The organism is Microbispora sp. NPDC049125 (assembly GCF_040802045.1).
In the GTDB taxonomy this organism is placed as follows: domain Bacteria; phylum Actinomycetota; class Actinomycetes; order Streptosporangiales; family Streptosporangiaceae; genus Microbispora.
The window spans coordinates 1-57,315 of sequence record NZ_JBEZDW010000012.1 but is presented as its reverse complement, the minus strand read 5'-3'; the positions used below and the strand labels follow the sequence as shown (position 1 = coordinate 57,315).

At 70.1% G+C, this 57,315-nt stretch carries 50 protein-coding genes, 2 tRNA genes and 1 riboswitch (1 of these 53 only partly in view); of the genes, 26 read left to right on the top strand and 26 right to left on the bottom strand.

Annotated features, from left to right (window positions below; all coding sequences use genetic code 11):
- Both ilvD and AB0B72_RS16240 read right to left on the bottom strand, forming a co-directional pair.
- On the bottom strand, positions 1 to 1,640 hold the 5' portion of the coding sequence (gene ilvD / locus AB0B72_RS16245; protein WP_367739555.1) for a dihydroxy-acid dehydratase. The gene continues 199 nt to the left of window position 1, outside the view; the window shows 1,640 of its 1,839 coding nt (coding positions 1-1,640); the start codon lies at positions 1,638 to 1,640; its stop codon lies off the left edge, out of view.
- Between the two features lie 75 nt (positions 1,641 to 1,715).
- A complete protein-coding gene (locus AB0B72_RS16240; RefSeq protein WP_367739554.1) occupies positions 1,716 to 2,492 on the bottom strand; it encodes a nuclease-related domain-containing protein in 777 nt (258 codons plus the stop codon).
- A 195-nt stretch (positions 2,493 to 2,687) separates the two neighbouring features.
- On the opposite strand from AB0B72_RS16240, the gene AB0B72_RS16235 reads away from it, so the two are divergent.
- On the top strand, positions 2,688 to 4,109 hold the full coding sequence (locus tag AB0B72_RS16235; RefSeq protein ID WP_367739553.1) for an amidase: 1,422 nt from the start codon (positions 2,688 to 2,690) through the stop codon (positions 4,107 to 4,109).
- Between the two features lie 126 nt (positions 4,110 to 4,235).
- Positions 4,236 to 5,336, top strand: coding sequence for a serine hydrolase domain-containing protein (locus AB0B72_RS16230; RefSeq protein WP_367739552.1), 1,101 nt, complete (start codon positions 4,236 to 4,238; stop codon positions 5,334 to 5,336).
- Positions 5,337 to 5,441: 105 nt separating this feature from the next.
- Here the strand turns inward: AB0B72_RS16230 and AB0B72_RS16225 are convergent, their stop codons facing one another.
- The 4 genes from AB0B72_RS16225 to pepN form a co-directional block, all read right to left on the bottom strand.
- The gene (locus tag AB0B72_RS16225) at positions 5,442 to 6,410 is read right to left on the bottom strand and encodes a hypothetical protein (RefSeq protein WP_367739551.1); all 969 of its coding nucleotides are present in this window, start codon (positions 6,408 to 6,410) and stop codon (positions 5,442 to 5,444) included.
- Positions 6,411 to 6,422: 12 nt separating this feature from the next.
- Entirely contained in the window at positions 6,423 to 8,261 is a 1,839-nt protein-coding gene (locus AB0B72_RS16220; protein WP_367739550.1) for a hypothetical protein, read from the bottom strand.
- 2 nt (positions 8,262 to 8,263) lie between these two features.
- Positions 8,264 to 8,815 carry a LemA family protein gene (locus AB0B72_RS16215; RefSeq protein ID WP_367739549.1) on the bottom strand — a complete coding sequence of 184 codons (552 nt, stop codon included), beginning with the start codon at positions 8,813 to 8,815 and terminating at the stop codon, positions 8,264 to 8,266.
- A gap of 296 nt (positions 8,816 to 9,111) precedes the next feature.
- The gene (pepN, locus tag AB0B72_RS16210; RefSeq protein ID WP_367739548.1) at positions 9,112 to 11,676 is read right to left on the bottom strand and encodes an aminopeptidase N; all 2,565 of its coding nucleotides are present in this window, start codon (positions 11,674 to 11,676) and stop codon (positions 9,112 to 9,114) included.
- 311 nt (positions 11,677 to 11,987) lie between these two features.
- On the opposite strand from pepN, the gene AB0B72_RS16205 reads away from it, so the two are divergent.
- Positions 11,988 to 13,394, top strand: coding sequence for an aldehyde dehydrogenase family protein (locus AB0B72_RS16205; protein WP_367739546.1), 1,407 nt, complete (start codon positions 11,988 to 11,990; stop codon positions 13,392 to 13,394).
- A gap of 2 nt (positions 13,395 to 13,396) precedes the next feature.
- On the opposite strand, the gene def is transcribed toward AB0B72_RS16205, so the two are convergent.
- Positions 13,397 to 13,885 (bottom strand): peptide deformylase, encoded by a 489-nt coding sequence (def, locus tag AB0B72_RS16200; RefSeq protein WP_367739545.1) that lies wholly within the window; start codon positions 13,883 to 13,885, stop codon positions 13,397 to 13,399.
- A 140-nt stretch (positions 13,886 to 14,025) separates the two neighbouring features.
- Between def and AB0B72_RS16195 the strand changes: the two genes are divergently transcribed.
- Positions 14,026 to 14,493 carry a ribose-5-phosphate isomerase gene (locus AB0B72_RS16195; RefSeq protein ID WP_367739544.1) on the top strand — a complete coding sequence of 156 codons (468 nt, stop codon included), beginning with the start codon at positions 14,026 to 14,028 and terminating at the stop codon, positions 14,491 to 14,493.
- 40 nt (positions 14,494 to 14,533) lie between these two features.
- Here the strand turns inward: AB0B72_RS16195 and AB0B72_RS16190 are convergent, their stop codons facing one another.
- Positions 14,534 to 14,698: a hypothetical protein gene (locus AB0B72_RS16190; RefSeq protein ID WP_367739542.1), complete on the bottom strand. Its 165-nt coding sequence runs from the start codon at positions 14,696 to 14,698 to the stop codon at positions 14,534 to 14,536.
- Positions 14,699 to 14,829: 131 nt separating this feature from the next.
- The gene (locus AB0B72_RS16185) at positions 14,830 to 16,068 is read right to left on the bottom strand and encodes a GNAT family N-acetyltransferase (RefSeq protein WP_367739541.1); all 1,239 of its coding nucleotides are present in this window, start codon (positions 16,066 to 16,068) and stop codon (positions 14,830 to 14,832) included.
- 118 nt (positions 16,069 to 16,186) lie between these two features.
- Between AB0B72_RS16185 and AB0B72_RS16180 the strand changes: the two genes are divergently transcribed.
- On the top strand, positions 16,187 to 17,299 hold the full coding sequence (locus tag AB0B72_RS16180; RefSeq protein WP_367739540.1) for a PP2C family protein-serine/threonine phosphatase: 1,113 nt from the start codon (positions 16,187 to 16,189) through the stop codon (positions 17,297 to 17,299).
- 152 nt (positions 17,300 to 17,451) lie between these two features.
- A complete protein-coding gene (gene lanKC, locus AB0B72_RS16175; protein ID WP_367739539.1) occupies positions 17,452 to 19,980 on the top strand; it encodes a class III lanthionine synthetase LanKC in 2,529 nt (842 codons plus the stop codon).
- Positions 19,981 to 20,004: 24 nt separating this feature from the next.
- Here the strand turns inward: lanKC and AB0B72_RS16170 are convergent, their stop codons facing one another.
- On the bottom strand, positions 20,005 to 20,610 hold the full coding sequence (locus tag AB0B72_RS16170; RefSeq protein WP_367739537.1) for a LuxR C-terminal-related transcriptional regulator: 606 nt from the start codon (positions 20,608 to 20,610) through the stop codon (positions 20,005 to 20,007).
- 191 nt (positions 20,611 to 20,801) lie between these two features.
- On the opposite strand from AB0B72_RS16170, the gene AB0B72_RS16165 reads away from it, so the two are divergent.
- Positions 20,802 to 22,106 (top strand): RIP metalloprotease, encoded by a 1,305-nt coding sequence (locus AB0B72_RS16165; RefSeq protein ID WP_367739536.1) that lies wholly within the window; start codon positions 20,802 to 20,804, stop codon positions 22,104 to 22,106.
- 80 nt (positions 22,107 to 22,186) lie between these two features.
- On the opposite strand, the gene AB0B72_RS16160 is transcribed toward AB0B72_RS16165, so the two are convergent.
- Complete coding sequence (locus tag AB0B72_RS16160; RefSeq protein ID WP_367739535.1) at positions 22,187 to 22,699, bottom strand: DinB family protein; 513 nt, start codon at positions 22,697 to 22,699, stop codon at positions 22,187 to 22,189.
- 46 nt (positions 22,700 to 22,745) lie between these two features.
- Between AB0B72_RS16160 and AB0B72_RS16155 the strand changes: the two genes are divergently transcribed.
- From AB0B72_RS16155 to AB0B72_RS16145, 3 genes are all read left to right on the top strand, one after another.
- Positions 22,746 to 23,129, top strand: a complete 384-nt coding sequence (locus AB0B72_RS16155) for an MmcQ/YjbR family DNA-binding protein (RefSeq protein WP_367739534.1) — start codon at positions 22,746 to 22,748, stop codon at positions 23,127 to 23,129.
- A 144-nt stretch (positions 23,130 to 23,273) separates the two neighbouring features.
- Positions 23,274 to 24,161, top strand: coding sequence for a hypothetical protein (locus AB0B72_RS16150; RefSeq protein ID WP_367739533.1), 888 nt, complete (start codon positions 23,274 to 23,276; stop codon positions 24,159 to 24,161).
- Between the two features lie 24 nt (positions 24,162 to 24,185).
- Positions 24,186 to 24,569, top strand: coding sequence for a hypothetical protein (locus AB0B72_RS16145; protein ID WP_367739532.1), 384 nt, complete (start codon positions 24,186 to 24,188; stop codon positions 24,567 to 24,569).
- A gap of 162 nt (positions 24,570 to 24,731) precedes the next feature.
- On the opposite strand, the gene AB0B72_RS16140 is transcribed toward AB0B72_RS16145, so the two are convergent.
- The 9 genes from AB0B72_RS16140 to AB0B72_RS16100 form a co-directional block, all read right to left on the bottom strand.
- A complete protein-coding gene (locus tag AB0B72_RS16140; protein WP_367739531.1) occupies positions 24,732 to 25,220 on the bottom strand; it encodes a hypothetical protein in 489 nt (162 codons plus the stop codon).
- 124 nt (positions 25,221 to 25,344) lie between these two features.
- The gene (locus AB0B72_RS16135; protein ID WP_367739530.1) at positions 25,345 to 25,737 is read right to left on the bottom strand and encodes a peptidase inhibitor family I36 protein; all 393 of its coding nucleotides are present in this window, start codon (positions 25,735 to 25,737) and stop codon (positions 25,345 to 25,347) included.
- 377 nt (positions 25,738 to 26,114) lie between these two features.
- The gene (locus tag AB0B72_RS16130) at positions 26,115 to 27,026 is read right to left on the bottom strand and encodes a coiled-coil domain-containing protein (RefSeq protein WP_367739529.1); all 912 of its coding nucleotides are present in this window, start codon (positions 27,024 to 27,026) and stop codon (positions 26,115 to 26,117) included.
- Positions 27,027 to 27,060: 34 nt separating this feature from the next.
- A riboswitch (cyclic di-AMP (ydaO/yuaA leader) is annotated at positions 27,061 to 27,198 on the bottom strand.
- Positions 27,199 to 27,258: 60 nt separating this feature from the next.
- Entirely contained in the window at positions 27,259 to 28,329 is a 1,071-nt protein-coding gene (gene galT, locus AB0B72_RS16125) for a galactose-1-phosphate uridylyltransferase (RefSeq protein ID WP_367739528.1), read from the bottom strand.
- Positions 28,326 to 29,126: a DeoR/GlpR family DNA-binding transcription regulator gene (locus tag AB0B72_RS16120; protein ID WP_367739527.1), complete on the bottom strand. Its 801-nt coding sequence runs from the start codon at positions 29,124 to 29,126 to the stop codon at positions 28,326 to 28,328. Before AB0B72_RS16120 ends, galT begins: the two co-directional genes overlap by 4 nt.
- 831 nt (positions 29,127 to 29,957) lie before the next feature.
- Positions 29,958 to 30,524 carry a TIGR03086 family metal-binding protein gene (locus tag AB0B72_RS16115; protein WP_367739526.1) on the bottom strand — a complete coding sequence of 189 codons (567 nt, stop codon included), beginning with the start codon at positions 30,522 to 30,524 and terminating at the stop codon, positions 29,958 to 29,960.
- A 79-nt stretch (positions 30,525 to 30,603) separates the two neighbouring features.
- The gene (locus AB0B72_RS16110) at positions 30,604 to 32,337 is read right to left on the bottom strand and encodes a SpoIIE family protein phosphatase (protein WP_367739525.1); all 1,734 of its coding nucleotides are present in this window, start codon (positions 32,335 to 32,337) and stop codon (positions 30,604 to 30,606) included.
- 169 nt (positions 32,338 to 32,506) lie between these two features.
- Complete coding sequence (locus AB0B72_RS16105) at positions 32,507 to 33,865, bottom strand: TrpB-like pyridoxal phosphate-dependent enzyme (protein WP_367739524.1); 1,359 nt, start codon at positions 33,863 to 33,865, stop codon at positions 32,507 to 32,509.
- A 96-nt stretch (positions 33,866 to 33,961) separates the two neighbouring features.
- Positions 33,962 to 34,471: a DUF2087 domain-containing protein gene (locus tag AB0B72_RS16100; protein WP_367739523.1), complete on the bottom strand. Its 510-nt coding sequence runs from the start codon at positions 34,469 to 34,471 to the stop codon at positions 33,962 to 33,964.
- A 98-nt stretch (positions 34,472 to 34,569) separates the two neighbouring features.
- Here AB0B72_RS16100 and AB0B72_RS16095 point away from each other — a divergent pair, with 98 nt between their 5' ends.
- On the top strand, positions 34,570 to 34,962 hold the full coding sequence (locus AB0B72_RS16095; protein ID WP_367739522.1) for a VOC family protein: 393 nt from the start codon (positions 34,570 to 34,572) through the stop codon (positions 34,960 to 34,962).
- Positions 34,963 to 35,150: 188 nt separating this feature from the next.
- Positions 35,151 to 36,263 carry a hypothetical protein gene (locus tag AB0B72_RS16090; protein WP_367739521.1) on the top strand — a complete coding sequence of 371 codons (1,113 nt, stop codon included), beginning with the start codon at positions 35,151 to 35,153 and terminating at the stop codon, positions 36,261 to 36,263.
- Here AB0B72_RS16090 and AB0B72_RS16085 read toward each other — a convergent pair.
- Together AB0B72_RS16085 and AB0B72_RS16080 are read right to left on the bottom strand one after the other, a co-directional pair.
- A complete protein-coding gene (locus tag AB0B72_RS16085) occupies positions 36,225 to 37,214 on the bottom strand; it encodes a hypothetical protein (protein ID WP_367739520.1) in 990 nt (329 codons plus the stop codon). The two genes, AB0B72_RS16090 and AB0B72_RS16085, sit on opposite strands and share 39 nt — an antisense overlap.
- 110 nt (positions 37,215 to 37,324) lie before the next feature.
- A complete protein-coding gene (locus tag AB0B72_RS16080) occupies positions 37,325 to 38,233 on the bottom strand; it encodes a helix-turn-helix domain-containing protein (RefSeq protein WP_367739519.1) in 909 nt (302 codons plus the stop codon).
- 101 nt (positions 38,234 to 38,334) lie between these two features.
- On the opposite strand from AB0B72_RS16080, the gene AB0B72_RS16075 reads away from it, so the two are divergent.
- From AB0B72_RS16075 to AB0B72_RS16050, 6 genes are all read left to right on the top strand, one after another.
- Positions 38,335 to 39,255, top strand: a complete 921-nt coding sequence (locus tag AB0B72_RS16075; protein WP_367739518.1) for an SDR family NAD(P)-dependent oxidoreductase — start codon at positions 38,335 to 38,337, stop codon at positions 39,253 to 39,255.
- 116 nt (positions 39,256 to 39,371) lie between these two features.
- On the top strand, positions 39,372 to 40,163 hold the full coding sequence (locus AB0B72_RS16070) for an ArsR/SmtB family transcription factor (protein WP_367739517.1): 792 nt from the start codon (positions 39,372 to 39,374) through the stop codon (positions 40,161 to 40,163).
- Between the two features lie 130 nt (positions 40,164 to 40,293).
- A complete protein-coding gene (locus tag AB0B72_RS16065; protein WP_367739516.1) occupies positions 40,294 to 40,851 on the top strand; it encodes a DUF6817 domain-containing protein in 558 nt (185 codons plus the stop codon).
- A 312-nt stretch (positions 40,852 to 41,163) separates the two neighbouring features.
- Complete coding sequence (locus tag AB0B72_RS16060) at positions 41,164 to 41,784, top strand: alpha/beta hydrolase (RefSeq protein ID WP_367739514.1); 621 nt, start codon at positions 41,164 to 41,166, stop codon at positions 41,782 to 41,784.
- Positions 41,785 to 42,469: 685 nt separating this feature from the next.
- Positions 42,470 to 42,892, top strand: a complete 423-nt coding sequence (locus tag AB0B72_RS16055) for a pentapeptide repeat-containing protein (RefSeq protein ID WP_367739513.1) — start codon at positions 42,470 to 42,472, stop codon at positions 42,890 to 42,892.
- Between the two features lie 388 nt (positions 42,893 to 43,280).
- Positions 43,281 to 43,745, top strand: coding sequence for a tyrosine-type recombinase/integrase (locus AB0B72_RS16050; RefSeq protein ID WP_367739512.1), 465 nt, complete (start codon positions 43,281 to 43,283; stop codon positions 43,743 to 43,745).
- Positions 43,746 to 43,799: 54 nt separating this feature from the next.
- On the opposite strand, the gene AB0B72_RS16045 is transcribed toward AB0B72_RS16050, so the two are convergent.
- A tRNA-Pro gene (locus AB0B72_RS16045) sits at positions 43,800 to 43,876 on the bottom strand.
- A gap of 90 nt (positions 43,877 to 43,966) precedes the next feature.
- On the opposite strand from AB0B72_RS16045, the gene AB0B72_RS16040 reads away from it, so the two are divergent.
- Together AB0B72_RS16040 and AB0B72_RS16035 are read left to right on the top strand one after the other, a co-directional pair.
- A tRNA-Gly gene (locus tag AB0B72_RS16040) sits at positions 43,967 to 44,037 on the top strand.
- A 919-nt stretch (positions 44,038 to 44,956) separates the two neighbouring features.
- On the top strand, positions 44,957 to 45,529 hold the full coding sequence (locus tag AB0B72_RS16035) for a hypothetical protein (RefSeq protein WP_367739511.1): 573 nt from the start codon (positions 44,957 to 44,959) through the stop codon (positions 45,527 to 45,529).
- Positions 45,530 to 45,732: 203 nt separating this feature from the next.
- Here the strand turns inward: AB0B72_RS16035 and trpS are convergent, their stop codons facing one another.
- From trpS to AB0B72_RS16020, 3 genes are all read right to left on the bottom strand, one after another.
- Positions 45,733 to 46,842, bottom strand: coding sequence for a tryptophan--tRNA ligase (gene trpS, locus AB0B72_RS16030; RefSeq protein ID WP_367739510.1), 1,110 nt, complete (start codon positions 46,840 to 46,842; stop codon positions 45,733 to 45,735).
- 237 nt (positions 46,843 to 47,079) lie between these two features.
- Positions 47,080 to 47,490, bottom strand: coding sequence for a signal peptidase I (locus AB0B72_RS16025; RefSeq protein ID WP_367739508.1), 411 nt, complete (start codon positions 47,488 to 47,490; stop codon positions 47,080 to 47,082).
- Positions 47,491 to 47,582: 92 nt separating this feature from the next.
- Positions 47,583 to 48,056 carry an ATP-binding protein gene (locus AB0B72_RS16020; protein ID WP_367739507.1) on the bottom strand — a complete coding sequence of 158 codons (474 nt, stop codon included), beginning with the start codon at positions 48,054 to 48,056 and terminating at the stop codon, positions 47,583 to 47,585.
- 295 nt (positions 48,057 to 48,351) lie between these two features.
- On the opposite strand from AB0B72_RS16020, the gene AB0B72_RS16015 reads away from it, so the two are divergent.
- The 6 genes from AB0B72_RS16015 to AB0B72_RS15990 all read left to right on the top strand — a co-directional run bounded on the left by AB0B72_RS16015 (position 48,352) and on the right by AB0B72_RS15990 (position 56,635).
- On the top strand, positions 48,352 to 49,218 hold the full coding sequence (locus AB0B72_RS16015) for a helix-turn-helix domain-containing protein (protein ID WP_367739506.1): 867 nt from the start codon (positions 48,352 to 48,354) through the stop codon (positions 49,216 to 49,218).
- A gap of 200 nt (positions 49,219 to 49,418) precedes the next feature.
- Positions 49,419 to 50,798, top strand: coding sequence for a trigger factor (tig, locus tag AB0B72_RS16010; protein ID WP_367739505.1), 1,380 nt, complete (start codon positions 49,419 to 49,421; stop codon positions 50,796 to 50,798).
- Positions 50,799 to 51,165: 367 nt separating this feature from the next.
- Positions 51,166 to 51,810: a ClpP family protease gene (locus AB0B72_RS16005; RefSeq protein ID WP_367739504.1), complete on the top strand. Its 645-nt coding sequence runs from the start codon at positions 51,166 to 51,168 to the stop codon at positions 51,808 to 51,810.
- Positions 51,807 to 52,469, top strand: a complete 663-nt coding sequence (locus AB0B72_RS16000; RefSeq protein WP_367739502.1) for an ATP-dependent Clp protease proteolytic subunit — start codon at positions 51,807 to 51,809, stop codon at positions 52,467 to 52,469. The genes AB0B72_RS16005 and AB0B72_RS16000 overlap by 4 nt, the downstream gene beginning before the upstream one ends.
- 192 nt (positions 52,470 to 52,661) lie before the next feature.
- A complete protein-coding gene (gene clpX, locus AB0B72_RS15995) occupies positions 52,662 to 53,945 on the top strand; it encodes an ATP-dependent Clp protease ATP-binding subunit ClpX (protein WP_367739501.1) in 1,284 nt (427 codons plus the stop codon).
- 110 nt (positions 53,946 to 54,055) lie between these two features.
- Complete coding sequence (locus tag AB0B72_RS15990) at positions 54,056 to 56,635, top strand: valine--tRNA ligase (protein WP_367739500.1); 2,580 nt, start codon at positions 54,056 to 54,058, stop codon at positions 56,633 to 56,635.
- Positions 56,636 to 57,315: the final 680 nt, after the last annotated feature.

Here is a 57,315-nt window from a genome sequence, read left to right as displayed (position 1 = left end):
TCGATCTCGACGAGGTCGCCGTCCTCGACCAGCGCGATGTCGCCGCCTTCGGCGGCCTCCGGCGACGCGTGGCCGATGGACAGGCCGGACGTGCCGCCCGAGAACCGCCCGTCGGTGACCAGCGCGCACACCTTGCCGAGGCCCTTGCCCTTGAGGAAGCTCGTCGGGTAGAGCATCTCCTGCATGCCGGGGCCGCCCTTGGGGCCCTCGTAGCGGATGACCACCACGTCGCCGGCCTTGACCTTGCCGGCCAGGATGCCGTCGACCGCGTCCTCCTGCGACTCGAACACGACCGCGGGCCCGGAGAAGCGCCAGATCGACTCGTCGACCCCGGCCGTCTTCACGACCGCCCCGTCCCTGGAGATGTTGCCGTAGAGCACGGCGAGGCCGCCGTCACGGGTGTAGGCGTGCTCGGCGTCGCGGATGCAGCCCTCCGACCTGTCGAGGTCGAGCGTGTCCCAGCGCGCGTCCTGCGAGTACGCCTTGACCGTCCGGACGTTGCCGGGGGCGGCGTGCCACAGCTCGACCGCCTCGTCGGTGACGCCGGGGGACTGGGGGTCCCACGCGGAGATGGTCTCGCCCAGCGTGACGCCGTTGACGGTGTGGGTGTCGCGGTGGATCAGCCCGGCCCGGTCGAGCTCGCCGAGGATGCCGGGGATGCCGCCGGCCCGGTGCACGTCCTCGACGTGGTACTTCGCGGTGGCGGGGGCGACCTTGCACAGGCAGGGCACCCGCAGCGAGACCTCGTTGATCTCCTTGAGCCCGAAGTCGACGCCCGCCTCACGGGCGGCGGCGAGCAGGTGGAGGATCGTGTTGGTCGAGCCGCCCATGGCGACGTCGAGGGCCATCGCGTTCTCGAACGCGTCGTGGGTGGCGATGTTCCTCGGCAGGACCGACTCGTCATCCTGCTCGTAGTAGCGCCGGGTGATGTCGACGACCGCGCGACCGGCGTTCTCGAACAGCGTCTTGCGCGCCTTGTGGGTCGCGAGGATGGTGCCGTTCCCGGGAAGTGCCAGCCCGATCGCCTCGGTGAGGCAGTTCATGGAGTTGGCGGTGAACATGCCGCTGCACGAGCCGCAGGTCGGGCAGGCGTTCTCCTCCATCTCCAGCAGCTCGGCGTCGGACACGCTGTCGTCCGCGGAGGCGATCATCGGGTCGATCAGGTCGAGCTTCTTGCCCGGGATCTTGCCGGCCTCCATCGGGCCGCCGGAGACGAAGACCGTGGGGATGTTCAGGCGGAAGGCCGCCAGCAGCATGCCCGGTGTGATCTTGTCGCAGTTGGACACGCAGATCAGCGCGTCGGCGCAGTGGGCGTTGACCATGTACTCGACCGCGTCGGCGATGAGCTCGCGGGACGGCAGCGAGTAGAGCATGCCGCCGTGGCCCATCGCGATGCCGTCGTCGACCGCGATCGTGTTGAACTCGCGCGGGATGGCCCCCGCCTCGCGGACCGCTCCGGCCACCACCTCGGCGACCTCGCGCAGGTGCACGTGGCCGGGGACGAACTGGGTGAAGCTGTTGGCCACGGCGACGATCGGTTTGCCGAAGTCGCCACCGGCTACGCCTGTCGCCCGGAGCAGAGCCCGGGCACCGGCCATGTTCCTGCCGTGTGTGACCGTACGGGACCTGAGCGCGGGCATGGGCATGCTCCCATCCGAAGACTACGAGTCCTCAAATGGTACGACCGTTGCCCGGCTGCCGAGACCGGGTGTCCACTACTCGGGATATCGCGCCGGCAGGACCCGCTCCGCGGCGCGGTAGATCGACTCGATCTCCGCCGTCGTGAGCGACCGCTCCCGCTTGACGATCCACTTGCGGACCAGGCCGCCCGAGAAGACGTCGACGTCGCGGATGTTGAGGATGCGCCAGGGGATCGCGGGGCCGTAGATCGCAAGGGAGGGGACGACCGTGATCTCGCGGCCGAGGGCCTTGCTGATACGGTCGCTGGCCTGCGCCGCCTCCCACCGCGCCTCGTCGAGCCGGGGCTTGCGGTTGAACGGCCCGTGGAACAGCTTGCGGTGCGACTGGACGCGCACCGGGAGCCGTTTGTCCCACTTCTCCGAGTCCACCGCGTACACGCCGGTGGGACCGACCACGAGGTGGTCGATCTGGGCCTCGCTGCCGGGGATGGCCCGGGCGTGCAGCGTCTTGTAGCCGCTGCGCTCCAGCTTCTTGAGCTGGGCCTCGGTGCGCCGCTCGGCGGCGGAGGCGCGGCGCCACGCGGGAATCGACGACACCGTCCTCGCCTGGTGGACGGCGTCCCCGATGAACGCGAGGACGGCGGCCGTCAGCCCGATCCGCCAGCCGCCCAGCAGGACGCCGACCACCACCCCGGCCACCAGCGCGACGAGCACGCGACGGCGGAGGGGACGGTAGCGCGGATCCCGCACCAGGCTCCGTACGGAGGCGCGCTCAACGGGCGCGTACGTAGACGCGGGGGCCTCGGCCGGCGTCGACGGACGCTCGGCGTGCTCCGAGGTGTGGTCACTCACCCAGATAGGTGACGTATCGTGACCGTCTTCTGGCGCTAGACCGGTATCCACATCACTCACGGTAGTTGAGCCGTCAGCGGCTTGCCTAGTGTTGGATGGTTCATACTTTTGTGGCCTGCTTCTGCCGATTCGCTGTCGCGGGTTGTGGGTATCCTCTCTAGATATCTGCGCGGCGGACGCCTACCGTTCGGTAACGTGGCGCACATTCATGATCTTACTGCTCTTGAGCAGGCACAGGCCGTCCGGTCGGGTGAACTCTCCCCGGTCGAGATCACCGAGCACTATCTGGAGCGCATCGAGCGGCTCGACCGTGATCTCGGCGCATTCGTGACCGTCACCGCCGGGCGCGCTCTTGAGCAGGCCAGGCGGCAGGAGGAGCGGGTCGCCTCCGGCGAGGAGCTGCCGCCGCTGCTGGGCGTCCCCATCCCCATCAAGGACCTCAACCTCGTCAAGGACGTGCCGATCCACTTCGGCTCCGCGACGTACGAGGGCTTCGTGGCGCCGGTGGACGACAGCGTGGTGGAGCGGCTGAGGGACGCCGGCACGATCATGCTGGGCAAGACGAGCACGCCCGAGTTCGGCCTGCCGTGCTACACGGAGACGTTCGTCGGCCCGCCGACGCGCACACCCTGGGACACGTCACGCTCGGCGGGCGGGTCGAGCGGGGGAGCCGCGGCGGCGGTGGCCGCCGGTCTCGCACCCGCCGCTCAGGGCAGCGACGGCGCCGGGTCGATCCGCATCCCCGCGTCCGTGTGCGGCCTGTACGGCATCAAGCCGACGCGGGGCCGGATCTCGTCCGCGCCGATCATCCCCGACCTCGCCGGGCTGTCCACGAACGGCCCTCTCACCCGCACCGTCGCCGACGCGGCGGCCCTGCTGGACGTGATGGCGCACAACAACCCCGGCGACCTGTACTACGCACCGCCGCCGGCTCTCGGGTCGTTCTCGGTGTACGCGGGCAGGGACCCGGGCCGGTTGAGGATCGCCCGCTACGCCACTCCCGCCGTGCCGGAAGCCGAAGTGCATCCGGACGTGCTGGCCGCCTACGAGAGCGCGTCGGCGGTGCTGGAGTCGCTGGGCCACGACGTCGTGGAGATCGCGGCGCCGTTCGGGGAGGACATGGTGCCCGAGTTCGTGAAGCTGTGGTTCAGCTTCGCCTGTATGCATCCGGTGGCGCAGGAGATGGAGCCGAAGCTGCGCCCGCTCACGGCGTGGCTGCGCGAGCGCGGCTTCGCCACCCCGGCGCCCGACTTCCTGCAGGCGCAGGCGGCACTGCAACTCGCCACCCGTTTCGCGCTGCTCGTGACCGACGAGTACGACGCGGTGCTCACGCCGACTGTCACCCAGCCGCCCGTGCCGGTGGGCTGGTTCGAGGACGTCGACTCGCCGGAGGAGACGTTCGAGCGGATGAAGCGGTTCGCACCCTTCGCCGCGATATACAACGTGAGCGGCCAGCCGGCGGTGAACCTTCCGCTCTACTGGACGCCGGACGGTCTGCCCATCGGTGTCATGCTGGCGGGCCGGTTCGCCGACGAGGGCACGCTCATCTCGCTGTCGGCGCAGGTGGAGGCTTCCGTCGGCGGTTTCTGGGGCGACCGCAGGCCGCCGGTCTGGTGACGGCCCCGGGAATTGTCGGTGCGCCGTGATGTGATGCTCGCAACTGGCCTTCCAGCGGTTTCACCGTGAGGCGCCCGCTCCGGGCGCCAGGGGAGCGCCGAACCGGCGGCGCGGAGAGGACTTGGCGTGGCAACGCTTCAGGAACGGGTGCAGGAGGTCGCGGACGACCTGGTGGGCAGCGGTGCGGAGACGGGGCTCCAGGTCGCCGTCTACAGGGACGGCGTCCAGGTCGTGGACGTCGTCGCCGGGGTGGCCGACTCCACCACCGGGCGCCCGGTGACCTCCGACACGCCCTTCTACGCCTATTCGGTGGGCAAGGCGATGACGGCCACGATCGTCCACATCCTCGCGGAGCGCGGCGCGTTCGGTGAGGCCGAGTACGACGCGAAGGTCGCCGAGTTCTGGCCGGAGTTCGCGCAGAACGGCAAGGGGGGCGTGACGATCAGGCACGCGCTCACCCACACCGCCGGCATACCCGGGCTGCCTTCCGACGTGACCCCGGAGGAGGTCTGCGACTGGGATCGCATCTGCGCCCGGGTCGCGGCACTCGAGCCGTGGTGGGAGCCCGGCGCCAAGACCGCATACCACGCCTACACCTTCGGCTTCATCCTCGGCGAGCTCGTCCGCCGCGTCACCGGGCGCCGCGTCTCCGATCTGCTGCGCACCGAGATCGCCGAACCGCTCGGCGTGCGGGGTGAGCTGTGGTTCGGCATGCCGGACGCCGAGATCCCCGGGGCGGCGCGGCTGGAGGACGATCCGGCCGCGGCGGGGTTCGAGATGCCGCCCGACTCGCCGTTCTGGAGGCTCGCGCCTCCCGCGGTGAGCCCGGATGCGACGTTCGGCAACCGCACGGACGTGCTCGGGGCCGACATACCCGCGGGCGGGAAGGTGTCCGCGCGTGCGATCGCCCGTATGTACGCCGCTTTGCTGGGCGAGGTGGACGGTGTGCGGCTGCTGCCGGCCGAGCGGCTCAAGTTGCTGACCCACGTCGAGTTCTCCGGGTCCGACGAGATCTTCGGCATGCCGTCGTCGTGGAGTCTCGGGCTCTCCCCAGGCCGTCCTGGCGCGGAGCCCGGGGGGCAGGACACCTGGTTCGGCTGGGGCGGGGTGGGCGGCGCCTACGCGGGAATGGACCCCGCGACCGGCACCACGCTCGCCGTCAGCAAGAACCGGCTCGGCGTCGACTTCGAAACGGCGACACGGATCGCGTCCGTCGTCACCGGCTGAGGCCGAGGCTGAGGCTGAGGCCTTGGGCAGCGGCCGGCGCCGGGACCGGCGGCGTCCGCAGGCTGATCGATGTCCTGAGGCGGCGGCCCCCGTTCCGTGGCGGGCTCAGCCCAGCAGCGTCACCAGGTGGGCCGACACGTCGGCGAGCAGGGTGGCCGGGCGGACCGTCTCCGCGGCCACCGCGGAGAACAGACCGGGCAGCCCCGGCAGGGGGAATCCGTCGTCCAGCGTGACCGGGTGGGCGGCCGGATGCTTCGCGAGCGTGGCCCGGCTGCGGTCCCAGGCCTCCAGCACCTCCTCCGGGGAGGGGACCCCGAAGCCGTGGCCGACCGGCGCCGCGTGGCGCAGCCGTACGAGCGGGGTGTCGGCGAACGCCAGCGCCACCCGGCAGCGGGAGGCGAGATCGTCGAGGCCGGGCACCCATTCCAGCGCCGGGCAGGGGGTGCGGCAGCGGGCCGCGCAGGTGCCGAGTGCCCCCGCGACCTGACTGTGCTGGCGGTCGAAGTACGCGCGCCAGCCGGTCGGCGGCTCCACGGCCACGCGGAGCGTCCGCTCCGCCGCCGACTTCTCGGCCCTGGTGTGGTCGCACCCGCGCTCGCCGATCACTCCGAACCGGCTGCCGGGGGCCCGCAGCCCCTCTGGCCAGCGGGCCGGGTCTCCCGCGTGGCCGAGCGCGGGCTCGAAGGCCAGCAGCGGGAGGTATTCACTGGCGATGTGAACGGCGGCGATCATGGCGCTGAGCTCGCGCCGCCGCCAGCGGATCTCGATGACCTCCAGGAGTAGCGCGTAGGAGGGCCGCATCGAGTCGAGCGCCCCTCTCGGCTGCTCCTTCGGCGTCTGCGGCATGTGGCACGCGCGGGCCCGCGCGCGTAAGTGACCGGGCACCGCCTGGCCTGCGACCTCGGCGGCGAAGTCCTCGGCGTCGAGCGTGAGCAACCGCTGGCCGAACTCGCAGACCGATGCCACCAGGGCCGCCCGCTCACCGTCTCCCAGCACGTCGGGCGCCAGCGCCCCCACGTCGCCGAAGGAGTAGCGGCGGGCCAGCGCGGTCAACAGGTCACGGGCTGAATGCACGCGACGACCCTCTCACGCCGCGCCGAGCCGTGAGGCGGCCGTACGCGCGAGGTCGATCAGCGGGTCGGGCGGCGGTGGGCCCGCGGGCGAGGACACAGTGATGGCGAACGTGCCCCGGCCGGTCTGGGCGGACACGAGCCCGGGGTAGAGCATGGCGCCGGTGCCGACATCGTGGACGGGCCGTCCCTGGACGCGGGTCAGCAGGTGGCCGAGCGTCATGAGGTAGGGCGAGCGCGGGCCGGTCGCGGTGTGGACGTCGACCGTCACCCCCGTCGCCGTCCGGTAGCGGCATGATCGCGCCTCCAGCCAGGCCGGCAGGTCCCCGCTGTACGCCACCGCCTCACCGACGTCGATGCCGAGGGCCCGCTTCAGGTCGGCGGCCGTCACGAGGTCGGCGGGCCCCACGAGACCGGCGGGGAGCGGGCCCCTGTCGCGATCCCGGCCGGCGGCGAGGATCGGGACCTCGCCCAGGTTCTCCGGCGCGTCGATCAGGTGCTCTCCGGTGTCGTCGTAGCCGCCCGCGCCGCGTGTGCGCGCCCGCTCAAGGACCTCGATGTCCTTGATCCAGCCGAGCTTGCGGCCGACGGCCGCCTTCACCACGTCGCCCTCCGACAGCGGGGCCCAGTCGGCCTCACTGATGCCGAACGCCCGGACCTGCCGCGACCGGCCCTCGTCGATGGCGCACCAGTAGGTCCACTTGGGGGTGTCGTTGCCCTTCGTCCCGTCCTGGAACCGGCGGAGCCGGACGATCTGCCCCTGCACGGCCGCCGCGCCGCCGAGGTCGGCGATCGCGTAGACGATGGGCAGGCCGGCTGTCGCCGCGCCCACGACCAGGGCGCCGGGCTGCACGAGCCCCCGGGGCCACAGGTCGAACGCCGAGACGACCAGCAGGATGATCCAGGTCCAGAAGCCCGCGAACGCGCCCGCCGCGAGGCCCCGGAGGATCGTCGGGAGCGGCTCGCGGCCCCACAGCACCCGCGAGGGGTACCGCACGTCGACCACGTGCCACATGCCGCCGTATTCGGACCAGGCCCGTTTGTCGTCGGCGGGGGTGCTGACCGGCAGGCTCGTCACCGCCCGGGGGGCGAGGCCGAGGGCCGCCGCGTACGCCAGGTGGCGGCCCCAGATCGTGACCGACGCGGCGGGCTGCTCGGCGAACCGCCCGGTGGCCGCGAGATGCTCGCGCACCCCCAGCCAGTGGCCGGCCGCCAGCGCGCCCTTTTCTGTGCCGCGCTCGCCGTTGAGCCTGCTCATCAAGCTCACGAGCAGGGCGAGGACCAGCACGGCCACCCCGATGCCGCCCTCGTGCTCGCGGTCGTTGACCGTCACCGCGAGGCCCGCCGCGGCGGCGGGCACGGTGGCCGCGGCGGTGAGCAGCACGGCGTGGGCCCGGCTCCACCGGGGACGCGACAGCCCCTCCTCCCGCGCCTGCGCGATCACCTTCTTGCGGAAGCTCTTCCACCAGCGCCCCAGGTCGCGGGACCCCTCGGCGAGGGCTCCCGTCGCCACCACGCCGTCGACGGCCAGCGAGCGGACGTGGTCGTAGACGAGCTTCTCGTACGGCGTCAGGTCGCCGGGGTCGCGGCGCAGCCGTACGAGCGACAGCTCCGGGCCGATCTCCTCGATCTGGAGCGCGCCCCTGGCGCCCAGGTCGAGCAGGGTGGCGGACGTCGCCTCGTCGCACAGCCGCCAGTCGCCGGTGATCAGGTCGACGACGGCGGGGGAGTGCTCGGCGGGCTCGCTCGTGGCCGGGGCGGGCCGCACCTCGGGGTTCCTCGTGGCGACGGCCAGCGCGAGCAGGAGCAGAAGCCACAGCGCCGCGGCGCCCGCCGCGGCGAACCAGAAGCCCATCGCTAGAACCGCACCTGTACGGGCCCGCGCTCCTCGCCCGGCGCCTGGAAGTACTCCCGCGACGTGAAGCCGGTCATGCCCGCCACCACGTTGGCCGGCACCGTCTGGATCGCGTTGTTGTACGTGAGGACGGCGTCGTTGTAGTACTGCCGGGAGTAGGCGATGCGGTTCTCTGTGGCCGCCAGCTCCTCCTGCAGCTCGGCGAAGTTGTCGCTCGCCTTGAGTCCGGGGTAGGCCTCCGCCACCGCGAACAGGCTCTTCAGCGCGCCGGACAGGGCGTTCTCGGCCGCCGCCCGGCCGGCCGGGCCCTGGGCGCCGATGGCCTGGGAGCGGGCGGCGATCACGGCCTCCAGGGTCTGGCGCTCGTGGGCCGCGTATCCCTTCACCGTCTCCACCAGGTTGGGGATCAGGTCGTAGCGGCGCTTGAGCTGCACGTCGATCTGCGCCCAGGCGTTGTCCACGGTGTTGCGGCCGCGGACCAGCCGGTTGTAGACGGAGACGAGCATCAGGGCCACCACGGCCAGGACGGCGACGACGGCGATTGCAGCGATCACGGGGGGCCTCCTGGGGGGACGGTAGACCCGGGCCACCGACGCTGTGAACGGCCCGGCGCACTCATACCACCGCCTGGGGCTTTCAGCCGGCTTGCGCGCCGCTGTCAGCGCCGCCGCCGTGCCGCCGCGGGTCGTTCACGTCACCCGCACAGGCGCCGCCGCGAGTACGGCGCCGGCACGGCCGTGAACGCGGTCCCTCACAACGCCGCGGGGCCCCGGCGCGCGCCAGGGCCCCTCGGGGTGCCGGATCGTGGCTCCGGCGGGCCAGGTCAGGCCGACGCGTCAGGCCGGCGCGTTCAGGCCGAGGCGTCCTTGGCCCGTGCCCGCAGCGCCCGGCTGACGCCGTCGGCGCCTTCGAGCAGCAGCCTGCGCAGCGCGTGCGGCGGCTGCCCGTCGCTGATCTGGTCCTGGGTCATAGCGACGGTCTCGGGCCGGATCACCAGAGCCGGGTAGCAGCCGATCACGAAGTTCTGCGCCGAGTCGGAGGTCCACTCCGTCCAGATCCGCCCGACCTCCTCGAAGTACTTCGCCGCGTACGGCTCGAGCAGCTCGACGTGGTGGGGGTCGAGGAAGCCGAGGACCGTCGACCGCAGCACCGCGCCGCTGAGCCGGCCGCCGACGATGGCGTCCCAGGTCTGCGCCTTGGCCTCGGCAGTGGGGATCGCGGCCCGGCTGCTGGCGGCCGACCGCTCGCCCGTCGCCGTGGCGTCGCGCGCCAGCTCGGCGTCGATGTCCGCCGCGCCGAGCACGCCGCCGGAGACCAGCGCGTGGGTGAGCGTCCAGCGCAGGTCCGTGTCCACGGCCAGGCCCTGCGGCACGTCGTCGCCGTCCAGGATCGCCCGTACGAACGCCAGGTCCTCGGGCGAGGTGGCCACCGCGGTGAACGCGTTGACGTAGGCGAGCTGGTGGTCCGAGCCGGGCTCCGCCGTGCCGATCAGGCGGCGCAGCGCGGCGGCCAGCTCGGCCAGGCCGGTGGCCCGCCACGCCGGGTCGGCGTACTGCTGGACGGCCTGGCGCGCCTGGCGCAGCACGGTCTGCAGGACCGTCATGTCCTTGACCGAGTCGATGCCGGAGACGACGAGCCGGACGTAGTCGCGGGTGGCCATCTCGGCGTCGCGGGTCATGTCCCAGGCGGACGACCAGCACAGGGCGCGGGGCAGGGACTCGGCGAAGGCGGAGATGCCACCGCCCACGAGGGTCGCCAGCGACCGCTCGTCGAGCCGGATCTTGGCGTAGGTCAGGTCGTCGTCGTTGACCAGCACCAGGTCGGGCTGGACCTCGCCGACCAGCTCGGCGACGGCCGTACGGGCGCCGACGATGTCGAGCTCGACCCGCCTGGTGCGGGCGAGCACGCCGTCGCGCAGGGAGTACAGGCCGATGGCGATCCGGTGGGAGCGCAGCGTGGGGTGCTCCCGCGTGGCCTCCTGGAGCACGTCGAAGCTGAGGAAGCGGCCCTCGGCGTCCGTGGTGAACGACGGGCGCAGCGTGTTGACGCCCGCGGTCTCCAGCCACTCCTTGGACCACGCCGACAGGTCGCGGCCGGAGGTGCGCTCGAGCGCCGACAGCAGGTCCTGCAGGGTGGTGTTGCCCCAGGCGTGCTCGTTGAAGTAGTCGCGGACGCCGGCCAGGAAGTTGTCCAGCCCGACGTAGGCCACGAGCTGCTTGAGCACCGAGGCGCCCTTGGCGTACGTGATGCCGTCGAAGTTGACCTCGACCGCCTGCATGTCGGGGATGTCGGCGGCGATCGGATGGGTCGAGGGAAGCTGGTCCTGCCGGTACGCCCACGCCTTCTCGACGTTGGCGAACGTCGTCCACGCCGCCTGGCCCCAGCGGGTCGCCTCCGCCTGGCACAGCACGGACATGTACGTGGCGAACGACTCGTTCAGCCACAGATCGTCCCACCAGCGCATGGTGACGAGGTCGCCGAACCACATGTGCGCCATCTCGTGCAGGATCGTCTCGGCCCGGCGCTCGATGATCGCGTCGGTGACGCGCGAGCGGAAGACGTAGTCCTCCAGGAACGTCACGGCGCCGGCGTTCTCCATCGCGCCGGCGTTGAACTCGGGCACGAAGAGCTGGTCGTACTTGCCGAACGGGTAGCGCAGGCCGAAGACGCGGTGGAAGAAGTCGAAGCCCTGCTTGGTGACCTCGAAGAGGTTGTCGGGGTCGAGATGCTCGGCGAGCGACCGCCGCACGTAGAGTCCGAGCGGGATTCCGTCGTGCTCGTCCCGCACCACCGCGTACGGCCCGGCGATGAGAGCCGTGATGTACGTCGACATGACCGGCGTGGGCGGGAAGTGCCAGCGCCTGGCGCTCTGCAGGACGCCGTGCCGGCCCCGGTGCTCCTCCAGCTCGTCGATCTCGTCGGGGGCGCCGTTGGAGACGACCTCCCAGTCGGCGGGCGCCAGGACGGTCAGCTCGAAGGTGGCCTTGAGGTCGGGCTGGTCGAAGCAGGCGTACATCCGGTGCGCGTCGGCCGTCTCGAACTGGCTGTGCAGGTAGACCTGCTTGTCGACCGGGTCGACGAAGCGGTGCAGGCCCTCGCCGGTGCGCATGTAGGAGGCGTCGGCGTCGATCTGCAGCTCGTTGTGCTCGGCGAGGCCCGGCAGCGGGAGCCGGCCCTTGTCGGCGTCGTAGGTGTGGACGTCGAGCTCACGGCCGTTGAGGACGGCCTTGCGCACGTGCGCGCCGTGCAGGTCGATGAAGGTGTCCGCTCCGGGCCGGGCCGCGTCGAAGCGGACCGTCGTGATGCTCTCGAACCGGTCCTCGCCCTCCGTCAGGTCGAGCTCGACCTGGTAGGACCGGACGGTAAGCAGCCGAGCCCGCTCCCGAGCCTCGTCGCGTGTCAGATTGCCAGCCACACCTGCTCCTCATCGCCTGATCGATCCCCCGATCCCCGCCCATCCCGTCGCGGAGGGGATTCGCCCCAAATCCTGCCACGTCGCGCGGACAGGATGGCATTCGAGAGGTCTCGTGCCTGGACAGGAGTGACTCGGGGCCCGGTTGACGACCGATGGAACCACATTCCGTTGAGAGGGTGGCACAGTGTCCCGGCGGAAGCATGCCGATTTCCGGTTCGGCTCCGCCGTCCCCGGGATGGATCGCCGCCGCGCGGGCAGGTTCCGGGTGTGCCCACTCGCCATATGACAGCCGCCGCGCAAGGATGAGTCTCATGCGTCAGCTCTACGTGAACGGAGCCTGGGTCATGTCCTCGTCCGGCGAGGGCATCGACGTGGTCAACCCCGCCACCGAGGAGGTGGTGGACCGGGTCCCGGCCGGCTCTCCCGGTGACGTGGAGGCGGCCGTCGCCGCCGCGCGCGCCGCCTTCCCGTCATGGTCGGCCACACCCCCCGCCGAGCGGGGCGCGATCCTGGCCGCGGCCGCCGCCCTGCTGAAGGAGCGGGCCGAGCAGGTCGCCGCCGTCATCGCCACCGACATGGGCGCGCCCGTCCAGCTCGCGCTCAAGGTGCAGACGCTGATGCCGGCCGGCGTCCTCGCCTCGTACGCAGAGCTCGCGGAGCGGTACGACTTCGACGGGGGCCGGGTGGGCAACTCGCTCATCGTCCGGGAGCCCATCGGCGTGGTCGGCGCGATCACCCCGTGGAACTACCCCCTGCACCAGGTGGTCTGCAAGGTCGCCCCGGCCCTGGCCGCCGGCTGCACGGTCGTGCTCAAGCCGAGCGAGGTCGCGCCGCTGGCGGCGTACGCGCTGGCGGAGATCCTGCACGAGGTGGGCCTGCCGCCCGGCGTGTTCAACATGGTCAGCGGTCGCGGGCCGGTGGTGGGGGAGGCGATCGCCGCCCACCCCGGCGTGGACATGGTCTCCTTCACCGGGTCCACCCGCGCCGGCCGCCGGGTGGCCGCGCTGGCGGCCGAGTCGGTCAAGCGGGTCGCCCTGGAGCTCGGCGGGAAGTCGGCCAACGTGATCCTGCCCGGCGCCGACCTGGAGGCCGCCGTCAAGAGCGGCGTCGCCAACGCCTTCATCAACTCGGGCCAGACCTGCTCGGCCTGGACCCGCATGCTCGTCCACTGGGACTCCTACGACGAGGCCGTACGGCTGGCCGCCGCCGTCGCGGGCAAGTACACGCCCGGCGACCCGTTCGCCGAGGGCACCCGGCTGGGCCCGCTGGTGTCGGCCGAGCAGCGTGACCGGGTGGTCCGCTACATCAACCAGGGCCAGGAGGAGGGCGCCCGGCTCGTCCTCGGCGGCACCGACAACCCGCTGGACCGCGGCTACTACGTGGAGCCCACGATCTTCGCCGGCGTCTCACCGGGGATGTCGATCGAGCAGGAGGAGATCTTCGGGCCCGTCCTGTGCGTCATCCCGTTCTCCTCGCAGGACGAGGCCGTCCAGATCGCCAACGGCACGCCGTACGGCCTGTCCGGCGCGGTGTGGGCCGGGACGGAGGAAGGGGCGCTGGCGGTGGCGCGGCGGCTGCGCACCGGTCAGGTCACCGTCAACGGCGGCCGGTTCAACCCGCTCGCGCCGTTCGGCGGCTACAAGCACTCCGGCGTCGGCCGGGAGCTCGGCGAGTTCGGCCTGGAGGAGTTCCTGGAGGTCAAGGCCATCCAGGTGTGAGGTCAGGGGGTCTGGAGGAGGATCTTCCTGCGTTCGGCCTTGGCCAGCCTGTCGACGTACAGCGTGCCGTCGAGGTGGTCGAACTCGTGCTGGAAGCAGCGGGCGAGCATGCCCCTGGCCTTGACCGACACGGGCCGGCCGAGCTTGTCGAGGCCCCGGACGGTCACGCCCGCCGCCCTGGCGGTGGGGGCGTACAGCGGCTTGCCGGTCTCCTTGCCGGGCACCGACAGGCAGCCCTCCTCCTCCACGACCTCGTCGGCGTCGTCGATCGTCAGCTCGGGGTTGATCACGTGGCCCTTGCGGTTGCTGATGTCGTACACGAACAATCGCCGGCTCACGCCGATCTGCGGTCCGGCGAGGCCCACGCCCTCGGCCGCGTACATGACCGCGAACATCTCCTCGATCAGACGGCGCAACTCCCTGTCGAAGTCCGTCACCGGCTCCGCGGGGGTCCGCAGGACCGGGTCGCCGACATAACGGATCTCGCGCATGACGCTCCTGTTCTGCTCGCCGGCGGCCGCCGGCGCGGTAGGTGTCGCGGTAGGTGTAAGGACCCGATGCGGAATGCGCCCATTACTGTAGTGGAGGACCCGCGGTCGTGGCCGCCGCCGGAACCTGGGAAACTTGCTCTGTGCGTGTCTACATCGGTGCCGACCATGCCGGCTATGAGCTCAAGAACCACCTGGTCTCCTGGCTGCGGGAGCAGGGCCACGACGTGCGTGACTGCGGGCCCGCCGGCTACGACGCCGAGGACGACTACCCGCCGTTCGTGCTGCGGGCCGCCGCCGGGGTCATGGCCGACCCGGGGAGCCTCGGAGTGGTGATCGGCGGCTCGGGCAACGGCGAGCAGATCGCGGCGAACAAGGTGCCCGGCGTGCGGGCGGCCCTCGCGTGGAGCGAGGAGACGGCGACGCTGGCCCGCCAGCACAACGACGCCAACGTCGTCAGCCTGGGCGCGCGCATGCACACGCCCGAGCAGGCGGTCCGTTTCGTCGAGCTCTTCCTGGCCACGCCGTTCTCGGGCGAGGAGCGGCACGCCCGCCGCATCGGGCTGCTCGCGGACTACGAGCGGACCGGCGAGCTGCCGCCGCTTCCCTAGCCCCGCCGCCGGAGCGCGCGGGCCGCAGGCCGCGCCGGGCCTAGCGGTCGTGTCCCATGTCGCGGCCTCTGCGGCCCTCCCGGCGGGGGGTCTCGTCGCGGAGGGGCCGCTGGTCGGCGGCCTCCTGCTGCTCGCGGCTCGGCCGGGACACGTCCCGGGCCCGCATCGCCGTGATCGCGGTGATCTGCATGCTCTGCAGTGCCATGCCCCCGACCCTACGTCGTAGCCGGGTATCGGGGCGAGCGGCGCCGGCCGGTCCGACCGCGGAGGAACAGTTCTGTCCCGGTCTGGACTTCCTCCTCGACGCAGCGCCGGCCGGCCGAAGGACGGAATGGGCTAGAACACGCAGCCTGCCCACGGCTTGGGGTCCCACGACATGGCGGCGGACAGCTCGAGCACCGCCCCCGCGCGGTGCTCGCGCAGCAGGCCCGCGTCCGCCAGCGCGACCAGCGGGCGCCCGCCCAGGTACGCCGCGCCGAGCAACCTCACGGGCAGTGTGAGATCGGCGGGGTCGTCGGTCCGCTCACACGTGGCCTTCGCCGTGGACAGCCGCCAGCGGCCCGCGTTCCACGGGCACAGCTCGTCCTCCACCTCGATGACCAGGTCGGCCGGGGCGGCGTACGCCCGGGAGGTCAGCGCGCGGTCCACGTCGACCAGCCGGATCCACAGGTCGTCCAGCCATCCCGCGTTGAGCTGCCGCGGCTCGGCGAGCAGGTGCATGATCGGGTCGTCCACCGGGCGGCTCCAGGCGTGCACGCGGGAGCAGAGGTCCCGGTCGAGGACGCTCCGCCACGCCGCCGCGTACGCCGCGGGATCGGTGGCGAACAGTTCGATGAGACGGACCTCGCCGTCCGGCACGTCGTGGTCCGTGGTGTCGCTCTTGACCCGGAAGAGGGCGTATCCCCTCGGGCCGCCGTCGTCTTCCACGATCATGCAGCGCAGCGGGCCCGCCCCTCGGCGGTCGTGCTCGTCGTCGCCCAGGATCTCGGACCGCCAGAACGCCTCCGTGCGAGCGTAGAGCCCGGGCCGGCTCGGCCGTACGGAGTCGAAGACGTGCTGGAGCTCCGGCAGGGAGTCCGCCGGCTTGGCCACGCGCAGGCGCAGCGCGGGGTCGGAGGGCGCGCCGGGCACGAACGCCGAAGCCCGGGTGGAGATGCGGAAGAACAGGGTGTCGGCCGCCCTGCCGTACCCGAAGCGGCCGTAGATGGCCGCCTCGCTGGCGTAGAGCGCCGCGACGGCCTCGCCCCCGCTGTCGTGGAGCTCGTGGAGCTGCCGCGCCATGAGGGCCGTCAGGACGCCCCGGCGCCGGTGTGAGGGGAGCACGCCGACCGCGGTCACCCCGGCGACCGGGATGGGGCCGCCGGGCACCGTCATGGTGAAGCTGAGCGCCGCGGCGCAGCCGACCATGAGGTCGTCCCGGTCGTGGTCGACGGCCGCCAGCATGCGGTCGAACTCGACCAGGGTCTTCCACCGGTCGGCGAAATGCGGGGGATAGGACGAGTTGAAGGCCTCGTAGTCCACCGCCACGAAGGTGGGCCAGTCCGATTCGTTCACGGGACGTACGGTGACAGTCACCTGCCAAAGCGTACGAGCTGCCCATCTGGAGGGGCGACCCAATATCCGGGCTCGATGATCAAGGTGTTGGTCAAGCGGGTGCCTCCGGGAGGGGTGGGCGGATACAGTCGAGCTCATCATGACTTCCCGACCGGCGCCGCTGATTCCTCCGCGGCTGCGCGCGCTCCTGATGCGCGTCCCGCTGCTGGTGCCGTTGGTCCGGTTCGTCCGCCGGAGCTGGTCGAAGGACAGGCATGTCCTGGTCGCCCTGGTCGTTGTCACCCTGGTGATCGGGGCGCTCGACGCCGAGGTGTCGCCGTACTGGTTCTCGCCCTCGCTGCTGATCCTCGTCATGCTGATCGGGGGCCTCCAGCTGCGGCTGCGCAGCCTGGCGGTGCTGCTCGGCGCCGTCGTGGTCTCGCTGGCCTACATGGGGCCGATCAGGGAGGCCGTCACCGTCGGCCCCGGCCTGCTGATCACCATGTCGTTCACGGCCGTCCTGGCCTGGCTGATGGCCCGCACGCGGGGCGTGCTCGGCGTGCAGGGCCTGCGCGGCGACGCCATGCTGCTGGAGCTGCGCGACAGGCTCAAGCGGCAGAGCGAGCTGCCGCCGCTGCCCAAGGACTGGGGCGGCAAGGTCGTGCTGAAGCAGGCGGGCGGCTCGTCGTTCGGCGGGGACTTCGTCGTCTCCATGCGTGAGGGCGACCGCGTCCAGCTCGCCGTCGTGGACGTCTCCGGCAAGGGCGTGGACGCCGGGACCCGCGCGCTCATGCTCTCCGGCACGTTCGGCGGGCTGCTCGGCTCGGTCGCCGACTTCCTCGGCGCCTGCAACCTCTACCTGCACCGCCAGCTCGGGGACGAGGGGTTCGTCACCGCCGTCCACCTCGCCCTCGACCTGTCCACGGGGGAGTACACCATCACCTCCGCCGGCCATCCGCCGGTGGTGCGGTTCGACGCCGGGTCGGGCACCTGGCGCGTCTCCACCGCGAAGGGCGTCGTGCTCGGCGTCGTCCCCGACCTGCACTGCGAGACCGACAGCGGGGTGCTCCGCAAGGGCGACGCCCTCATGCTCTTCACCGACGGGCTGATCGAGCAGCCCGGCCGCGACATCGACGCCGGACTCGACCGGCTGCTCGGAGAGGCGGAGCGCCTGCTGCCGTCCGGCTTCCGCGACCGCGCCCGCCAGCTCGTGCACTCCATGACGTCGGGGCACAACGACGACTGCGCCCTCGTGCTGATCTGGCGCCCCTGACACGCCGTACGACGGCCCCGTTTCCCCCTCCGCACTGTAACGTTGTGTAACTGTTCATGTGCGGACCGTGAAAATGGTCACTGGCCGGGTCCGATCCGGCCTGAGATTCTCGGTACGGCTATGGCGACGCGGCCGAAAAGGGGCGAAATATCGTGGGGAAGCGATATGAACTGCACTGTCGCACGGATCCCATCTTCTACGACTCCCCTCATTCCGGTCTCCAGGGCCCCGGGCTCGACTTCGAGCAGGCACGCGGCGGCGTCCCCGCGGGCTGGGCGCGCACCGTGCGCGCTGGCTGGGTGACCTGCCGGCCGCTGTCGGGCTCGCTGCCCGACCAGGGCTGGAAGATCCACGTCTCGGCGTGCCTGGACGACGCGGAGGCCATCCTGGAGACCACCGTCCGCCACTGCCTGGGCGCCGGTCTCGCCTTCAAGTTCGTCCGCTCGCTCCCCCTGTTGCGCCTGCACAACGCTAAGGACGCCGATCCCGGGGCCGCGGGCAAGTTCGTCACCGTGTACCCATCGGGGGAGGACGAGCTGGCCAGGGCGCTGGCCGACCTGGAAAGGCTGCTCGACGGCAGGCGCGGCCCGGACGTCCCCGGCGACCTGAGGTACGGCGCGGCCCCGCTGCACGTCCGCTACGGCGGCATCGCCGAGCGCTACCGCGTCTCCCCGGAAGGCCGGCGCGAGCCCGTGATCGCCGATCCCGAGGGGGCTCTGGTGCCCGACCGGCGCGGGCCGCGCTTCACGCCGCCCTCGTGGGTGGAGCTGCCCGCCTTCCTCCTGCGGCAGGCGCGCCAGGCGGCCACCCCCCTTCCGTACGAGGTGGAGGGCGTGCTGAGGGCGTACAACGGCGGCGGCGTCCATCTGGCCAGGGATCCGCGTACGGGAGAGCAGGTCGTGCTCAAGGAGGCCCGCCCGTACGCCGGGCTCGACGCCTCGGGCGCCGACGCGATCACCCGGCAGGAGCGTGAGGCGGCGGCGCTCGAACGCCTGGCCGGGCTGCGGGCGGCCCCCCGGCTCATGGGCCGCTTCACCGCGGGAGGGCGCGGTTACCTGGTCCTGGAGCGCGTGCCGGGCGAGCCGCTCGGCACGCTGTTCGCCAGGCGCTACCCGCTCGCCGGCGCGGGCGGGGCCGACCTCGGCGGCTACGTGTCCTGGGCGACCGGGATCTGCGCGGCGGTCGAGGACGCCGTCACGAGGATCCACGAGAGAGGGCTCGTGCACGGCGGGATCACGCTCGGCGACATCATCGTCCGACCGGACGGCGGGATCACGCTCGTCGACTTCGAGTGCGCCCGGCCGGTCGGCGAGGCGGCCGGCCCGGGGCCGGGCGATCCCGCGTTCGCCGCGCCGTCGGCCGTCTCCGGTCTCGACGCCGACCGCCACGCCCTCGCCCGGCTGCGGTTCGCGCTCTTCCTGCCGCTCACCGAGCTGTTCCTGCTCGATCCCGGGAAGGCGGGCGAGCTCGCCGAGGTGATCCGCGGCCTGTTCCCGATGCCGGAGGGCTTCCTGCGGCCCGCGGCGAGGGTCGCAGGCCGCGGCGCGACCCGCACGGCGCCCGCACCCGCCGGCTGGCGGGAGATGCGGGCCTCCATGGCGGACGCGATCCTGGCCTCCGCCACCCCCGAGCGCGACGACAGACTCTTCCCGGGCGATCCCGCGCAGTTCGACGGGGCCGGGCTCGGCCTCGCCCATGGCGCCGCCGGGGTGCTGTACGCGCTGGACGTGACGGGCGCGGGCCGCTTCCCCGACCATGAGCGGTGGCTGATCGACCGGGCCCTGCGGCCCGGCGACGACGCCCGGCCGGGGTTCTACGACGGCCTGCACGGCGTCGCCCACGTGCTCGCCCACCTGGGCCACCACGACGTGGCGCTGGAGGTGCTGGAGCGCGCCGCCGAGGCCGGGCGCCGCACCGATCTCGGCGCCGACCTGTACGGCGGTCTCGCCGGGATCGGGCTCAACCAGATGTACCTGGGCGATCTCGACGGCGCACTGGGCACGGGCGCCCTGGTCGCCGAGCGGATGCCCGGCCAGGCGTCCGAGCCGGGCGGCGCCGCCGGGCTGATGCGGGGCGCCTCGGGGCCGGCGCTGCTGTTCCTCCGGCTCTTCGAGCGGACGGGACAGGTCAGGTGGCTCGACCTGGCGGAGGGCGCCGTCCGGCGAGATCTGCGCCGCTGCGTCCCGCAGGCCGACGGATCGCTCCAGATCGACGAGGGCTGGCGGACCACGCCGTACCTCGACGGGGGCGCCGTGGGCGTCTGCTGGGTCCTCGGGGAGCTCCTGCACTACCGGGCGGACCCGGAGCTCGCCGCGGCGCGGACCAGGCTGGACCTCGCCGCCCGGTCACCCGTCCACCGTCACAGCGGGCTGTTCGGCGGCCGGGCCGGGATCATCGCGTACCTGTGCCGTGAGCGGGCCGGCGGCTGGGGGCGGGAGGATCCGGAGGTCCCGCGGCAGCTCGACGCCCTGTCCTGGCACGCGATCGGCTACCGGGGACACCTCGCCTTCCCCGGCGAACGGCTGTTGCGGCTGTCGATGGACCTCGCCACGGGCACCGCGGGGGTGCTGCTGGCGGCCGGGGCCGCGATGCACGACGAGCCGGTCGGCCTGCCGTTCCTCGGGGGAGCGATTCCCGCCAACCCCCTGGCCGGGGCAGGCCGATCCCGGGCCGAGGCGTGAAAGCGAGCCCCGGGCCGGCCCGGCTCAGAGCCAGCCGGAGTCGCGCGCGATGCGTACGGCGTCGACCCGGTTGCGGGCACCCGTCTTGTACAGGATCCGCGACAGGTGGTTGCGCACCGTGCCGACCGACAGGCACAGCTCCGCGGCGATCTCCTTCGAGCGCGCGCCGCCGGCCGCGAGCCGCAGCACGTCGAGCTCGCGCGGCGTCAGCGGGTTGTCGGCGGCCTCCAGCGCGGCGACCGCCAGATCGGAGTCGACGACGCGGCGGCCCGCCGTGATCCTTCGGATGCCGTCGGCGAGCTGCTCCGGCCCGACCTGGATGCTCATGTAGCCGAGGACCCCGGCGGCGAACGCGCGCTTCACGTGCCCGGGGTTGGGCTGGCCCGACAGGACCATCACCCGGCAGCGGGGCACCTTCTCGCCGAGCCGTGCGGCGGCGCTGAGGCCGTCCACGCCCGGCAGGTCCGCGTCGATGACGGCGGCGTCGGGCTGGACGTCCAGGGCTGTGGGCACGATGTCCTCGGCCGAGCCGACGTCGGCCACCACCTCCAGGTCGCTTTCGCCGTCGAGCGACGCGACCAGCCCTCGCCGTACCAACGGAAGGTGTTCGGCAACCAGGATCCGGATCAAGATGCTCCCCTCTAGACGGTCTCTCACAGGGTGATCGACCGGATGCGTACTGTCAACGAAGTGTCCCCATTCGGTCAAGCCGCCGCAACCTGAACGGGTTTCGAACGGCGTCCGGACGTCGGTGCGGTGGGCTACTCTCGAAAGATGCGACGTCTGGCAGGCCACCTTCTCCGACACGGGGGTACGCGCTGATGAGCTGGCTGTCCGTGGCCGGATTCGTGGTTCTCTTCGTCGGGCTGCTGATCTCGATCGCCATGCACGAGATCGGCCACCTTGTCCCCGCCAAGCTCTTCAACGTCCGCGTGACGCAGTACATGGTCGGGTTCGGCCCCACGATGTGGTCGCGCAGGCGGGGCGAGACCGAGTTCGGCCTGAAGTGGATCCCACTCGGCGGCTACATCCGGATGATCGGCATGCTGCCGCCCCGGCCGTGGGACGACCCGACCAAACTGCGCAGCATCTCCACGGGCCCCTGGCAGGGCCTCATCGAGAACGCGCGGGCCGTCGCCTCCGAGGAGATCCAGCCCGGGGACGACAGCCGGGTCTTCTACCGCAAGCCGTGGTGGCAGAAGGTCATCATCATGGTCGGCGGCCCGGCGATGAACTTCGTGCTCGCCTTCCTGCTGTTCGCCGTCGTGATGATGGGGTTCGGCGTGCAGGTGGTCAAGCCCACCGTGTCCTCGGTGTCGAAGTGCGTGATCGCGGCGACGGAGGCCGACAGCCGCGAGTGCGGGCCCACCGATCCGCTGACACCGGCCGCCAAGGCGGGGCTGCGGCCCGGCGACCGGATCACCTCCGTGGCAGGCACGCCGGTCGCCACCTGGGAGGAGGCCACCCGGCTGATCCGCACGCACGGCGCGGGCGCCGCGGCCCTCGGCGTCGACCGCTCGGGTAAGGCGATCACGCTGAACGTCGACCTGATCGCGCAGGACATGCCGGCCCTGGACGACCCCGAGAAGATCGAGAAGAACGTCGGGTTCCTCGGCGTCCGGCCCACCGCGGTGATCGAGAAGCAGGGCCCGGGCTACGTGGTCGGCCAGATGTGGGATCTCACCAAGCGCACCGCGGCCTCGATGGTCAACATCCCGAAGAAGATGGTGGGCGTCTGGAACGCGGCGTTCTCCGGTGAGAAGCGCGACCCCAACGGCCCGATCGGGATCGTCGGGGCGGGCCGCATCGGCGGGGAGATCGCGGCGGCGGAGATCCCGCTGCAGAACAAGATCGTGGTGTTCATCAACCTGCTCGCCGGGCTCAACCTGGCGGTGGGCATGTTCAACCTGATCCCGCTGCTGCCCCTGGACGGCGGCCACATCGCGGGCGGTCTGTGGGAGGGCGTCAAGCGGGCCTTCGCCCGGCTGCGGCGCCGGCCCATGCCGGGCTACGTGGACGTCGCCAGGGCGCTCCCGCTGACGTACGTCATCGCGGGCCTGCTGGTCGCCATGGGTGGCCTGCTGATCTACGCGGACCTCGTCAACCCGGTGCGCATCTCCGGCTGATCCTCACCGGTCTCGGCCCGCACCGGACGCGCCTGGTTCAGGCCGATGTACCGGCGTCAGAGGAGACCGGTGTCTCTTGGTTATTCGCCTGTCGCGCCGTCGATACGCTGGCGCAGCAGGTCGGCGTGGCCGTTGTGCCGGGCGTACTCCTCGATCATGTGGATGATCACCCAGCGGAGCGAGTAGTGGACACCCTGCCGCGCCGTTCTGGTCATCGTGTCCAGGTCCGCGCAGGCGGCCTCGGCCGCGCGTGCGTGCCTGATCTCCTCCTGCCAGACGGCGAACGCCTCCTCGGCGGATGCCGTGTCGACGTTGTCGAACTCACCGTCGGGGTCGTCCTCGGTGTAGTAGATGCCGGCGAGGTCCTCGCCGTTGATCCTTCGGCGGAACCAGCTCCGCTCGACGTCGGCCATGTGCCGGACCAGGCCGAGCAGGGAGAGGCTGGACGGCGGCACGGAGCGCAGGCGAAGCTGCTCCTCGGTCAGCCCCTCGCACTTGACGGCGAGCGTCTCCCGGTGCCAGTCGAGCCATGCGCGCAGCATCTCGCGTTCGCCGCCGGCGGTGGGCGGATCGGTCCTGGTGTCTTCGGCCATCCCCGAATGATGCCCGAACAGTTGATTGATGTCATATTGTCGTCGGATGGGCGAGTTGGAGCGGCTGCGCACGCTGTGCCTGGCGCTGCCCGAGGTGACCGAGCGTCTCAGTCACGGCACGCCCACGTGGTTCGTGCGGGGGAAGAAGACGTTCGTCATGTTCGCCGACCACCACCACGACGACGGCCGGCTCGCGTTCTGGTGCGCCGCGCCGCCCGGCGCGCAGGAGGAGCTGATCGAGGCCGAGCCCGACAGGTTCTTCCGGCCGCCCTACGTGGGCCACCGGGGATGGCTGGGGGTCCGTCTCGACGCCGTCCCCGTCGACTGGGATGAGATCGGGGAGATCGTGGCCGCCGCGTTCCGCCAGGTGGCGCCCAAGACGCTCGCCGCCCAGGTCCCCGCTCCTGGCGTACGGCCGGCAGACGTGTGACGCCCGCCGCCGGGCCACGTGACAGGCCGTGAAACGACCGGCGACGTCCCTGACCGTGGAGCGCCGCGGGTCGGCCTCGTCGTTGTGACGGCGCATTCCGCGATCGCATTTCCTCATTCGCCGTCGTATGCCATCGTTGATCACGTGCCTTACGCCGCCGATCGCGTCCCGGGAGAGTCGGTCGCACGCCGTGCGCTGGCCGCCGCGTTCGTCGGTCTCGTCCTTCCGCTGCTCGCATGGGGGATCACCCTGGCCGGTCTGGCCGTCGTCCCGTACGACGGATCCGCCTACACCGGTGGCTGGGGGCGTGTCGGTCAGGGGATGGTCATCGTCGCGGGAGCCGTGCCGTTCCTGCTGGTCGTGGCCTGGCCGTTGCTGTGGGTGCTGCGCGTGCGGCCCGCCTGGCACGTCGCCCTCACGGCCCCCATCGCGGCCGCCGTCCTGTGGATCGTCCTCAACCAAGTGGACGCACGGATCACCAGTGACGCGGTGGTCGGCATCCCCGCCGTCCTGGCCGTGGCGTACGGGGCGGCCGCGCTGTTCACCACGGCGGGGACACCCTTGTGGTGGTGGCAGCAGTTGCCGCTGATGGCTGTGGGCGGCCCTGCGCCGATACCGGTGGCGGAGCCTCGGCCGCACCTCCCCGACGTCGGGATCCCCTTGATCGCTCCCGATCTACCTGCCTACACGGTGGAACGCGTCTCCGCCCGGCCCGGCGGCCTGCGCTACCTTCTTCGCCCGTCGGCACTTCATCATGCCGCCACCCCGGCCGAACGCGATGCCTCCACGATCACCGTGATCGTCGGATCTCGCGTCGATCCGCCCGGCGAGGACTCCGCGTACGAACCGGAGGGCCCGCGGACCTGGCGGCGAGTCACGGACGAGGGCACGATTCACGTGGTCGACCGCGACGACGCCACGGTCATGCTGAAAGCCGGCCCTCGGGTTCCGGCCCCAGTCCTCGCCGAGGCGGTCGCCACCCTCCGGCCCCGCCCGCCATCCCATTTCACGTCCGGAGGCCAGGGGTCCTGACGCCAGCCGTGCGATGCTGCTCCTGTGGACCGGAGTGCCCTTGCCGATCTGCTGAGCGATGCCGGGGAAGCCGGCGCCGCATGTCGTCGCGCGCTGGTCTCCGGGGGAGATTACGAGGTCTGGCCGGCACCCGTCTCCACCCGCAGCCTCGTCCGCGTCTACCGGCGCCGAGAACGTCTGAGTCGTCGGCGTGGCATCTCATCTGTCGGCTTCGCCGATGCTGTCGTTCGCCTCGACACCTGCGATCTCGAAGTCGTTCTTATCGGCTACGTCGAGAGCGTGAGCCCCGCGTACCACTTCCAGATCTTCCTGTCTGCTGACGCCTCACGCGTGATCGCATGCCTGGGCATCAGTCAGGAACACAAGGCGCCGTCCGTGGGCCCCGGTTCCTCACCTGTCTCCAGTTGAAGCGGTCGAAGTGCAGGCCGGGCTCAATTCCCGCTTGCTCGCCTGCGACGAGTCGCTCCGCACCACAAGCGACCTGAGACAACGCTCCCGTTCGTCGCCGTCGCTTTCCAGTGTCTTCCCAGCCGTGTGCCCCAATGCGCCCCGGCCGTCCTGCGGTGGCGCCTAGCTTGCAGGCATCTCCTGGGAGAGATCATCAGGTAGGGGCAGATCCAGCGCCCCGAGGAAGGCGGCGGTTTTCACCTCCACGAAGACCTCCCCGTCATCGAGGTCGTCCACGTCTTCGTCCTCGTCCACGTCGATCTCCGCCGGGTCGACATCCTCAGCGAGATATGGCGCCAGCTGAAGCTTCTTATCCTCGCGCTCGGCATCACTGGAAACGCCATGAACCTGTCCCCACCGGTTGGCCAGTCCTGTCGCTTCGAGCGCTGGGTCGGTCGGCGCCGAGGCTTCCGGGTCTTCGAAATAGGTGCGCGGGGTAACGCCCAAGTAGGCAACCCCCGAGCCGGGCTCCGCCGGCCGATAGACCACGGTCGTGATGTCGCTGTCATGAACGCTCATCATGAGCCAGGGCTCGGCGAGATCCGGATGCTGATCGGCCTCGTGCTCCAGCCAGCGGCTCCCGTCATACAGATAGGTACCGAAGAACCCCACCAGCTCGTCTCCCTCCAACTGGACGGCACACCTAATGTTCCGTCGAAAGGCGAAGTTATCGCGCGCCCAGGGATCATCGCGGGCCCATCGGGTCGCCCTCAGTGGGCTCGCTGCATCGCATTGTCTAGCCGCACGTATTCGGGCCGCCCCACTTAACAGACGACCCGAACTGTCCTACTGAGAAGAGAGTGAGGTCGCCGATGCTGCCGCCCGGCTGGATGCACGTGTGTGAGCCCGAGAAGTCTGCTCCGCGATAGATGCGGATTGCTTTGGCGGTATTGTTGATCACCGAAAAGGTGTCCTCGTTGATCGGCTCCGGCAGAGGATTTCGGTCTCCGAATGTCGGGCTCGGCGCCGCCTGATATCGATATCCCGTGAACCCCCGCTCGGTCCAGAGGCACCAGGAGCCGGCGGGGCAGGTGTCCGCTTGCGCCGGTGCGGCAGAGACGAGAGTCGTTGCCGCGATGACAGCTGTGACAGCAGCCAGGTGGAGTAACTTCGACGCTTTCGTGATCATGCTCTCTCCTGCCCAAGAACGGATCATGTCGGGAGCGCGCTCAGGGCGCGAGGCCGAGGACGTCGCGGAAACGGCTCAGGCGGAGCGTAGGGAATGCCGGTATAGATGGGGTATAAGCCCTGCTCTAGGCGGGAATTCCGACTACGCGGGAGCACGGCTTCCCCATGCTGCGACACCGTCTCGCCTCGGTGCTTTTCGAAGACGGTGCTTTTCGAAGACGGTGCTTTTCGAAGACGGTGGTCGATCAAGGCGGTTGCCGAACGCCGACCCCGGCTTCACCCTGCGGACGTCCACGCACCTGATGCCCTCCGGCGAGACCGGATACAGGCGGCCGTCGAGAGCGCCTGGGCCAAGGGGCCGGCAGGCGGCTTGCGGGCTCAGTACATCGAGATGTGCACATGGTCGTAGTGGTTGGCGGTGATCCCGCCTCTGTCGGCCATGGGCCGCCAGCCGGGATGGCCGAGGTTGTAGATCCGCTGCTGCCAGATCACGTACATCACGCCGAGCTTGGGGCCGTTCTTGATGGCCCACGCGGCGACGCTGTCGCCGAGCGCCTTCATCGCGGGGCTCGGCATGGAGCCGCCGGAGCTCATCATGAAGTCGCAGGCCCGGCCGAGCGGGTGCTCGCCGCTGTCCTCCGCCCGGTAGCAGCCGACGGGGAAGCCGAGCGGGAAGTGGTCGCGGACCTCCGTGCGCATCAGCGCGGTACGCGGCGTGATGTTGTCCGAGCCGCTGGGCAGCTCCGGGGCCCAGGAGCCGCCGGCCCGCTTGCCCGGGGCGACGGGGACGAGTTGGTCGAGCTTGTCCTTGATCTCGTCGATCAGGTCCTCGGCGTCCTCGCGCTGCCCCTTGACGGCGGCGGCCTGCGACGTGAGCTGCGCGGCAAGCACCCGGGCCGCGTCGGCGGCCTGCTGCCGCTCGGTGCGTACCTCGGCGAAGCGGGTGATCATGGCCGCCTGCTCCTGTTCGAGCTGGAACACGACCATGGCGCTGTTCAGGTCCGGCAGGAGCGTGGCGTCGCTCGTCTGGTAACGCGCTCCGGCGAACTGGCGGATCGCCCGCTGCGCGGCGTCGTAGTCGGTCTGCGCCCGCGCCAGCCGGTCGCGGGCGGCCTTCTCGGCGTCCTTCGCCTTGGCCAGCGCGACGCGTTTGGCGTTGTAGTCGGTGATGAGCCGGTCGACCTTCTTCTGCAGGCCTGCCAACTGCTTCTTGAGCCGGGTCTCGCTCGGCTTGGGGTCGGCGTGGCCTTCGGCCGCCGTGCCGAACACGAGCGACGCGCAGGCGAGCATGCCGACGGCCAGGGGGATCGCGCGGGGCAGCGCCCACTCCTCTCCATACGCCTACCGGGTTAGCTGACGGGTTCGGGCTGGAGAAGCCCGGGCACGGTGATGCCTGCACCCCAGTTTCTGGATGGGTCCCCGGTTCCCGGGCGAGGCGCCCGGGATTAGGTGAGCCGGCTGTGACAGCCGGTGCGAGGGATACTAGTGGTAAAGATTCAGCGCTTGCCACCCCAAGTCGCAATCATTCGGAGACCGCGCCGTTATCCGCCTCGCGCAGCATCCGGGCCGCTTCCTCGGGGAGCACGTCGTTGACGAAGGCGCCCATCGCGGCCTCCGAGCCCGCGAGGTACTTCAGCTTGCCCGCAGCCCGCCTGATGGTGAAAAGCTGCAGGTGGAGGTACGCGAGGTCGCGTCCGTACGTGACCGGCGCCTGGTGCCACGCAGCGATGTACGGCATGACGACGCCGAACAGGCCGTCCAGCCGGCGCAGGACGTCGGTGTAGAGCGGCCCGAACGCCGAGCGCTCCTCGGCGGTGAGCGCGGGGATGTCCGGAACCTGGCGGTGCGGGTAGACGTGGACCTCGAACGGGTAGCGCGCCGCGGCCGGCACGAACGCCGTCCAGTAGTCGTTGGACGCCACGACCCGCGGGCCCTTCTGCTCGGCGGCCAGCACGTCGGCGAACAGGTTGCCGCCGTCGTACCGGGAGGCCGCCCCGAGGATCTGCCGGGTGCGCGGGGTGACGTAGGGATAGGCGTAGATCTGCCCGTGGGGGTGGGGCAGGGTGATCCCGATCTCGGCGCCCCGGTTCTCGAAACAGAAGACCTGCTCCACGCCGGGCAGCGCGGACAACTCCGAGGTGCGGTCCGCCCACGCCTCCATGACGAGCTCGACCTGGTCGTCGGTGAGCGAGCTGAACGAGGCGTCGTGGTCGGAGGTGAAGCAGACCACCTCGCAGCGCCCGATCCCCGGCCGCACCTCGCTGAGCCCGCCCACCTGCTCGTACTCGCCGGTGTTGAAGCTGAAGGACGGGAAGCGGTTCTCGAACACGGCCACGTCGTACGCGGAGGGGATCTCCGAGCCGGGGTGCGCCGGGCAGAGTGGGCACTCCTCGGCGGACGGCAGATGGGTCCGGGTCTGGCGATGCCGGGCGACGGCCACCCACTCGTCCATCAGGGGGTCGTAGCGCAACTCGGAGGAGAAGGGCCGCGGGGGCAGATCGCGGGTGTCGATGGCGCTGTGATCCGCGTCGTCCCGGCGATCGAAGTAGAACAGCTCCCGGCCGTCGGCGAGGTGGGTGATGGTGCGCTTCACTGTGCCGCCTCCAGCTCGGCGTCCTTCGGGTCGACGACGATCAGCTCACCGGCCTGCTCGGCGAGCTCGGTCCTGGCCTCGTCGGACAGGCCGACGTCGCTGACCACCACATGCGCCTCATGCAGCGCGGCCATCGAACTTATGCCGATCGTCCCCCACTTGGTGTGGTCGGCCAGCACGACGAGCTGCTGCGCGGCGGCGACCAGCTCGCGGTTGGTCTCGGCCTCCAGCAGGTTGGGTGTGGTGAACCCGGCCCTGGCGCTCATCCCGTGCACACCCAGCATCAGCGTGTCGACGTTCAGCGACCTCACCGCCGCGACCGCGACCGGGCCGACGAGCGCGTCCGAGGGGGTCCGCACGCCGCCGACGAGCACGACCGTCTGGTCGGCCCGCCCGCCCCGGTGGAGGACGTCGGCCACCTGCACAGAGTTGGTGATGACGGTCAGCTCGGGCACGTCCAGCAGGTGGTGGGCCAGGGTCCACGTCGTGGTGCCGGCCGACAGCGCCACCGCCGTGCCCGGCCGCACGAGCTGGGCGGCCCGGCGGGCGATCGCCTCCTTCTCGGCCTGCTGCCGTACGGACTTGGCCGCGAACCCGGGCTCCTCGGTGGAGCCGGTGCCGGCCGCGGTCGCCCCGCCGTGTACCTTTTCCACCAAGCCCCGCTCCGCCAGCACCTCCAGGTCGCGTCGTATGGTCATGTCGGAGACACCGAGATCGCGTACGAGCTCCGCGACGCGCACTCCGCCGGTCCTGCGGACCCTTTCCAGGATCGCCTGCTGCCGTTGCTGGGCCAGCATTACATCGCTCCTATCAACAGATTCAAACAAATGATGCCACATATAGGCAGAAGACGTGTTGAATCATGGTGAAGTGAGACGCACGGCACGTCGCCGCCCCCAGTGAAGCAACGCTACTTTCCCTTGTACGGCATGACCCCCTCGGAGGACAGTGGGCAAAAGCCGTACATCACGGAAGCTGGTGGGTGATGGGAAAGCGCGCGCGTAAGTCGAAGGCTCGCAGGAAGAAGAAGGCCAACCACGGTAAGCGGCCCACCGGGCGCTGACCGAAACGGCGGAGCCCCCGCCGTCCCCGAAACCGCGCACGGCCGAGGGACTCATGGCCTCCCGGGCAGGGACCTTCGTCACTACAGCCCCACGGATCCCAATGGTGAGATGCTCATCGGCTGGGTGCGCCTCCACGGATCCGGCCGGTCCAAGCGCCGGCGGGCCTCCACCGGTGCCTTCGCCAGGGGGGAGGAAGCCGTGGATGAGCATCTCGATCCAGTCGTGTGCGCGGCCGCCGGGAGCGGTTGTGTCTGAGCGGGACCATCCCGTCCTGATCCAGGGCGGGATGGGCGTGGCGGTCTCCGGGTGGCGGCTCGCGCGGGCCGTCGCACGGACCGGGCAGCTCGGCGTGGTCCCGGCCGGCGCCGACTACATGCTGATGGGCGCGGGCATGCTATCTGGAGCCCCCGCTGCTCACGCTCGGCCAGGACACCGGCTTCCTCGACGGCCTGCCGGACGACTACGCGGCGGCCCAGGTCGTGGAACGGGTCCTCCTGGGCGCCGCCGCTCCCTGACTCAGGGCGTCCAGCCCCAGGCGACTCAGGGCGTCCAGCCCCAGGCGACTCAGGGCGTCCTGCCCCAGGCGGCGAGCAGCAGGGCCTGCTGGCCGGCGTCCTCGGGGAGACCGAGTTCCTCCCCTATCACGCCGGCCTGACGGTAGCTCTCCTGCGCCTGCGCGAACCACTCGGCACACGAGGCGACGAGCTCGGGGTCGAGCCGCTCCGGCCCGCCGATCGCGCGGGCCAGGTCCCATGTGTGGATCAGCGCGTCGGCGAACAACTCGGTGATGTACTCCTCGCCCGGCACGTCTCCGAAGGCCATGCGGGCGACGGCGGTCAGGGCGCCCTCGGCGTACACCGCCTCGACGGCGCCCTGCGCCGACACCTCGAACGCCTTCACCGGGTCGTCGCCGAGCACGTCGCCGTCGACGGCGTCGCCCAGCTCCGCGATCGTCCGGCCGGCGAGCAACTCGGGCACGCACAGGTTCTCCGCCACCAGGTGGTTGACCAGCCCCCGGACGTCCCAGTCCACGCAGGGGGTCGGCAGGCTCCACTGCCCGTCCCGTACGAGGTGGAGCCGGTGGCCGAAGCCGTCCAGCGCCCGGCGGTACGCGTCACGGATGTCCATCATTTCCCCTCCTCACCATGAGCCGCCCCTCAGACCGTAGCCCTTCTTCACGATCAGGTCATGGGAGGCCGGCGCCCCGGGCTCAAGGCAGGTGCTGCTCCACCCATACGATTTTCCCGTACTGCGTGGGACGTGTGCCCCAGCGGTAGGCGAAGCGCTTGATGAGCTGCAGACCACGGCCGGTGTCCTCGTCGTGGGAGGGGGCGCGGGGCGCGGGCGTGGCCGGGGAGCCGTCGGCGACCTCGCAGACGAGCGTCCTGCCGCGCAGCAGCCGCAGCTCGATGGGCGGCCAGCCGTGCTTGAGCGCGTTGGTGACCAGCTCGCTCACGATGAGCTGGGTGCTCTCGGTCAGGCCGTCCAGCCCCCACGACGCCAGGGTGGTGCGGACGAACCGGCGGGCGTGCGAGACGAACCTCGGGTCGGCGGGCAGCGGGCACGACGCGATCTCGTCCGGATCGAGCTCCCGCACGCGGGCCACCAGCAGCGCGATGTCGTCCCGGTCGTGCCCCGAGCGCTGGCTGCTGATGATCACATCGCACATGTCGTCCAGGTCCTCGACCGGCCGGGCGAGCAGGCGGCGCAGCGCCATGATGCCGGAGTCGAGATCCCGCTCCCGGCTCTCCACCAGGCCGTCGGTGTAGAAGGTGAGCACGCTGCCCGGCGGCAGGATCATCTCGCGGCTCTCCATCGGCTCGCTGCCGATGCCGAGAGGCAGGCCGGAGGGCAGTTCGATGATCTCCGTGGAGCGGTCGGGGTGGAGCAGCACCGGAGGCACGTGACCGGCGCGTGCCAGCGCGCAGTTGCGGGTGATGGGGTCGTAGACGGCGTAGATGCAGGTGGCGATCTGTGTCGGATCGAGGTCCTGGCTCATCAGGTTGAGCCGGAAGAGCACCTCGTCCGGCGGCAGGTCCAGGCTCGCTAGGGTGCGCGCGGCCGTGCGGAGCTGGCCCATGGTGGCGGCGGCCCGCGTCCCGTGCCCCATCACGTCGCCCACGACCAGCGCCGTACGGCAGCCGGGCAGGGGGATGACGTCGTACCAGTCGCCGCCGACGCCCATCAGGTCGCTGGCCGGCAGGTAGCGGGGGACGATGTCCATGCCGAGCGCCTGGGGCAGCTCGGCGGGCAGCAGGCTGCTCTGCAGCGTCAGCGCGGTGCGGCGCTCGCGGGTGTAGAGCCGGGCGTTGTCCATGCACACGGCTGTGCGCGCGGCCAGGTCCTCGGCGACCGTGACGTCCGCCTCCTCGAACGGCTGGGTCCCGGGCCGCCGGGTGAAGACGGCGCAGCCCAGCACCCGCCCCCGCGCGCGCAGCGGCACCGCGAGGAACGAGGAGTCGGTGAGCAGGTTCATCACCGCGTCCTCCCGCTCGATGGTCGCGCCGATCAGCCGGGCGTTCTCCTTGTCGAGCACGGGATACATCAGCGGGCTGCCGCTCGACATGCAGTGCGCGTGCGGCATCGCCGGGGGGAAGACGCTCACCTTCCCGACCGGGAACGCGTCGACCCACGCCTGCGGCCCTTCGACCGCCACCCCGAGCGCCATCCGCCGGACGAGCGTCGTCCCGTCGACCGGCCGGGAGGGCAGCTCACCGTCGACCATCAGCCGGTCCTGTATCAAGACGGCCGCGGCGTCGGCGAACCGGGGAACGGCGACGTCGACGAGCTCCCGGCTCGTCTCCGCCAAATCGAGCGTGCTGCCGATCCTGCGGCTCGCCTCGTTGAGGAACGCCAGCCGTTCATGCGCGGACGCGGCGCTGCTGCGACGCCATTCGGCCCGGTTCCCCGGGACAGGGTCCTTGATGACGCAGTTCCGGTTCAACGGTCAACTCCGGCGAGAAAGGTTGGTGTTCCAGAATCGTATGAAGGTCGTCCCTCGCTTTTCAGCCGTTTGACCCGACGAATCGGCTCCTCCGCGGGTACGCCGGAACGGTGGGCGCAGCCTTACCCGGCGTTCATTGGACGAAACCGGCTATTCCGAACCAAGATTTTCAGGCGCCCGGCAGGTGGCTGAGCGCCGCGTCGATCCGGTCCTGCGGCAGCGTGAAGTCCTCCAGGCGGCCGGCCAGGTGCCGTTCGTACGCCGGGAGGTCGAAGTGGCCGTGGCCGCACACGGCGGTCAGGATGACCTTTTCCTCACCCGACTCGGCGCAGCGCAGCGCCTCGGCGATCGTCGCGGCGAGCGCGTGGGCCGGCTCCGGCGCCGGGACGATGCCCTCGGTCCTGGCGAAGCGGACACCGGCCTCGAAGCAGTCGTTCTGGCCGACCGCCACGGCCTCCACGAGGCCCAGCTCGTGGATGTGCGAAAGCAGGGGGGACATGCCGTGGTAGCGCAGGCCGCCGGCGTGGATGGGGTCCGGCACGAACGTGTGCCCCAGCGTGTGCATCTTCATCATCGGGGTGAAACCGGCGGCGTCGCCGAAGTCGTAGGCGTAGACGCCTCTGGTGAAGGAGGGGCAGGCGGCCGGCTCGACCGCGCGCAGCACCGGGCTCATCCGGCCGGCCAGCTTCTCGCGCAGGAACGGGAAGGCGAGCCCGGCGAAGTTGGAGCCGCCGCCCGTGCAGCCGATGATCACATCGGGTGTCTCGTCGAGGACGGCGAGCTGCTCCAGGGCCTCCTCGCCGATGACCGTCTGGTGCAGCAGGACGTGGTTCAGCACGGAGCCGAGGGCGTATCGAGTGTCGTCGTGCTGTCCCGCCACCTCGACCGCCTCGCTGATCGCGATCCCGAGGGAGCCGGTGCACCCGGGATCGTGGGCCAGGATCTTGCTGCCGGTCGTGGTCACGGCGGAGGGGCTGGCGTGGACGGTCGCGCCGTAGACCTTCATCAGCGATCTGCGGTAGGGCTTCTGGTCGTAGGAGGCGCGGACCATCCAGATCTCGCACTCCAGGCCGTACTGCGCGCAGGCGAAGGCGAGCGCCGAGCCCCACTGCCCCGCGCCGGTCTCGGTGGTGAGCCTGCGGACGCCCTCCTGGGCGTTGTAGTAGGCCTGGGGGATCGCCGTGTTGGGCTTGTGCGACCCGGACGGGCTGCCGCCCTCGTACTTGTAGTAGATCCGCGCGGGCGTGCCGAGGCTCCGTTCCAGGCGCCGGGCCCGGATGAGCGGCGTCGGGCGCCAGAGGCGGTACACGTCGAGGACGCCGTCCGGGATGGGGACGAACCTCTCCTCGCTCGCCTCCTGCGCGATGAGCGCCATAGGGAACAGCGGCGCGAGGTCGTCGGGCGCGACCGGCTGGAGAGTCGCGGGGTGGAGCACCGGCGGGGGAGGCGCGGGAAGGTCGGGCAGAATGTTGTACCAGTTCCGGGGGGTTCGTGAGTCATCGAGAAGGACCTTGGTGCGCTCGCTCACCGCGTCATCCACTCCTCTCCTGCGCCACCTCCCAGTGTCCGCGCGACCGGCGCGGTACGGAAGAGCGGCGAGGCGGTACGGGCCCTGCCGGAGCGGTCAGACGCCGCCGCCGGAGCGCCAGTAGACGCCGTCCTCCCGGGTCATGAAGCCCTCCTCCACCAGGTAGCGGCGCAGGGCCGCGTAGTCGTCGTGGAAGGCCCGCAGGGCGGTGTTGACGTCCTTCTCCGGGTAGCGCACCCCCGGCTCGAAGACCTGGCACACGTGGTCGAGGACCACGAGCCTCTTGGCCCTTTTCGAGGGGATCGAGACCAGGCGGCCGTCGACGAGGAACCTGTCCAGCGGGCCCGCGGGCTCGGGCGGCGCCGCCCGCAGCAGGTCGCGCAGCGCCTCCGGGCGCGCCCGCCACCCGTCCCCGTCCCGTACGGCCAGGCCGCCGCGGGCCAGCCGCGCCAGGGCCTGCTCCGCCTGCTCGGGCGTCAGCCCCGTGACCCGTTTCGCGACATGCTCCGGGGGCTCGCCGGGGTGGAGGACGAGGGCGGCGAACGTCCGCAGGGTGTCGTCCCGGCTCAGCAGGCCGAGCACGCGGGAGGTTTCCTTGTCGGGCACCGGTACACCGTACGCCCGGGCACTGGGGGCCCCGCCACAGGTTTGTACCGTGAAAGGGAACGCCGGGGCAGGCCGGCCCGCTCGACCGGGAGGGTCCGATGAGCGCACGACTCGACCACACGATCATTCACAGCACCGACCGGTTCGCCTCGGCCCGTTTCCTGACCGGCCTGCTCGACGCGCCGGAGCCCGGGGCGTACGGGCCGTTCGCCACCGTCCCGCTTGCCAACGGCGTGACCGTCGACTACGCCGACTCCATCGTCAGCCCCGACCGGATCATCACGCAGCACCTCGCCCTGCTGGTGTCGGAGGAGGAGTTCGACGAGATCTGGGACCGCATCCGGCGGCGCGGCCTGCCGTACTGGGCCGATCCGGCCCATCAGGAGGCCCAGCGGATCAACCACCGGCACCACGGCCGGGGAGTGTACGTCGACGACCCCGACGGGCACGCCATCGAATTCCTCACGCATCCGTACGTCACGGATGATTGACGCGGCACGCACCGAATCCCGCGTCCCCCCTGGTCGGCACCGCTCTTGATAGCGTCGCCACCAATTCTGAATTCGCCGGAATGCATGAGGTTCCGGCGAATTCTCATGTGTCTTTTCGGGGGATCGGTATGCATTCGTATTCCGCTGCGTCCACAAGATGGACGCGCCGGGTCACCGCCGGGGCAGGAGTGGCGCTCGCCACCCTGCTGATCGCCTCCGGCACGTCGCCGGTCTCGGCGGCGCAGTTCGAACGGGTCAAGGCATGGGGGCAGAACACCTCCGGCCAGCTCGGCGACACCACGTTCGTCGAACGGCACACCCCGGTGACGGCGGCGGGGGAGACCGACGCCGGGGTGACGCAGGTCTCCGCCGGTGAGGCGCACACCCTGGCCCTGCTGTCGGACGGCACCGTCGAAGCGTGGGGCCTCAACAGCGACGGGCAACTGGGCGACGGCACCGGGATCACCCACCCCGACCCCGCCACCGTGACCGGCCTGCTCGGCGTCCGCGCGGTCGTGGCGGGCGGCGGCCACAGCCTGGCGCTGCTGTCCAACGGCACCGTCATGGCCTGGGGGAACAACAACAGCGGCCAGCTCGGCGACGGCACGCTCTTCGACCGCTCGACCCCCGTCCAGGTGGTCGGCCTCACGGGCGTGGTCGCGATCGGCGCGGGCATCGACCACAGCCTGGCACTCCTGGCGGACGGCACCGTCAGGGCGTGGGGATCCAACGTCTTCGGCCAGCTCGGCAACGGGACACTGGTCAGCAGCTCGGTCCCCGTCGCGGTGACCGGGCTGACCGGAGTCGCGGGCATCGCCGGGGGTGGCTTCCACAGTCTGGCCCGGCTCAACGACGGCACTGTCAGGGCGTGGGGACGCAACGACTTCGGCCAGCTCGGTGACGGCACCACCATCAATAGCTCCGTGCCGGTGACCGTCATCGGCCTGACCGGGGTGCGGACCGTCGAGGGAGGCGGGTTCCACAGCCTGGCCCTGCTGACGAGCGGAACGGTGCGATCCTGGGGCCTGAACGCCTCCGGCCAGCTCGGTGACGGGACGACGACCAACAGGTCGACCCCGGTGGCCGTCCTCGGCCTCACCGGCATCTCGCTCATCAGCGCGGGCAACTTCCACAGCCTCGCCTATCCGGCCACCGGGCCCGTCACGACGTGGGGGGACAACACCAGCGGGCAGCTCGGGGACGGCAGCACCACCAACCGCACCGTCCCCAACGGGATCCGGACGGGCCGCGTCGGGATCGTCTCAATCTCGGGGGGCGGCGCGCACAGCGTCATCTTCTGAGTCATCTTCTGATCCGAGGTCGCCGGGCCGCCTTCCGCCACGGGGGGCGGCCTTCGCCGTACCGGGCCGGGTCAGCATGACGAACGCGAGCACGATCATGGCGGCGGAGGCGGCGAGGGCGATCCAGTAACCAGGCAGCGGCGCCGCTACAAGCCCTCGTGTGACCAACCACGGGAGGTGATAACAGGCGGTCGCGAGGACGAGCCCGCCCGCCACGCGCGGAGACGCGACCAGTCCGGCGAGGACGACGACCACCACCGCCCCGCACGTCCACAGGACCACAAGGTCATCGCTGACAAGCTGCTGGTCATACCGGAACATCGAGCAGCAGTCCTCGTATCCGGGCCCGCTCAGGGTCGCCACGGGGATCCGCTCCCACGGGAGCCAGCAGCCGGCCAGATAGACCAGCGGCAGCACTCCCGCCAGGGCCTGCCACCTGCCGTCCGCCTTCAAGGTGAAGCGCCCCCGGCCCCGGCCCGCCACGGCGCAGAGCACCAGCGCCAGGACTTCTGTCAGCGTGGCCGATGTCCCCTGGAGCTGCCCCGCAACGCCGAACAGTTGCACGGGGGGCTTGGGGGGGAAGAAGTAGTCCACCGCGATGGGAAAGAGGATGACGGTCAGGAGACCGAAGGCCATCCCGGCACCCGCGTCCGCCGTCCGCCGTACCAGGAGGAGTGCCGCCGCGAGCGCGAATGCAGGGTAGACGGGGACAGCCCGGATCGTGAGATCGACAAGCGTGATTCCCGAGGCCGCGGCTCGGAAGTCCACGACGGTGAGGCCGAGGGACACCATGAGTAGGGCCGCGACCGCGTAGTCACCGAGCCTCCGTCCATTGCCCGGTGGGGCCTCCTCCGGCAGCTCGGGTACGGCGGCCGGTGGCGCGCCGGATCCGCAGACGGGGCAGACGGCCCAGTCCGGAACGGTGTCCCTGGCACAGGTGACGCAGAGCACGGTGCCTCGTCTGTCTCGTGGGTCGGGGCACCGGCGAGTATCCCGGACAGATCACCATGAAGGGAGTACGGGAAGGGCACGGAGTGATCACACGCGAGAGCCGGCCAGGCTCAGCTTCGAAGATCACCGGGATCCCGCGCCGGTCGTACGGCGTCCGGCTCCTGAACCCCCTTCGCGGGCCTCGGCCCTGATCGGCCGGGCCGGGTGGCCAGGTGGGCGAGCAGCTCAAGCTTCTCGTGGGACGGGGAGCCGCGCTCGGCGTGGTAGGTGACCAGCATCTGACCGGGTGCGCCGGGGAGCGCCAGCTTCTCGTACCGGAGATCGAGAGAGCCGACCTGCGGGTGGAGCAGATGGGCGACCCCGCTCGTCTTCTGGCGCACGTCCTGCCGGGCCCAGAGCGTCCGGAAGCGTTCGCTGCGCAGGCTGAGCTCGCCGACCAGCTCGGCCAGCCGGGGGTCGTCGAGGGCGCCTCCGATGACCGACCGCAGGTAGGCCACGGCCTTGGCGGTCGTCTCGTCCCAGTCGCGGTAGAACTCCCGCATCTCCGGCTCCAGGAACGCCGCGCGCAGCGTGTTGACGCCCGGCGCGAAGAACGGGCTGAGCGCGACGGCCATCGGGTTCGCGGCCAGCGTGGTCATGTACCGGCCGTGGACGAGCGCGGGCGTGGTGGTCCAGCCGCCGATCAGGCTCTGCACGCCCGCGCCGACCCGCTCCGGCCGTGAGGGCCTGCGAGGAACGGCGTGCGCCGGGCGTGCCAGCTCGCGCAGATAGGTCTCGGAATCGGCGTCGAGTCGCAGGGCGCGGGCGATGCTTTCGAGGACCTGGCCGGACGGGTGGCGGTCGCGGCCCTGTTCCAGACGCAGGTAGTACTCCACGCTGATCCCCGCGAGCATCGCCACCTCCTCCCGCCGAAGACCGGGGACCCGCCGCCGGGCTCCCTCGGGCAGCCCGACGTCGCCGGGGCGCAGGCGCTCACGGCGAACCCGCAGGTACTCACCGAGTGTGCTTCTCGTCGCCATGACCTCAGGGTATGGCCGCATCGCCGGGACATCCTGTCCCTGCCGGCACCAGTGTCAGCCGGGTCTTACAGCCGGCGGCGATCCACCGCAGGATCGACCGCATGACGCAAACCCCGCAGACACCGTTCGGATTCGCCTCGACCGCCGATGACGTCCTGACCGGCGTCGACCTGTCCGGTTCCCGTGCCCTGGTCACCGGCGCCTCCTCGGGCGTCGGCATCGAGACCGCCCGCGCCTTGGCCGCCGCCGGAGCAGCCGTCGTGCTCGGCGTACGCGACGTCGAGGCGGGCAGGCGGACCGCCGCCCGGATCTCGGAGTCGACCGGCAACCAGGACGTGAGCGTGGGCCGTCTCGACCTCGCCGACCTCGGCTCCGTCCACGCCTTCGCCTGCGCCTGGGAAGGGCCGCTGCACATGCTCGTCAACAACGCCGGGATCATGGCGCTGCCCGAGCTCACCCGTACACCGCAGGGCCGGGAGATGCAGTTCGCGGTCAACTTCCTCGGACACTTCGCACTGACCGCCGGGCTGCGCGACGCCCTTGCCCGGGCCGGGGGCGCCCGGGTCGTCTCGCTGAGCTCCAACGCCCACCTGCACTGCCCCCTGGTCTTCGACGACCTCGACTACCGCTTCCGGCCCTACCACCCCATCGGGGCGTACGGGGAGTCGAAGACGGCCGACGTGCTCCTCGCGGTCGAGGTCAGCCGGCGATGGTCCGGTGAGGGCATCCTGGCCAACGCGGTGCATCCGGGGGCCATCGCCACGAACCTGCAGAAGCACACCGGCGGGCTGCGGACACCGCCGGAGCGCCGCAAGAGCCCCGCACAGGGCGCGGCGACGTCGGTCCTGGCGGCCGCCTCACCCCTCCTGGCCGGAGTGGGGGGACGCTATTTCGAGGACTGCAACGAGGCTCCGGTGATCGAGGAGCCGGCGGGCATGTTCGGCGGCGGCGTCGCCCCGTTCGCCCTCGATCCCGCCAACGCGGAGCGGCTCTGGGCGATCGCCGCCGACATGGTGTCCTGAGCCCGGGACGGGAGGCCACCTCCGGCGATCGGCTTGACAGGCAGCCATCTGGCTGCCTAATTTAAAGGCAGCCGGATGGCTGCATATCGACAGGCGACCTGGGTACGGAGGCGGGCATGGACGAGGTGTTCAAGGCGCTGGCCGATCCGAGCCGGCGCGCGCTGCTCGACTCGCTCAACGCCCGCAACGGGCAGACGCTTCGCGAGCTGTGCGCCGGGCTCGACATGGCCAGGCAGTCCGTCAGCAAGCACCTCGCGGTGCTGGAGGAGGCCGGGCTCGTCGCCACCGTGCGGCGGGGCCGGGAGAAGCTGCACTACCTCAACGCCGCCCCCGTGCACGAGATCGCCCACCGGTGGATCAGCCGCTACGACCGGGCCAGGGTCCAAGCCCTGGCCGACCTGAAACTCGCCCTGGAGGAGACCCCGATGGACGCGCCGACCTTCGTCTACACCACGTATATCCGCACCACCCCGCAGAAGCTCTGGCAGGCGCTGACCGAGCCCGCCTTCACCCGCCGCTACTGGGCCACGGAGTTCACCACGGACTGGGCCGTCGGCTCGCCGATGACCTGGGACAACCACGGCGTGCTGATCAGCGACCCGGAGCAGGTCGTGCTGGAGGCCGAGCCCTACAGCCGGCTCTCCTACACCTGGCACACCGTCACCCCGGAGCTCGCCAAGCGCTTCGGCTGGGACGAGGAGATGCTCGCCCGGTTGTCCGGCGAGGCCCGCTCGAAGGTCACCTTCACGCTTGAGGAGGCCGCGCAGGTCGTGAAGCTCACCGTCGTGCACGACGGCTTCGAGCCCGGTTCGGCTATGGCCGAGATGGTCAGCCACGGCTGGCCGAACGTGGTGGCGAGCCTGAAGTCGCTGCTGGAGACCGGGGAACCGCTGCCAGGCGATGCGTGACCTCCCCGATCAGGGCTCGACGACGTCGTGAGGCGCCGCCGGGCCCGTCCGCCTAGGCGACCGCCCTGAAGTAGGCAGGCACCCCGGAAGTCACCCAGCCGAGGCTGGTGCTCTTGGGACAATCCTGGGCATGCATGCACATGCGATACGGCTCCTACGTCAGCTTGGCGCGGAGACCGTCCCCCACCCCGGCGGTACGTTGCTGGATCACCTGATCCGGGTGCGCGACCGCCTCGTCCGCTGGAACGCCGTCCCCGCGCTGCAGGCCGCCGGTTTGTGTCACGCCTTCTACGGAACCGACGGTTTCCCGACCGCCCTGGTCGGGCTCGGCGACCGAGACCGCCTGGTGGAGGTGAGCGGGCACGAAGCCGAAAAGCTCGTCTACTGGTACGGCGCCTGCGACCGCACCCACGTCTACCCGCAGTTGGGCGCTGCCGACCCGATCGAGTTCCGCGACCGGTTCACCGGCCGGACCGCGCCGGTCGCGGCGGCCGAGCTGGCCTGGTTCGCAGAGCTGACCGCGGCCAACGAACTCGACCTGGCCGACCACGACGCGGATTTTGCCGCCGCCTACGGGCCGGACCTGTTGAACCTGTTCACCCGCGCCCGGCCGTTGCTGTCGACGGCGGCCTGGACGGACTGCCAGACGATTCTGATGGGAAGGAGTGAGCCGATGCGGATTGACTGACTCGATTCACCTGGTGCTGCACAATTTCCCCAGCTCTCCGACAGCGGGCTTCCACTCGAAGAGATCTCCTGACCTGCCGGTCAAGTCCGGTGACCATGTCGAAGCGGAAATGCGCGGGTTCTGGGGCGCCGTTCGGGTGCACGTGTGCTCAACCCGCCAGGACGCGCCGACTCCCAAGGATGAGGTTCGAACATGGATGGCCGGGCAGCCGCCGGCGAAGGCGGTGCCGGACCACCGCCGGAACCGGCGCGCGCCGGCCCGACAGCGGGAAGGCTCGTCACTGAGACGCTCGCTTACGACGGTGGCCGGCAGGTGACGGTGTACGTCCCGCCGGATACGCCGGAGGCGGTCGTCTTCGCCGGTGACGGTCAGGGGATCTCGCAGTGGGGCGGATTCCTCGAGGTGGCCGGCGTCCCGTCCACGATGATCGTCGGTGTGCATGGGCCGGCCGATGAGACGTCGCGGCTTCATGAGTACTCGCCGGTCTTCGACGCGGAACGGTTCGCGGCACACGAGAAGTTCTTCGTCAAGGACGTCCGCCGGTGGGTGCGCTCACGTTTCGGAGTCGCGCTGCCCATCGAACGTACTGCGGTGCTCGGTGTCTCGGCGGGTGGCGAGCTCGCGCTCGCCCTTGGGCTCCGGCATCCCGGCATCTACGGTGCGGTCTTCTCCGGTTCGCCGGGCGCGGGTTACAAACCGCCTGGCGTGATGCCGGGTCCGATTCCGCGCGTGTACCTCGTCGCCGGCACGCTGGAGCCGTTCTTCCTCGACAACGCGAACCGGTGGGCGGCCGCGCTGCGCGATGCAGGTGCGGACGTCGTCATGAGCGAGCGGGTCGCGTCACACGGCGCCGCGCTGTGGCAGGGAGAGTTCCCGCTGATGGTGGCGTGGGCGTTCGGACGCGGATCGACCGCCGTGCATCCGGCGCGCTGACGCCCGTACCGGACGACGGCTCCACGGGCGTGGATGACGAATGCCGGGTGCCTCGACCGCGCGCAAGTTCCTGGTCGGTGAACTCGGGGTGCGTGGTGGTGGGAAGCCCGGCGCGCCAGTCCACCCCGCCCGATCGACCCACCGCGAAGCGGCAGCGGGCAGACGGCGGAGACGGACTGCTGGGCTTGCCGACCACGTAGGCAAATGGCGGAGCGGTGGCCATGGACCGCATCTTCAGTGAAGATCCGGAACCGTAGTCACTCGGTTAGTCACGCAGAAGGCCACTCCCTATCTGGGAGTGGCCTTCTCGCTGGTCGGGAAGTCGGGGCGACAGGATTTGAACCTGCGACTTCTTGCTCCCAAATCAGATCGAATGCTCGTTCTATACGTGAAACGTGGGAGGTCGCCACGTTCTCGCGGTCCGCTGAAGTACGCCGACGTACGTGATCATCCATCGCGATTGTCAAGCAGTTCGACAAGCAACCGCTGTGATGTGCTTCGCACGACTACCTAGCCGTGCTCCGCACGGTAAAGACCGGCTGCAAAACTGTTTTTCACACACCGACGTTGGACTCCCTCACCTGCCCTGCGTGCCGCTTCCACACATTCTTCTGGGCCGGCCGGTGCCGCCGGAGCCCGCAATTGAAGACGACAGCGGTCTCCCAGGGCTGACACGATGTCCGCCATGGACAGAGCGGTGACGGCAAAGCAAGACCTCGCATCCCGCCGTCGGTATGCGGCTCTCCATCGGGAGTCCTTCGACGGTGATGACCTCGTATCGGTGAGCTTGCAGCAGTTGTGGTTCACGCGGTGCTCGTTTCGCGGGGCTGATCTGCGTCAAGCCACCCTGGACGGCTGCCATTTCAAGCTGTGCGATCTTCGCGGGGTCAACCTGAGCGGCGCCTCCCTGCGAGGAGTCTCCTTGGCGGGCTGTGATCTGACCGGCGCCGATCTACGGGCGGCCGACCTGACCGGCGCGCGATTGGGTCGGGTCCTCACCGGCAGCCCGCCTCAGGGGCTTACCAACGCCACCGGCATCAAGCTGGACAACGCCGTGCTCCGCGACCTCCAGCTCGACCAGGTCATCGGCTGGCCCATCACGGGGTAACCGGCATCCCAGCCCTGGGCAAGCGGAAGTTGCGCGACCTCAGCACCGAAGACGTAGACAAGTGGCTCGCTGCCAAGGCGAAGACGCTCAGCACCCGGACATTGCAGATCATCCGTTCCTGCCTGAACCGTGCAGTCAAGCGCGCGATGGCGCGAGACAGGGTGAAACGGAACGTGGTGGACCTGTGCGGGGTTCCGGAAGGCAAGGATGGTCGACAGTCCAAGGCCATGACGTTTGCTCAGGCGGACGCCGTACTCAGAGCAGCCCAAGGCACCGGCATGCACGCCTACATCGTCCTGTCGCTCCTCACCGGCGCGCAGACAGAGGAGCTGAGGGCGCTCACGTGGGATCACGTGGACCTGGTGGCACTCCGGACGCGAACCCTCCTGTGCCGCCCCACGAAGCCGTGTGGCGCTCCGTACGTGCCGGCGGGGACACCAAGACGCGCAAGTCCCGGCGAACGCTCGCACTGCCCAAGCTGTGCGTGGAGGTACTGGAAGCACTCCAAACCGCTCAGAGAAACGCTCAAGGAGACTCGTGGAAGGCGAACGGCCTGGTATTCGCGTCTGCCGCCGGGACCGAGCTGGACGCTGCCAACGTCCGCCGCGCGTTCCGCAGCGTCATCAAGAACGCGGCCGGGGTGGACCCGGAGGACTGGACCCCCCGAGAGCTGCGGCACAGCTTCGTGTCTCTGCTCTCCGACAACGGCCTACCGCTCGAAGAGATCGCCCGCCTGGTCGGGCACAGCAGCATGGCGACGACCGAAGCGGTTTACCGGAAGCAGATCCGTCCCGTGGTCCAGTCCGGGGCCGTGGCCATGGACCGCATCTTCGGGGCTCCCAAGGAGTCATAGTCAAGCAGATATACAAGCAGAAGGCCCCATCCGGTTCGGATGGGGCCTTTGAGCTGGTCGGGGCGACAGGATTTGAACCTGCGACTTCTTGCTCCCAAAGCAAGCGCGCTACCAAGCTGCGCCACGCCCCGTCTCGCCGGTTGCGCGCACGCTCCGAGACTCCGGTACGCTTACGCCCTGACGACCGGATGAAGTCTAGACCAGATGGACACCGGTCGCGCGCGGACGTAGCTCAATGGTAGAGCCCCAGTCTTCCAAACTGGCTACGCGGGTTCGATTCCCGTCGTCCGCTCTCATGCTGAAGGCCAGGTCAGCCCGTACGGGTTGCCTGGCCTTAGTGATCTTTCAATTCTTTTGCGATCATCCGTGCCGTACATGCGCCGTCGGCTGTGTTCGATCTTGGATCGGGTGCTGTCCGGAAAGCCTGGCCGAGTGCTTCGCGATCACCTGATCCCGGTCTTGGATGGCATGCGGGTAGATCAACGCTGCACCAGTGGCCCATGCGTGTCATCGGCTCCTTGAGGCTCGCCCCGTTGGCAGCCGCAAGGGTGTTCCCGACGTGGCGTAGGTCATGGAAGTGGAGGCGGGGCAGCCCGACCGCCGTACGGGTCTTGTTCCAGGTCCGGGGGAAGCTGGAACGCCGCAGGCGAGCCCCCATCGGCCCGAGGAAGCCCCATCCGTCCGCCGCCTTGTCTGGGTAGCGCTCGACATGCTCACGAAGCTGGGGGAGCGGCGCGCCGCGCCGCCGGACCGTACGGTGCCGTCATGGACGGGTCACCTCATGTCACAGACGAAGAGCCTTCCGACTGCCCTGCATGCGGAGCCGGACCGGAGCAGTCCACCGACCCAGACCGCATGTGGACCAGCGTCTGCTATTGCGGGCATCCGAGGTTCTGGGACTACAAGCATCGCGATGGCACCTGCCCGTGCATCACAGGCTCGTGAAACAGACGTCTCCGGCGGAGGGCCGCCAGCTCCGGGATGATCGCCGCGTGACCCGTGGGTTCGTGGCTGGTTGAGGTGGAAGCCTGATCTTCTCGTCCGCCATCGACCTGGCCCAGGCCCGTTGCCCCTTCGGGGGACGACGGCAGACGGGAAGATCAGGCAGGGGAGAAGCGCGCGGGGCCGTGCCTACTCGCTGAACAGCACCCAAACGGCTGAGAGACGGAAACCGCAGCTGGTGAACGGCCGGGCAAGACGAGAATGCATGAATGCAGACAGCCCCGTGGATGGTCCTCATCGGTCCGGCCGCAGCAGGAAAGAGCACACTCGGTGACGGACTGGCCTCAGCGGCAGGAAAAGGCTTCGTCGACGTTGACGCACTCGGCGAGACCTATTACGCCGAGGTGGGATGGAGCATGGACAGGCTGCGTGACCGCATCCAGGCCGTGGGCCGAGTCGCAGCCGAGCAGGAGTGGGAACCCGCGCGCGCTCATGCCGTGGAACGCATTGTCGCTGACCACCCGGACGCGATCATCTCCCTGGGGGCCGGCCACAGCTACTACACGCGATCCGAACTGTTCCAGCGTGTTCAAACCGCGCTTCGCTCTGTCAACCATGTGGTGCTTGTGCTGCCCTCCCCTGACCTCGAACGATCCGTCCAGGTACTGCGGCAGCGCAGCCTCGCCACGAAGGGAACCGACTGGATCAGCAGGGACGGGTACGACTTCCTCCGTCAGTGGGTGCACAACACGGGGAATCACGCTCTCGCGACGACAGTCCTCCACACTGAGGGAGAAGAACCCGGACAGAGCATCCGTCGCCTCATGGCCATGTGCGACTGATCTCAGATGGTCGGATGGAACCAAACGTCTGCCGCACTCATACCACTCTCACGATCGCCTGATGGCGGCTGATCTCCATAAGGCCAGGTCACCGGATGCCCGGAGACCTGGCCTTATGGCTGTCCCAGAAACTTCATGATCTTCTGTGCCCGACGGCTTTCACGCCCGTCGGTCTCGGCGATCGCCTGTCCGCGCCGCCCGGCTCAGTAGAGGGCCTTCATCGCGGCCCGCACCTCCATGAGGGTGGTCTCGGCGATGGCGGTGGCCCGTTCATTGCCGTCATGCAGCACCCGGCGGATGTAGCCGCGGTCTTGGGCGAGCTGGGAGCGTCGCGCGCGGATGGGGGCCAGGTAGCCGTTGACCGCCTCGGTGACGGTGGCCTTCAGCGCGCCGGCTCCCCGGCCGCCGATGTCGCCGGCCACCTGGTGAGGGTCGCGATCGAGGCACAGCGCGGCTAGCAGCACCAGGCTGGAGACCTCGGGGCGAGTGGCGGGGTCGTAGGTGATGTGGGGGTCGGGGTCGGTCTTGGCGCCGCGGATCAGCCTGGCGGTCTCGTCGGCGGTCGCGGCCAGGGCGATGGCGTTGCCCCGGCTTTTGCTCATCTTGGTGCCGTCGGTGCCGAGCAGCAGGGGGGCCGCCGACAACAGGGCTTCGGGCTCGGGGAACACCGGATTCCCGACATCGCCGTATCGGTTGTTGAAGCGTCGCGCGATGGTACGAGTCAGTTCCAGGTGGGGCAACTGGTCCTGCCCGACCGGAACGAGGTTGGCCTTGCAGAACAGGATGTCCGCGGCCTGGTGAGCCGGGTAGGTGAACATCAGCCCGCTCACGGCCGACTGCCGGGAGTGGGCGATCTCGTCCTTGACGGTGGGGTTACGGCCGAGCTCCGCCACCGAGATCAAGCTGAGGAACGGCAGCAGCAACTGGTTGAGCGCCGGGATCGCACTGTGGGCGAAGACGGTGCTCCGCTCGGGATCGACGCCGACGGCCAGGTAGTCGAGCACCAGGTCCTCCACGTGGCCGGTGAGCCGGTCGGCGACGTCGCGGTCGGTCAGGACCTGGTAGTCCGCTATGAGCACCATCATCTCCACTCCCAGGTCCTGCAGGCGGACGCGGTTGTGGAGGGTGCCGAAGTAGTGGCCGAGGTGCAGTCTGCCTGTCGGGCGGTCCCCGGTCAGCACGCGGAACCGCTCGGGATGCTCGCGGATCAGTTTCTCCAGCGCGGCGCTGCGACGCTGAGCGGCGGGTACGCCGAGCTCGTCGGAAACGGCGGAAGGTCCGGCCGGCGGGGTGGTGGCGAGGCTCGTGGTCATGTGGGTTCTCCTTTTCGGCAAGTGGTCCGCCGGTTCTGATGGCGACCCCTTGTCCAGGGAGAACTCAAAAGGGCCGTCCATCCGAACGGCCCGGTCGTGCGCAGGAAGTGGCCGCTCCTATGGGGAGCGCCACCAGCTGAGACACGACAGACGATGCATGACCATCAGCGTAGCCCCATCCCGGAACGGGGAGGAGGGCCCTGCCGGGCGGCTTTGTCCCAAGGTCGTTCCAAGCGGTCAGCCGTCGGCGTCGCGCCCGGGCACCGCATGTCCGGGCACCGCATATCCGGGCACCGCGTACCCGGGCACTGACGGCCAGCGGACGGTGAGGACCACCGACTCCTCCTCGGCGTACCAGGAGTGGTCGACGCCACGGCCCCAGACGACGTAGTCGCCTCGCTCGGCGAGCAGCACGCTGCGTCCGGGGAGCTCGACCCGGAATCGGCCACTGATCAGCAGCAGAAGTGCCGTGCGGCTCTCGCCGGTGACCCATCGCGCGCGCTCGTCGCCGCGCGGATGCACGCCCCACTTGATCTCGACGTCCTCGCTGTGCCGGACGTCGCCGACCGGCTTGAAGTGCCCGAGCAGCCAGCCCCGATCACCGGCCGCGTCCACGCCCGCGTTCCCGACGTACACGTCCTCCGCCACGAGCCGCGACGCTACCACCGCACTCCGGCGCACCCGCCGAACCCCTGAGCCGCCGGCCGGCGAGACGCCGTGCCCGGCGGGCCGGTCAGGCTTCAGGCGCCGGTGCGGAAGAGGGCCCAGACGGCTTTGCCGCCCTCGTCCAGAGGGTCCCAGCCCCAGGCCTGACTGTAGGTCTCCACGATGTAGAGCCCGCGCCCGTGCTCGGAGACGAAGTCCGGCTGTACGGGGACGGGGACGCGGTCACTGGGATCGGAGACCGCCAGGACCACGTGCGGTGCCACTCGGAGCAGCATCAGCGTTATCGGCAGGTCCCGGACCGCCGGATACAGAGAGTAACGGACCGCGTTGGTCACGAGTTCCGAGACGACCAGCGTGGCGTCGTCGGCCAGTTCGGGGAGGCCCCACTGACGCAGGGTCGACCGGGTCACGTCCCGCGCGGTCTTCACCGAGTCCGGCTGGGGACGGAGGGCGCATGTGGTCGTGCCGGTTACACCTGCCTGCCTGCGGAACCAGCTGAATCCCACCTCGCGGGTCAGCTGGCCGGTCGGCTCGGGCTTCTCCGACATTCCGCCCGTACCTCCCGTTGGCCCGACATGATGGCTGGTGCACATTTGGCCCAATATGCACCAAGCCATGATGGAACACTCCGTTGCTCCGCTGCAAGACCCGGATGCACGTGCAGTCGGTGTGTGCAGAAAGTCCTGTCCGTGCCCTGGAGTGCCATGGACAGCTCGAACAGACCTTGTCATCGGAGCCGGAAGTGGTGACACTGTGTGGGCTGGGGGATGCCGTGCGGTCGCCGTGCGGTCGCCGCGCGGTCGTCTCCGGCGGCGGACAGGGCCGAGTCGAGAGGGAGGCGTCGTGATGCAGATCCAAATCGGATCAGGTCCCACGGCCCTCCGGATCCTCCTCGGCTCCCAGCTGCGCAAGCTCCGCGAGAACAAGGGGATCAGCCGTGACGAGGCCGGTCACCACATCCGCGGCTCCGAGTCCAAGATCAGCCGGATGGAGCTCGGCCGGGTCGGGTTCAAGGAGCGTGACGTCGCCGATCTCCTGAGCCTGTACGGCGTGGAGGACGAGGAGGCGCGCACGGTCGTGATGAGCCTCGTCGACCGGGCGAACGAGCCTGGTTGGTGGCAGCGGTTCAACGACCTGCTTCCCTCGTGGTTCCAGGCGTACGTCGGGCTGGAGGAGGCCGCCGAGCGCATCCGCACCTATGAGGTGCAGTTCGTCCCCGGCCTGCTGCAGACGAAGGAGTACGCGAGGGCGGTCATCACGGCGGGCGCGGTCGGCGCGGCGCCGGAGGAGATCGCCCGCCGGGTCGACCTGCGGCTGGCGCGCCAGCGCATCCTGGACGGGGAGGGCAGCCCGACCTTCTGGGCGGTCATCGACGAGGCGGCGCTGCGCCGCCCGATCGGCGGCGTGGAGGTCATGCGCGGCCAGATCCAGCACCTCATCGACCTGATGAACCAGTCCAACGTCACCATTCAGGTGATTCCATTCAGTTTCGGGGGACACGCCGCCGAAGGCGGCGCGTTCAGCATCCTGCGTTTCGCCGACCGCGAGCTCCCCGACATCGTCTACGTCGAGCAGCTCGCCAGCGCCCTCTACCTCGACAAACGCGAGGAAGTGGACCGCTACAGCGAGGTCATGGAGCGGCTCTGCGCGGTCAGCACCACGCCCGCCGAGACCGTCGACCTCCTGCGCGAGATCATGAACGACCTGTGATCCGTCGCTCCCAGCCGCCGCTCTGCTCTAGACTGCCCTTGGCGCTGGACACCCGCCGCAGTTGAGCATGCCCTGACAGGTCGCGTGCCAGACGAGTGGCGATCCGTGTGCCTTTCACGTGGGCGCGGCGCGCGTTATGCCGCGGTTGCCGTGCACGACGCGCCCGCGATCACCAGCTGCTGGATCAAGGAGACCACCCCGTGAAGACCGCTGTCGAGGAGCTCAGCCCTACTCGGGTCAAGCTCACCGTCGAGGTGCCGTTCAAGGAGCTCGAGCCCAGTCTGCAGGCCGCGTACAAGAAGGTCGCGCAGCAGGTCCGGGTTCCCGGCTTCCGTCCCGGCAAGGTGCCGGCCCGCATCATCGAGCAGCGCTTCGGCCGCGCGGTGGTTCTCGAGGAGACCTTGAACGACGCGCTGCCCAAGCTCTACGGCCAGGCCGTGGACGAGACCGAACTGTTCCCGGTGAGCCAGCCGGAGATCGAGGTCACCAAGATCGAGGATGGTGAGCAGGTCGAGTTCACCGCCGAGGTGGACGTCCGTCCCGCCTTCGACATCCCCGACTACGAGGGCGCCGAGATCGTCGTGGACGCCGCCGAGGTGAGCGACGAGGACATCGACGGCCAGCTCCAGGCCCTGCGCCAGCGCTTCGCCACGCTGACCGGCGTCGAGCGCGCCGCACAGGACGGTGACTACGTCGTCATGGACCTGCGCGCCGAGATCGACGGCCGCAACCTGGACGAGCAGCAGGCCGCCGACGTGTCGTACGAGGTCGGCGCCGGCTCGGTGCTCCAGGGCCTCGACGAGGCGCTGCGGGGCATGTCCGCCGACGAGGAGAAGACCTTCCGCACCACCCTGGTCGGCGGTGAGAACGCCGGCGAGGAGGCCGACGTGATCATCAAGGTCAAGTCGGTGAAGGAGAAGGTGCTTCCCGAGCTGGACGACGAGTTCGCCCAGCTCGCCAGCGAGTTCGACACGCTCGACGAGCTCTCCGGCAGCATCCGCGAGCAGGCCCGCCGCAACAAGCTGGTCGACCAGGTCATGCAGAGCCGCGAGAAGGCCCTCGACGCGCTGCTGGACAGGATCGACATCCCGCTGCCCGAGAGCGCCCTGACGGCGGAGATCGACGCGCGCAAGCACAACCTCGAGCACCAGATCTCCGAGAGCGGCCTCAGCCGCGAGGCGTACTTCCGCCTGCACCAGACGAGCGAGGAGGAGCGCTTCGCGGAGTTCGAGGACACCGCCGCCAAGGCGCTCAAGTCCGGCTTCGTCCTCGACAAGATCGTGAAGGCGGAGGACATCGGGGTCAGCGAGCAGGAGCTCACCGACTTCGTCGTCCGCCGTGCCATGCAACTCGGCGTCGCGCCGAACACGCTGGCCCAGCACCTGGCCGACAACAACCAGCTCACGCTGGCGATGATGGAGATCGTCCGGGAGAAGGCCAAGACGGTCATCGGCGACGCCGCGAAGGTGAGCGACGAGGCCGGCAACGAGGTCGACCTCCAGGCCATCTACGCCGAGCTCAACCCCGAGCAGGAGCAGGTCGGCGCCGAGGAGGCCGGCGTCGAGCCGGTGAAGAGCTAGATTCCCCGGTTCCGCGTGAAGCATTCCGTCGCGCCTGCCAGGTGATCGGCCCGGCGGGCGGGCGTTTACGGAAAACCCCCGGCGCACTGTGACGCACCGGGGGTTTTGCCGTTCCATTTCTCTATATCAGTGCAAATTCTCGGCAACGCGGATCGCGCTGTGATCGCCGTACGGCGCCCACCTGGTCGTTCGCCACGCGCGGACACCCGCCACGACGGCGGATCCGGCGCCGGGCGCCGCCCCGCGCGGCCACGCTCCGAACATGCGCCGTCAGCGAACAGTACGGCGAGGAGGCATGACCTGTCTGCGGCGCGCGTTAAGGTCACAAGCAATGACACTCGATTACGACGCATCGGAAGGTGACGCTGTGACCAGCCCGCCGACCTTCTTCCCGCCCGCCGGTTCCGGCTTCGAGGCCCGCAATCCTCAGGAGGGGCCCGGCCGTCTCGAAGACCAGCTCTACCAGCGGCTCCTGCGCGAGCGCATCGTCGTCCTCGGCACGCAGGTCAACGACGAGGTCGCCAACCGGCTCTGCGCCGAGCTGCTCCTGCTCGCCGCGGACAACCCCGACCGCGACATCTGGATGTACATCAACTCCCCCGGCGGCTCGGTGACGGCCGGCATGGCGATCTACGACATGATGGAGTACGTTCCCAACAACGTGTGCACGGTCGCGATGGGCCTGGCCGCGTCGATGGGGCAGTTCCTGCTCTGCGCGGGGGCGCAGGGTAAGCGCTACGCGCTTCCGCACGCGCGCATCATGATGCACCAGCCGTCCGGTGGCATCGGCGGCACCGCCGCCGACATCGCCATCCAGGCCGAGCAGATGCTCTACGTGAAGAAGACCCTCGCGGAGCGCATCGCCCACCACACGGGGCAGCCGCTCGACCAGATCGAGCGCGACTCCGACCGCGACCGCTGGTTCACGGCCGAGGAGGCCAAGGACTACGGCTTCATCGACCACGTCGTGCGCAGCGCGCGTCAGGTGCCCTCCGAGGGCGCCGTCTCATGAGCGGAGCTTCCAAAGTGAGCGAGCTGATCGGGCCGGGAGACATCAACGGCCGCTACGTTCTGCCCTCCTTCGTCGAGCGCACGTCGTACGGCGTCAAGGAGATGAACCCGTACAACAAGCTGTTCGAGGACCGCATCATCTTCCTCGGTGTCCAGATCGACGACGCCTCGGCGAACGACGTGATGGCACAGCTGCTGACGCTGGAGTCGCTGGACCCGGACCGCGACATCAGCATGTACATCAACTCTCCGGGTGGGTCGTTCACCGCGATGACCGCGATCTACGACACGATGCAGTTCGTCCGTCCCGAGATCCAGACGGTTTGCCTGGGCCAGGCGGCCTCCGCCGCCGCAGTCCTGCTCGCGGGCGGCACGGCGGGCAAGCGGTTCGCGCTGCCCAACGCCCGCGTCCTGATCCACCAGCCCTACACCGAGGGTGGCGGCCAGGGCAGCGACATCGAGATCCAGGCTCGTGAGATCCTGCGCATGAGGTCGCTGCTCGAGGAGATCGTGGCGAAGCACTCGGGCAAGGACCCGGCCGACGTGCGGCGGGACATCGAGCGCGACAAGATTCTCAGCGCCGACGAGGCGAAGGCGTACGGGCTGGTGGACGACATCATCCCGTCGCGTAAGAAGCGCGCCGCGGCGATCGCTTCCTGAAGGAGTTGCCGCACCGGAACGGTGCCCAATTGGGCACGTTCCGGTGCGACTCACCGCTAGGGGGCTCACTGAGGGCCCGAGAGACGGTAACGTCGAAACCTGAGCGGGATGACGTTTTCGCACCGAGCACAACCGGTTGCGGACGGAAGCGACCGCGGCAGCAGGGCGGTCCCACGCAAAGGAGTATCTGGGGTGGCACGCATCGGCGACGGGGGAGACCTGCTGAAGTGCTCGTTCTGCGGCAAGAGCCAGAAGCAGGTCAAGAAGCTCATCGCCGGACCAGGCGTCTACATCTGCGATGAGTGCATCGATCTCTGCAACGAGATCATCGAGGAGGAGCTCTCCGAGTCCTCCGAGCTCAAGTGGGACAACCTCCCCAAGCCTCGCGAGATCTACGAGTTCCTGGACGCCTACGTCATCGGGCAGGACCAGGCCAAGAAGGCGCTGTCGGTCGCGGTGTACAACCACTACAAGCGCGTCCAGTCGGGCGAGCGCGGCCGGGACGACGGCCTGGAGCTCGCCAAGTCGAACATCTTGCTGCTGGGCCCCACCGGCTCCGGCAAGACCCTGCTCGCGCAGACTCTCGCCAAGATGCTCAACGTCCCGTTCGCCATCGCGGACGCGACGGCGCTGACCGAGGCGGGGTACGTCGGCGAGGACGTGGAGAACATCCTCCTCAAGCTGATCCAGGCCGCCGACTACGACGTCAAGAAGGCCGAGACCGGCATCATCTACATCGACGAGGTCGACAAGATAGCCCGCAAGAGCGAGAACCCGTCGATCACCCGCGACGTCTCGGGCGAGGGCGTGCAGCAGGCCCTGCTCAAGATCCTTGAGGGGACGACCGCGAGCGTGCCCCCGCAGGGCGGCCGCAAGCACCCGCACCAGGAGTTCATCCAGATCGACACCACGAACGTGCTGTTCATCTGCGGCGGCGCCTTCGCCGGCCTGGAGAAGATCGTGGAGTCGCGGGTCGGCAAGAAGGGGATCGGCTTCAACGCGATCATCCGCTCGAAGGAGGAGTCGAACTCCTCCGACATCTTCTCCGACGTGATGCCGGAGGATCTGCTGAAGTTCGGCATGATCCCCGAGTTCGTCGGCCGGCTCCCCGTGGTCACCTCGGTGCACAACCTCGACCGGGAAGCGCTCATCCAGATCCTCACCGAGCCGCGCAACGCGCTCGTCAAGCAGTACCGCCGGCTGTTCGAGCTCGACAACGTGGAGCTCGAGTTCAGCGACGACGCCCTGGAGGCCATCGCCGACCAGGCCATCCTCCGCGGCACCGGCGCCCGCGGCCTGCGCGCCATCCTGGAGGAGGTCCTCCTCTCGGTGATGTACGAGGTGCCTTCGCGGCAGGACGTGGCGCGTGTGGTGATCACCCGGGAGGCCGTGCTCGAGCACGTCAATCCCACCCTCGTTCCGCGCGACCAGCTCCAGGCCAAGCAGCAGCGCACCCCGCGGGAGAAGTCGGCCTGATCTCGCAGGGATCTCATAGGGATCTCGCAGGGCCCCGGCCGTACACGCCGGGGCCACGCCGGACGGCTCACCGGCTCGGGCGCACGCCGACGTCCCTAGAATTGGGCATCATGACGACGCCTGAGCTGCCTACCCAGTACGCCCCTGCCGACGTCGAGACCCGGAGCTACGAGCGCTGGGTATCGGCCGGCTACTTCACCGCGGACCCGGGCAGCGGGCGAGAGCCGTACAGCATCGTGCTTCCCCCGCCGAACGTGACCGGGTCGCTCCATGTGGGGCACGCGCTCGACCATTCGATCCAGGACGCGCTGACCCGCCGCGCCCGCATGCGCGGCATGGAGACGCTGTGGCTGCCCGGCATGGACCACGCCGGCATCGCGACGCAGAACGTCGTCGAGCGTGAGATCGCCAAGGACGGACTGTCCCGCCACGACTTCGGGCGGGAGGCGTTCGTCGAGCGCGTCTGGCAGTGGAAGGAGGAGTCCGGCGGGCGGATCCTCGGCCAGATGACGAAGCTCGGCGACGGCGTCGACTGGTCGCGCGAGCGGTTCACCATGGACGAGGGGCTTTCCCGCGCCGTCCAGACCATCTTCAAGAAGCTCTTCGACGACGGGCTCATCTACCGGGCCGAGCGGATCATCAACTGGTGCCCCCGCTGCCTGACCGCCCTGTCCGACATCGAGGTCGAGCACAGCGACGACGACGGCGAGCTCGTCTCCATCCGGTACGGATCGGGCGACGCCGAGATCGTCGTGGCCACGACCCGGGCCGAGACCATGCTCGGCGACACGGCGGTGGCCGTGCACCCCGGCGACGAGCGCTACGCCCACCTCATCGGAAAGGAGGTCGAGCTCCCGCTGACCGGGCGGCGCATTCCGATCGTGGCCGACGAGCACGTGGACCCGTCGTTCGGCACCGGTGCGGTGAAGGTCACCCCGGCGCACGACCCCAACGACTTCGAGATCGGCCGCCGGCACTCGCTGGAGTCCCTGGTCGTCATGGACGAGCGCGGCATCGTCACCGCGCACGGGCCGTTCCAGGGGCTCGACCGCTTCGAGGCGCGGCCCGCCGTGGTGGCGGCGCTGCGCGAGCAGGGCCGCATCGTCGCCGAGAAGCGCCCGTACGTCCACTCGGTCGGCCACTGCTCCCGCTGCAAGACGGTCGTCGAGCCGAGGCTGTCGCTGCAGTGGTTCGTCAACGTCTCGCCGCTCGCAAAGGCGGCGGGCGACGCCGTCCGGGACGGCCGCACCCGCATCCACCCGCCGGAGCTGGCCAAGCGCTACTTCGACTGGGTCGACGACATGCACGACTGGTGCATCTCGCGGCAGCTCTGGTGGGGGCACCGCATCCCCGTCTGGTACGGCCCGGACGGGGAGATGGTCTGCGTGGGCCCCGACGAGCAGCCGCCCGCGGGTTACGAGCAGGACCAGGACGTGCTCGACACGTGGTTCTCCTCGGGCCTGTGGCCGTTCTCCACCCTGGGATGGCCGGACGAGACGCCCGAGCTCGCCAAGTTCTACCCCACCACCGTCCTGGTCACGGGCTACGACATCCTGTTCTTCTGGGTCGCCCGGATGATGATGTTCGGGCTGTACGCGATGGACGGCGAGCCGCCGTTCCGCACCGTCGCGCTGCACGGCATGGTGCGCGACCAGTTCGGCAAGAAGATGTCGAAGTCGTTCGGCAACGTCGTCGACCCGCTCGACTGGATCGAGCGGTACGGCGCGGACGCCACCAGGTTCACGCTCCTACGCGGCGCGAACCCGGGCTCCGACGTGGCCATCAGCGAGGACTGGGCGGCCGGCTCCCGCAACTTCTGCAACAAGATCTGGAACGCGACGCGGTTCGCCCTGATGAACGGCGCCGTCTCCGACGGGCTGCCGCAGGAGCTCACCGCCGCCGACCGGTGGATCCTGTCGCGCCTCCAGGCGGTCGCCACGTCGGTCGACGCGGCCTTCGAGGAGTTCGAGTTCGCCAAGGCGTCCGACGCGCTGTACCACTTCGCCTGGGACGAGGTCTTCGACTGGTACGTGGAGCTCGCCAAGGTCCAGATCGCCAGAGGCGGACCGGTCGCCGAGAACACCAAGCGGGTCCTGGGCCACGTCTTCGACGGGCTGCTGCGGCTGCTCCACCCGCTGGTGCCGTTCGTCACCGAGGAGCTGTGGCGTGCCCTCACCGGCGGCGAGTCCATCGTGGTCGCCCCCTGGCCGGCCGTCCCGGATGAGCTGTCCGATCCCGCGGCGGAGCAGGAGATCGCCTCGCTGCAGGAGCTGGTGACGGAGGTGCGCCGGTTCCGCTCGGATCAGGGGCTCAAGCCCGGTCAGCGTGTCGCAGCGCGGCTCTCCCTGCCCGGTACGGCTCTCGCGGCGCACGAGGAGGCGATCCGCGTCCTGCTGCGTCTCGACGCGCCCACGGAGGCCTTCAGTCCCACGGCGCGGCTGACCGTGGGCCCGGTGGCCGTGGAGATCGACACAGCGGGGGCGATCGACGTGGCGGCGGAGCGGAAGAGGCTGGAGAAGGACCTCGCCGCCGCCCGCAAGGAGCAGGCCCAGGTCACCGGGAAGCTCACCAACGAGCAGTTCATGGCGAAGGCCCCGGAGGACGTCGTGGTCAAGGTGCGGCGGCGCGCCGAGCAGGCGGCGGAGGACATCGCCCGGCTGGAAGGCCAGCTCGCGGCCCTGCCGGCCTGACCTGGCGTCCCCTGCCCAGGTGGACCTTGCTCGGGCGGGACCCTGCTCGGGCGGGACCCTGCTCAACAGTCCAGCTCGGGAGGCTCTGGAGGCCTCCGCCGGCTCCCCGGCGTTGCCGGCCCGGGTCATGGAGGGTTCCCGTCGGCCTCCCTGCCCGGGCGGCCCTGCGCAGGGCAAGGAGGTCTTCGCCGGCTTCCCGGCGTCGCCGTCCAGGCTCGGGACATTAAGGGGAGCCCGTGAGGTTTGGGGTGGTGCCGGGGAGGGAAGGCTTGCTAAGTTGCGGAAGTTGTCCTCGGCACCCCCCGACGGGTGCTAGTCTTCCTTCACGCGGGAAAGCGCGGCGTGCCTCGACTCCTTCAGGGGAAATCGGCTGCTAGGCTTCCCGCTACTCCCTCTTTTTCCGCCTTATTTCTGAGCGTCCTGTCGCGATTCGACGGGATGTCCGACTTGAGGTAAATTAGAGGGGTGCTTCGGAAACGAAGTAGTCGCGATTCCGGTTAAGCATTCGGGATTTCGCTGCAAATCAACTCGCTGGAGATGATTTGACAGAAATCACGGGGCTTGCAAGAATAGCGACAGAACGTGAAACGCCCCGGAGTTCGGGACCTGGTGACGGGTTCAGGGTGATGGTGGTCGCGTCCGTTTCTTGAGAACTCAACAGTGTGTTAAAAGCCAGTGCA

Bases quoted from the DNA above. Each gene is read 5' to 3' on its own strand.
- AB0B72_RS16220 (WP_367739550.1), bottom strand. From the start codon at position 8,261: ATGGGCTTCTGGTTCGCCGCGGCGGGCGCCGCGGCGCTGTGGCTTCTG.
- AB0B72_RS16205 (WP_367739546.1), top strand. From the start codon at position 11,988: ATGCGTCAGCTCTACGTGAACGGAGCCTGGGTCATGTCCTCGTCCGGC.
- def (WP_367739545.1), bottom strand. From the start codon at position 13,885: ATGCGCGAGATCCGTTATGTCGGCGACCCGGTCCTGCGGACCCCCGCG.
- AB0B72_RS16190 (WP_367739542.1), bottom strand. From the start codon at position 14,698: ATGGCACTGCAGAGCATGCAGATCACCGCGATCACGGCGATGCGGGCC.
- AB0B72_RS16180 (WP_367739540.1), top strand. From the start codon at position 16,187: ATGACTTCCCGACCGGCGCCGCTGATTCCTCCGCGGCTGCGCGCGCTC.
- AB0B72_RS16165 (WP_367739536.1), top strand. From the start codon at position 20,802: ATGAGCTGGCTGTCCGTGGCCGGATTCGTGGTTCTCTTCGTCGGGCTG.
- AB0B72_RS16160 (WP_367739535.1), bottom strand. From the start codon at position 22,699: ATGGCCGAAGACACCAGGACCGATCCGCCCACCGCCGGCGGCGAACGC.
- AB0B72_RS16155 (WP_367739534.1), top strand. From the start codon at position 22,746: ATGGGCGAGTTGGAGCGGCTGCGCACGCTGTGCCTGGCGCTGCCCGAG.
- AB0B72_RS16135 (WP_367739530.1), bottom strand. From the start codon at position 25,737: ATGATCACGAAAGCGTCGAAGTTACTCCACCTGGCTGCTGTCACAGCT.
- AB0B72_RS16130 (WP_367739529.1), bottom strand. From the start codon at position 27,026: ATGCTCGCCTGCGCGTCGCTCGTGTTCGGCACGGCGGCCGAAGGCCAC.
- AB0B72_RS16120 (WP_367739527.1), bottom strand. From the start codon at position 29,126: ATGCTGGCCCAGCAACGGCAGCAGGCGATCCTGGAAAGGGTCCGCAGG.
- AB0B72_RS16115 (WP_367739526.1), bottom strand. From the start codon at position 30,524: ATGATGGACATCCGTGACGCGTACCGCCGGGCGCTGGACGGCTTCGGC.
- AB0B72_RS16095 (WP_367739522.1), top strand. From the start codon at position 34,570: ATGAGCGCACGACTCGACCACACGATCATTCACAGCACCGACCGGTTC.
- AB0B72_RS16080 (WP_367739519.1), bottom strand. From the start codon at position 38,233: ATGGCGACGAGAAGCACACTCGGTGAGTACCTGCGGGTTCGCCGTGAG.
- AB0B72_RS16075 (WP_367739518.1), top strand. From the start codon at position 38,335: ATGACGCAAACCCCGCAGACACCGTTCGGATTCGCCTCGACCGCCGAT.
- AB0B72_RS16070 (WP_367739517.1), top strand. From the start codon at position 39,372: ATGGACGAGGTGTTCAAGGCGCTGGCCGATCCGAGCCGGCGCGCGCTG.
- AB0B72_RS16065 (WP_367739516.1), top strand. From the start codon at position 40,294: ATGCATGCACATGCGATACGGCTCCTACGTCAGCTTGGCGCGGAGACC.
- AB0B72_RS16055 (WP_367739513.1), top strand. From the start codon at position 42,470: ATGGACAGAGCGGTGACGGCAAAGCAAGACCTCGCATCCCGCCGTCGG.
- AB0B72_RS16035 (WP_367739511.1), top strand. From the start codon at position 44,957: ATGCAGACAGCCCCGTGGATGGTCCTCATCGGTCCGGCCGCAGCAGGA.
- trpS (WP_367739510.1), bottom strand. From the start codon at position 46,842: ATGACCACGAGCCTCGCCACCACCCCGCCGGCCGGACCTTCCGCCGTT.
- AB0B72_RS16020 (WP_367739507.1), bottom strand. From the start codon at position 48,056: ATGTCGGAGAAGCCCGAGCCGACCGGCCAGCTGACCCGCGAGGTGGGA.
- AB0B72_RS16000 (WP_367739502.1), top strand. From the start codon at position 51,807: ATGAGCGGAGCTTCCAAAGTGAGCGAGCTGATCGGGCCGGGAGACATC.
- AB0B72_RS15990 (WP_367739500.1), top strand. From the start codon at position 54,056: ATGACGACGCCTGAGCTGCCTACCCAGTACGCCCCTGCCGACGTCGAG.